Below are 56659 nucleotides of genomic sequence, written 5' to 3' on the forward strand. Positions count from 1 at the left end.
CGCTCGATGCGGCGCACGCAGTCCTGCAACTGACGGGGGAGGATCTCGGCCAGGCCCGCGGTCTCCGGCGCGGTGAGGTAGTCGACCGACAGCGACAGGACCGGCGCACCGTCGCGGTCGCAGAGCGCCACGGCAACCGTGTTCACGCCGGGGGTGTACCGCCCCTCGCTCTCGCCGTACTCACGGCTGCGGATCGCGGCGAGCTCGGCCTTGAGCTCGTCGAGGGGGGCGAACGGCCGGACCGAGCCGCGGGCCTGCCGGCGCCGCGCGACGACCTGGTCGGCCTTGACCGGCGGCAGGAAGGCCAGCAGCGTGCGGCCGGTCGTGGTCTGCTCCGCGATCAGCCGGCTGCCCGGATCCATGTACAGGTTGATCGGGCCGGGCCCGCGGATCGTGGAGACGACCACGACGTCGCCGCCGTCAAGCTGGGCCAGGTACGCCGTCGCGTACGGATGCCCGGCGATCATCCGGGTGAGCTCCTTCTCGGCCACGTCCTTCAGCATCTGGCCGGCGAGGTAACGCTGGCCGAGCTCCCAGATCCGCAGGCCGACCCGGTATCGCCGGGAGACCGGGTCCTGCTCCAGGAACCGGCGGGCGACGAGGGTGGACAGGATGCGGTGGGTGACACTCTTGTCCAAGGCGAGCTGCCGGGACAGCTCCAGCACGCCGATCTGGTTGTCCTCGCCGAGGAACGCCTCGAGCACACGCAGCGCTCTGTCCACTGTGGAGTTCCGCGGGTCGTACGGCGGATCGGGGGGCAGCGCCGGTTGTCGTGACGCATCGCGGGCCGCCGCGGCCCGCGGGCCGACAGGCGAACGCCTCGCCATCGCCGCGCTCCCATCCGGTGGTTGAAGCAGGTGCCGATTCACGCCACGGCTGTCCCTCGCGGCGTCAGCGCAGACACTACATCCCGCCGGATCCGCCGGACGGACGCAGCCGTCGAGCTGCCCGCGGGTGCGAACAGGACGAAACGACAGCGATCTTCAGGCATGCCCAGCAGGCTACACCAGAAAAGACACTGTTGCGTTAGGCGATATGCGAGCTCTCGATGAGGTTTGGGCCTCGCCCAGCCTCGCCGGTCGGCGGCCGCGTGTAACCGCATGGTAAAACCTCGGCCCCGACGGGTCTCCCTCTACCTCTCAGCGCAATAGGATACCGCTGAACGCAACAGCTCCCGCGTGGAGCGGTGCCAGCACCCCCCATTGCCCTGAGAAAGGCCCCTCCCGTGAGAAAACTCAACGTTCTGGCCGCGGCGGGCCTCGCGCTCGCGGCCGCGACCACCGCCGCATGTTCCGGGAACTCCGGCGGCGGCGGTTCGGCCGCGCAGCCCAAGTACGCCAACGGCGGCAAGTTCACCTTCGCGGTCGCCGGCGACCCCGGCACGCTCAACCCGCTCAACAACACCGCGACGACCGCGAACTGGTTATTCCGCTTCCTCTACCAGCCACTCGTGACCCGCGCGACCGACGGTGCGCCGGCCGCCGGCCTCGCCACCAAGTGGGACTTCGACGGGACCAAGGCGGTGTTCACCATCGACGACAAGGCGACCTGCTCGGACGGCAGCAAGATCACGCCGAGCGTCATCGCCAAGAACTTCGCCTGGGTCAAGGACCCGGCCAACGTCTCGACGGTGATCGGCGCCGTCCTGCCCGACCGCAACTTCACCTACAGCGCCGACGACACCGCCGGCACCTTCACGCTCACCCTCGCCGGGCCGTTCAGCAATCTGTTGCCGTCGCTGTCGTTCATGTCCATCGCGTGCGGCTCCGGCGCCGACAACCCCAAGGGCCTGACCGCGGCGAGCAGCGGCTCCGGTCCGTTCACGCTCAAGACGGCAACGCCGAACAGCGAGTACGTGTTGACCAAGCGTCCCGGGTACCCCGGCAGCGGCCAGCCGGGCGTGCCGGACGAGGTCGTGATGAAGATCGTCGACAACGAGTCCACCGCCGCGAACCTGCTGCTGTCGGGCGCGATCAACGCCGCAGTCGTCAACGGCCAGGACCGGCCCCGCCTCACCGGGGCCGGCGCGACCGAGAAGACCTACGTGAGCGGCGGCGTCGTGATGTCGTTCAACGAGACGGAGGGCCGGGTCACCGCCGACAAGGCCGTGCGCGTCGCGCTCACGCAGGCGCTCAACCGCGACGACGCCGCACGGGCCGTCACGCAGGGGCTGCTGCCGAAGGCGGGCACGAGCGTGTCGGCCGCGCAGCCGCAGATCTGCGACGACTCCGCCGCGGCGTCCGCGATCCCGGCGTACGACGTGCAGGCGGCGCAGTCGACGCTGCAGTCCGGCGGCTGGACCAAGGGCTCCGACGGCATCATGACCAAGGGCGGCACCCAGCTGGCGTTCCGCCTCGGCTACAGCACGGCGACACCAGGCGCCGCCGCCGCCGCGGAACTCATGGCCGACGCCTTCCAGAAGGCCGGCGCGAAGGTGACGATCTCTCCGCACGCGCAGGCCGACTACACCCAGCGCGTGTTCACCACCGGCGACTACGACGTGATGCTGGAGCAGTTCAGCAACCCCTTCCCGTCGACGCTGACCGGGCTGCTGGCGGGTCCGTTCCCGCCCAACGGCACGAACGCGGGCCACGTGATCAACAAGACGTACGCCGACGCGATCGTCGCGGCGCGCGTCGCGACGACCACCAGCGCGGCCTGCACGAGCTGGACCGCCGCGTCGAAGGCGCTGTTCGACAACGCCGACATGATCCCGATCGCGAACTGGCCGACCAACTGGGTGGTCAAGGGCGCCGTGATGGACACGCTCGGCGGTCGCCCCATCGCGGACAGCATCCGGATGCTGGAGCCGTGATGACGGCGGCTCCCCAAGGCGCGGCGGCGACGGGTACGGCGGAGACCGCGCAAGCGGCCTCCGCCGGCCCGCGCCGGCGGTGGAGCCCGGAACGCCCGGAAGGACGCCGAACGGCCGCGACTGCCGTGCCGGGCTGGCTGCGCACACTCGCCTGGAAGCTGCTGCGCCTGGTCGGCTCGGTCGCCGCGGTGCTCACGCTGACCTTCTTCATGGTGCAGCTGATCCCGGGCGATCCGATCCGCCTCGCCCTGGGACCCGACGCGCCGCCGAGCCTGGTGGCCGAACGCCGCCACCAGCTCGGCCTCGACCAGCCGCTCGTCAACCAGTACCTCGGCTACTGGGGCCGGATGCTCACCGGCCGGTTCGGCGAGTCGCTGCTGAGCCAGCAGCCGGTCGGCCAGCTCATACAGGCCCGCATCGCCAACACGGCGACCATCGTCGGCCTGTCGTTGCTGGCCACCGCGCTCATCTCGATCCTCGGCGGGCTGCTCGTCGGCATCGCGACGCACCGCGGCCGCCGGCCGAGGCTCCGCTTCGGTTTCACGCTCACCACCGGTGTCGCCGCGGCCCTGCCCGACTTCCTGGTGGCGGTCGGGCTCGTGTTCGTGTTCGCGGTGACCCTGAAGATCTTCCCGGTGGCCGGCGCGTCGACACCGGCGTCGTTCGTGCTGCCCACGGTGGCCGTCACGCTAGGCTCCGCGGCGACCATGATGCGGGTCGTGCGGTCCTCGACCGGCACGGTGCTGGACCAGGACTACCTGCTCGTGGCCCGGGCGAAGCGGCTGACCAGCGCGCGCGTGTACCTTCGCCACGCCTTGCCGAACCTGCTCACCGCGGCGCTCACCCTCGGCGGCCTGCAGCTGGGCACGGTGGTGACCGGCACCATCGTCGTGGAGAACGTGTTCGCCATCCCGGGCCTCGGCAACGCGCTCGTCCAGGCGCTCATCACCCGTGACTACCCGGTCGTACAGGCGATCATGGTGATCTTCGCCGGCGCCGTGCTGGTGCTCAATCTGCTCATCGACGTCGCCCTCGGCGTGTTCGATCCCCGTTCCGTGCGGCAGAGGGGCTGACCATGCGCCGGCATATCCGCACCGTCTTCTCCACCGTTGCCGGCTCCGCCGCGACCGTCCTGCTGCTCGCCCTGGTGGTGCTCGCGATCGTGGCTCCGATGCTCTGGAGCCGGCCGGCCGCGGCCATCCACATCGCCGAGGCGTGGCAGCCACCCAGCGGCGCGCACTGGCTCGGCACCGACGAACTCGGCCGCGACGTGTTCGCCCGGACCCTGGTCGCCACCCGGCTCTCACTCGTCTGCGCGGTCGTGGCGAGCGGGATCGCGATCGTGATCGGCATCCCGATCGGGCTGCTGGCATCGGCCTTCGGCCCCCGGCTGACCGGCGGCTTCCAGTCGGTGGTGAACGTCGCCATCGCGTTCCCGGCGCTGCTCACCGCCATGTTCGTCGGCACCGTCATCGGGATCGGCGTGCCCGGGGCGGTGCTCGGCGTCGGGATCGCCCTGGCGCCGGTCTTCGCCCGGCTCACCCAGACCCTCACCGCGTCGGTCGCGTCGCTGGACTATGTCGCCGCGGCCCGGACCATGGGGGTGCCGCTGCGCCGGGTGGTGAGCCGGCACATCCTGGCCAACGTCGCCGAGCCGCTCGTGATCAGCGCGACCACCTCGGTCGGCACGTCGTTGCTGGGCATTTCGGCGCTCAGCTTTCTCGGGCTCGGTGCCCGGCCGCCGCAGTACGACTGGGGCGGGCTGCTCAGCACCGGCCTGCGCAGCATCTACACCAGCCCGCTGGCCGCGATCGGGCCGGGTGCGCTGATCGCCTTGACCGGCATCGTGTTCAGCCTGCTCGGCGAGGTCATCGCCGGTTCGTTCGGCGACAACCAGTCCAACCGGCGGGTGGGCAGGGTAGCCCGGACGATGGCCGCCGCCGCGCGCGGGCGCCCGATGGCCGCCGGGACGCGGGCACCGGACGCCCTGCTCGAGGTCGAGAACCTGCGGGTCAGCTTCCCGGCCGAATCGGGCGAGCTGCCCGCGGTGCGCGGCGTCTCGCTGCGGCTGGCGCCGGGCGAGCGGGTCGGCATCGTCGGGGAGTCCGGATCCGGCAAGAGCGTGAGCGCGATGGCGATCGCCCAGCTGGTCGAGCATCCTGCCGTCGCGACCGCCGATCGGCTGCGGTTCCTCGGCAACGAGCTGTCCACCATGGACCCGCAATCCCGGCGTCGCTTCCTCGGTACCAATCTCGCGATGGTCTTCCAGAACCCGATGAGCAGCCTGAACCCGGCGATGCGGATCGGCGCCCAGCTGACCGAGGCGGCGCGCGCACACTCCCGCCTGTCCCGGGCGCAGGCCCGGGCCCGCGCCGCCGACCGGCTGGCCGAGGTCGGGATCGCGGATGCCGGCCGCCGGCTGCGCCAGTATCCGCACCAGTTCTCGGGCGGCATGCGGCAGCGGGCGATGATCGCGATGGGTCTCATGGAGACACCCCGCCTGATCATTGCCGACGAGCCGACCACGGCCCTGGACGTGACCGTGCAGCGCCAGATCCTCGACCTCCTGCTCGACATCAACCGGACGGCCGGGACGGCGATCCTGCTGATCTCCCACGACATCTCGGTCATCGCGAACGTGTGCGAGCGGGTGGTCGTCATGTACGCCGGCAAGATCGTCGAGGATCTCCCGACGGGCAGCCTGCTCCAGTCGGCGGCCCACCCGTACACCCGCGCACTCATCGCCTCGGTGCCCGACATGGCCACCGACCGGTCGGCCGACCTCGCGACGGTCCGCGGCCGCCCGCCCGCCCTGGACGACCTCCCGGCCGGCTGCCCCTTCACGGGCCGGTGCCCGGTGGCGACCGCGCGGTGCGCGGCGGAGATGCCGCCACTCGCCCCGCTGTCCGGCGATCACCTCGCCGCCTGCTGGCACCCGCAGGCAGACACCACCCTCGCCGACACGCGGGCGGGCGCGGCATGAGCGGGGATCTTGCGGTGCGCGGGCTCACCGTGCGGTACAGCGGGCGGACCGTGGTGGACAAGGTGAACCTCGACGTGGCCGAAGGACGGGTGCTGGGCCTGGTCGGCGAGTCGGGCTCCGGCAAGTCCACGATCGCCCGTGCGGTGCTCGGCCTGGCACCGGTACACACCGGAACGATCACGGTCGGCGGCACGGAGCTGCGCCGGCTGAACGCCCGGGAGCGGGCGCGCCGCGTGCAGATGGTCTTCCAGGACCCCTTCGGCTCCCTCAACCCGCGGATGTCGGTCGGCAGCATCGTGGGCGAGGGCCTGGAGGCACGCGCGGCACTGCGGCCCGCCGAACGGGGCGCCGAGGTCACCCGGCTGCTCGAGCTGGTGTCGCTGTCGCCGGAGATGGAGCAGCGCCTGCCGCGCCGGCTGTCCGGAGGGCAGCGCCAGCGGGTCGCGATCGCACGGGCGCTCGCCGCGAGGCCGGCGGTGCTCATCGCCGACGAGATCACCTCGGCGCTCGACGTCTCGGTGCAGGCCCAGGTGCTCAACGTGCTGCGCGGGGTCCTCGCGAGCGAGCGGCTCTCGATGCTGTTCATCTCGCACAACCTCGCAGTGGTGCGCTACATCAGCGACGACATCGCCGTCATGCGCGACGGCGTCATCGTGGAGACCGGACCCGCCGACGAGGTGCTGGCCGCACCGAAGCACGAGTACACCCGGGAGCTGCTGCGTGCGGTCCCGCAGCTACACGCCGGCGCCGCAGCGCCCGATCGCTCGCGAACGGCGACGAGACTGAATTCCACGCCCGATGAGCTAGGAATCCATAAACATCGATGAGCAGGCCGACGATATGCTGACCGAATGACGACGATCACTGAGTCGTGGAACGCAATAGACACTTGGCTGCGCAGCCATGCCCCTACCACCGCCACGATGCTCGTACCTCCGGCGGAGCCGGAGCTGATCGCCGCCGCCGAAACGACGCTCGGCCTGACCTTTCACCCAGAGCTCGTGGAATCGCTACGCCAGCACAACGGCGTTCAGGACTCGGCCAACGTCCTGCCGATGGGCGTACCGCTGTCCCTCCACGAAATCATCGAGCACCGACAGATGCTGACGGAGACGGCCATCGACGTCGGCGGCCTTGTCCCACGCGGGGACGACACTGAACCGTGGTGGCATGAGCTGTGGCTGCCCTTCGCTCACGAAGACGGCGACTATCAGGTCATCGACCTGCGACCGGGGCCCGGCTACGGACGGCTGGGCTCCAAGCGAAACACGGAGGCCGGGAAGTTCGAGAACAGCGGCGATCCCCACGAGCCCCAATATGCGCTCGTGGCGTGGCCCACGCTGAGTGCGTATCTCGCCGAGGTGGCTGACGTCCTGCATCACGGCGGTCGCGTCGCAGGCTGGCGACCTCTTACCGAAGATAGCGAGATGTGGTGGGAGTGACATCGAGGTACAGCACCTCAAGGCAATGATCATCACACCGGCGGACGCCGTTCAACCTCCGTGCGGATGATCGGGGATGCGAAGCGGATGAGGCTGTTGTCGAGGTCCGGGGCTGACGCCGTCTTGGGCGGGCGGCCAGGCCCTTGGCCAAGGCGGGCGCCGCCGAGGTGACCGCCAACGACATCGACCGTTATGCGCTGGCGGCCGTCGCCATGACAACCGCCGGCCTGGGCGCCGCGGAGGACGCCGAGCTCACCGAGGTCAGGGTGTACGGCCTGGCCGAGGAGCGCCCGGCCGTGTTCAGACCCGCAGGACCCGCCGGTCCGCGGGCAGGCCCAGGTCATCCATGAGCGGGGTCAGCAGTTGCGAGCACAGGTATTCGAAGTGCTCTCGATTCTCGGCCGGGTCGTCGCCGGGCGCCAGCCAGGTGAGGATCGCGTCGGTGTACGGGTACTCGCGCAGGTGCGGCAGCAGTTGCTCGCGCACCGACTCCGGGCTGCCCGCTACGGTGCGCTTGCTGCTCTCCTCCTCGCGCGAGATCTTCACCTCGACCGAGGACGGCACCCAGGTCGTGGCGCCCGAGTACCAGTCGAACATCGTCGCCATACGGTCGAGGCGCTTGTGCGCCCGGTCGGCGTCGTCGTCGACCGAGATGAACTTCGACAACGCCCAGTACCGCGGGGCCGGCCGGTTGCGCTTGGCCAGCTCGTCGCGGTAGGCGTCGTTGATCCGCCGGTAGCTGTCGTGGCTCATCACCCACGACACGTTGAGCCCGTCGGCGATCCGGGCCGCGCGGCGCGCGCCCGCGGGTCCCTGCGCCCCGATCACGACCGGCGGATGCGGCCGCTGGATCGGCAGCGTCCCGAGCCGGCCGCGCACCGTCGTGTAGTGCCCGGCCACGTCGACCGGCTCGCCCGACCACAGCGCCCGGCACAGCTCGATCGACTCCTCGAACCGCGAGACCCGCTCCTGGACCGTGGCGCCGACCGCCTGGAACTCGGCCTCCCGCCAGCCCAGGCCGGCGACCAGGGTGAACCGGCCGCCGGTGAGCTGGTCGATCGTGACGACCTTCTCCGCGACGTCCAGCGGCGAGAACAGCGGCAGCTGGATGAACCCGCTGTTGACGTGCATACCCGGGCGGTTGCCGGCGACGTAGCCCATGACGAGCCACGGGTCGGCGAAGTGCTGCGGGTGCGACATCCAGTGGTGCCCGGAGCCGTAGAAGGTCGGCTCGACGACGCCGTACCTCGCCCAGATCCCGGCCAGCACGTCCCGGTTGGCCAGCTGGCGGTTGACGACGTCGGCGAAGGTCGCCTGCCCGTCGGTGAGCACACCGAGCTGGGCCTGCGGGTTGAGCATGCGCAGCGTGAATTTCATCGGATCTCCTTAGGCGAGCATGCCGCCGTCGACGGGGATGGCGACGCCGGTGACGAACGCCGAGTCGTCGCAGGCGAGGAACAGCGCCGTCGCCGCGACGTCCGCGGGCCGTCCGGCCCGCCGCAACGGGATCGCCTGGGCCCGCGCGGCGAGCTGCCGAGCGTAGTCGTCGTCGCCCAGCCCTACCCGGGCCGGGTCGGTGAAGACCCGCAGCATCGGGGTGTCGGTCGGCCCGGGGCAGATCGCGTTGGACCGGATGCCGAACGGCCCGAGCTGCTTGGCCAGGGAGCGCATGAGGATCTGCGTGCCGCCCTTGGTCATGCCGTACAGCGGGCTGCTCGGCGACGCGACCAGGCCGGAGGTCGACGAGGTGAAGATGACCGAGGCCGACCCGGCCGCCTTGAGCAGCGGCAGCAGGTAGGAGGTCGCGAAGAAGGCGCTCTTGAGGTTGACCCCCACCGCCCGGTCGAACTGCTCCTCGGTCACGTCGAGCCCCGGCGCGCAGGGGATGCCGGCGTGGTTGAACAGCACGTCAAGGCGGTCGAACCGCTCGGCGACGAAGTCGGCCATGCGCCGCAGCGCGGCCACGTCGGACACGTCGGCGGCGAAGGGCAGCGCCGATCCGCCCGCGTCCTCGATGCCCTTGGCCACCGCGCTCGCGGCCGCCTCGTCGATGTCGGCGACGATGACCGTCGCTCCCTCGGCGGCGAAGAGCTCGGCCGAGGCGCGGCCCATGCCCGAGCCGGCGGCGGTGATGAGGGCGATCTTCCCGGCGATCCGTCCCGCGCTCATGCGATGCCTACCGTCTTGGTACGCAGGAACTCCAGCAGGCCCTCCCGGCCGCCCTCGCTGCCGATGCCCGAGCGCCGGAACCCGCCGAACGGGGCGCCGGGGTTGCGGCGGTTCGCGTCGTTGACGTAGACGGTGCCGCTCTTGACCTGGGCGCAGACGCGGTGCGCGGTGCGCAGGTCGCGGGTGTGCACGTAGTTGGCCAGCCCGAACGGGGTCGCGTTGACCTGCTCGATCATCGTCGCCTCGTCGGTGAAGCGGATCATGCCGAAGACCGGGCCGAAGATCTCGTCCTGGCCGAGCGGGCTGCCCGGCTCGACGTCCTCGAAGATGGTGGGCTCGACGAAGTACCCGTCGGCGAAGCGGGCCTCGACCGACGGCTTGCCGCCGCCGAGGGCCAGCGTCCCGTAGCCCGAGTCCCGCGCGTTCTCGATGAACGACAGGACCCGCTGCTGAGCGGCCGAGGTGATCAGCGGGCCCATCGTCGTGTGCTCGTCCTCGGGGTCGCCGACCCGCACCGCCGCGATCTTCGGCAGCAGCCGGTCGCGGAACGCGGTGTACACCGCGTCGTGGACGAACAGCCGCGACCCGAACTTGCACGACTGCCCGGCGTTGGACATCTCCTTCGACACCAGCGTGGCGGCCAGGTCGAGGTCGGCGTCGGGGAAGACCATGTACGCCGACTTGCCGCCCAGCTCGAAGCAGAACGGCTTGATCAGCGCCGCGCCCGAGCGCATCATCGCCGCGGCGGTCCGCAGGCCGCCGGTGAACGAGATCTTCTCGACATCGCGGTGGGTGGTGATGTACTCCCCCGCCTCGGCGCCGCCGGAGACGATGTTGACCACGCCGGCCGGGATGCCCGCTTCGAGGCAAGCCTTGCCGAACAGGGTCGGCGTGAACGGCGTCAGCTCCGAGGGTTTGACCACGACGGTGTTGCCGGCGGCGAGCGCGGCGGGAATCTTCATGCACAGCGACAGCAGCGGCGAGTTCCAGGTGATGATGATGCCGACGACGCCGTACGGCTCGCGCCGGACGTACTCGATCGTCCCGTCGTCGCTGCTGGCCGTGATGTCGCCGTGGACCTTGTCGGCGTACCCGGCGTAGGTCCGGATCCATTCGCAGGACAGCCGCAGCCGCCAGATGAAGCCCTGTCGCGGGATGCCGGTCTCGGCACTGGAGATCGACTCGAACCGGTCCCCCCACCGCTCGATGACGTCGGCCAGCCGGCGCAGGCGTTCGCGCCGCTCGACCGGGCCGAGCGCCTCCCACACCGGCAGCGCGGCCTTGGCAGCGGCGATCGCGGCCTCCACCTGGTCGGTGCCGGCCATCGCGGCCTGGCCGTTCACCTCACCGGTGGCGGCGTAGTAATGCGGGAGCGGATCGGCCGATCCCGCGGCCAGAACCTGGTCTCCGATGATCAGTTCGCTGACGAGCTCGTGCGATGCGGTCGCAGCAGACACGTCATCACTCCTTCGAGGGGTTGAGCGGAAGCGGAGTGCGGCAGAGCACGGGCCGCCGGCCGGCAACGCCGGCGGCGGCGGTGAGGACGGCGCCGTCGATGTCCGAGATCGGTTCGCCCGCGTCCTCCAGGTGGGCGAACGCCGTGGTGACCACGAGCGTGGCCAGGCCCGGACCCGCGAAGCCGCATGAGGTGGGGTACCGCACCGGTGTCGGGACGACGTCGAGCAGGCGGCCGTCCGGGGCGTAGTGGTGCAGGCGGGCGCCGCCGTAGAGCGCCACCCAGAGGTTGCCCGCTTCGTCGACGGTCATCCCGTCGGGCATGCCGTCGTCGGGATCCACCTCGGCCAGCACGCGGCGGCTGGCGACCGTGCCGGCCCCGGGGTCGAAGTCCATCGCGTAGACCTGCTGGCGGCGGCTGTCGACGAAGTACATCACCGACCCGTCCGGGCTCCAGTCCAGCCCGTTGCCCAGGGTGACCCCGGTGAGCAGGGGCCGGGCCACCAGGTCGTCGTCGAGGCGGTACAGGCCGCACAGCCCGGGCCGTTCGGCGCGGTCGAGCGAGTCGAAGTAGAGCCGCCCGTCCGGGCCGACCTTGCCATCGTTGACGCTGGTCTGCGGGGTGTCCGGCTCGATCACCACGACGGGCGGCCCGACCGGCCCAGACTCCGGCACCCGGCACAGGCCCTTCTGCACCGAGGTGATCGCCGAGCCGTCGGCGCACGGCACGACGAGCGTGCTGCGTTCGGACAGCTTGTGGGTGGCGACCGGTCCGCCGGGCCAGACCTGGCGGTGGAAGCTGCCGCGGTGGATGTCCATCCACCACAGCTCACCGCTCGACTCGACCCAGACCGGCCCCTCGCCGAGCCGGCAGCGCATCGCGTTCAGCACGTTGAAATCGACCATCAGGACCTCCCCTCCCGCGCCGGGACACCGATGAGGAACTCGTCGAGGGCGGCCGCCAGCGCCGCCGGGTTGTCGCCCTGCACGGTGTGCCCCGCGTCGGGCACCACGACCAGCCGGGCGTCGGGCAGCGCCGCCGCGAGCCGCTCCGCCTCGGACTGCGGGAAGACGTGGCTCTCCCCGCCCCGCACCACCAGGACGGGCAGGTTCAGCGTCGGGATCGCCGGCCACAGCATCTCGCCCTGCCGGTGGCGCACGTCGAGGTCGCCGTAGCGGCGCGGGTCCCACTTCCACGCCCAGCTGCGGTCCTCGCGCTCGACCATGTTGCGCGACAGGCTCTCCACCAGCGCCTCGCGCGACCGGTACGGGTTGAACCGGATGGCCGCCTCGACGGCGGCGTCGAAGCTCGGGTAGCTGTGGGTGCGGGTGAACGTGCGAATACCGGCACCGCCGCTGCGCGACACCGACGGGCCGACGTCCACCAGCGTCAGGCTCCTGAACGGCAGGCCGTCCACGGCGGCGGCCAGGGCGACGTGACCGCCCAGCGACATGCCGACCACCGAGCAGCCGTCGATGCCCAGCTCCGCGGTCAGCGCGCGCACGTCGCGGACGTAGTCGGGCAGCAGGTAGTGGCCGTCCGGGGCCCAGGCGCTGTCGCCGTGCCCGCGCAGATCCGGGGCGATGCAGCGGTACCGCCCGCCGAGATGCCCGAACAGGGGGACCCACGTGTAGGCGGTGAGGCCCCCGCCGTGCAGGAAGAGCACCGGTTCGGCGTCCTCGGGACCACAGGAGACGTAGTGCAGCCGGAGGCCGTCGGCGTCGAGGTGGCCGCTGCGCATGATCGGCTGCGTCATCGAGCCGCCCCGGCGATGACTCCGGCCGCGCCGAGGCGGCCGATCTCGGCGGCGGTGAGGCCGAGGCGCTCGGCGAGCACCGCCTCGGTGTCCTCGCCGAGCCGATGGGCGGTCGGGACCGGGGGCGGGTCGTGCCGGTCCGAGCGCAACGGCGTGCCGGTCGCGTGCACCCGGCCCACGTCGGGCTGGTCGACCACGGCCACGACAGGATTGGCGGCCCACTCCACCGCCTCGGCCTCGACGATCTCCCGGAACGTGCGGTACCGCGAACAGACGACGCCGGCGGCCGCGAGCTCCGCGACGACGGCGGCGGTGCTGCGGGCCCCGAACCACGGTGCCAGGACGGCGGCGATCTCGTCGGTGCGCCGGAAGCGCTCCCCGTCGGCGGCGAACGTGACGCCGTGCTCGGCGGCCAGCCGTTCGATCTCCCCTGCGGCGCCGGTGACCTCGACCAGCTTCCACCACTGGCGCTCGGAGAGCACCACGACCATCACGCGGCCGTCTCCAGTCTCGAAGTCGTTGCCGAAGCCGCCGTAGTAGCGGTTGCCGTACCGCGCCCGCTCCGTCCGGTTGACCTCGGCCTCGGCGAACATGCCCAGCACGCTCGCGGAGGTCAGCGCGACGTCCCACAGCGAGATCGAGACGCACTCGCCGGCACCGGTGAGCCGGCGCTGCCGCTCGGCGGCGATCACGGCCAGCGCCGCGTTCGCCCCGGTCAGCAGGTCCCACGCCGGGAGCACGTGGTTGACCGGGCGCGGGTCGTCGGGATGGCCGGTGACGAGGGGGTACCCCAGGGCGGCGTTGACGGTGTAGTCGACCGCGGACCCGCCGTCAGGGTGGCCCAGCACCCGGATGTGGATCAGGTCGGCCCGCCGGGCCCGCAGCCGCGCGTCGTCGAGCCAGTCCCGGCCGGCGGCGTTCGTCACCAGGATGCCGCCGTCGGGGTGCGGGTCGGCGATGAGCGCGGTCGCGAGCTCCTGCCCGGCCGCGCTGCGCAGGTCGAGGGCGACCGAGCGCTTGCCGCGGTTCAGCCCGGTCCAGTAGAGGCTGCGGCCGGACGGCGCGAGCGGCCAGCGCCCGTAGTCGGCGGCACCGCCCAGCGGGTCGATGCGGATGACGTCGGCGCCGAGCTGGCTCAGCGTCAGGCCGGCCAGCGGGGCGGCGACGAAGCTGGACAGCTCGACGACCCGCAGGCCCGAAAGCGGTGCGAACCCGGTCACAGCGCCACCCGCTCGAACACGGCGGCCAGCCCTTGCCCACCGCCGATGCACATCGTCGCCAGCAGGTAGCGGCCGTCGCGGCGCTGCAGCTCCCGCAGCCCGGTGGCCAGCATCCGGCACCCGGTGGCGCCCACCGGGTGACCGAGCGAGATCCCGGATCCGTTGACGTTGAGCCGGTCGAAGTCGGCGCGGGCGAACTTCCACTCCCTGGTGCAGCCGAGCACCTGGGCGGCGAACGCCTCGTTCAGCTCGATGAGGTCCATGTCCGACAGCGACAGGCCGGCCCGGTCGAGGGCGTGCGCGACGGCCGGCACCGGACCCAGCCCCATGACCTCGGGGCCGACGGCGCGGACGCTCCACGACACCAGGCGCGCGGCCACCCGGGCGCCGGCCCGCTCGGCGTGGTCGCGGCTCGTGACGAGGCAGACGGCGGCGCCGTCGTTCTGCCCGCTGGAATTGCCGGCGGTCACCGTCGACTTCGGGTCGAGGCCGAGCCGAACCGGCCGCAGGGCGGCCAGCTTCGACAGCGTCGTGTCGGCCCGGGGGTGCTCGTCCCGGTCGACCAGGGCGGCGCCGTTCCCGGCCGCGACGGGCACGATCTCGTCGGCGAACCGGCCGGACTCGTGCGCCGCCACCGCGCGCTGGTGCGAGGCAAGGGCGAGCTCGTCCTGTTCCTCGCGGCCGATGTCGTACATCCGCCGCACGTTTTCCGCGGTTTCGAGCATGCCGCCCTCGACCGGGTGGCTCTCGCCGCCGGGGGTCCTGCGGGCCCGGTCAAGGCGGTCCATCAGCGACACGACGGCCCCGGGGCGGCCGAACCGCAGCCCGGTCGCGTAGTACTCGACCTGGCTCATGCTCTCGGCACCACCGGCGATCACGGTCCCGGCCGCTCCGGTGCCGACCTGCATGACCGCGTTGATCACCGCCTGCAGCCCGGATCCGCAGCGGCGGTCGACCTGACAGCCGGGCGTCTCGACCGGCAGCCCGGCGTCGAGGGCGACGACGCGGCCCAGCGCGGGCGCCTCGCCGTTGGGGTAGCACTGGCCGAGCACCACGTCGTCGACGGTCGCCGGGTCGATGTCGAGCCGGTCGAGCAGCGACCGCACCACGGTGACGCCGAGCTCGCGGGCGGAGCGGTCCTTCAGCGTGCCGCCGAAGCGCCCGATCGGCGTCCGGACCGGCTCGCAGACCACCACGTCGTCAGTCAATCTGTTCATATTCCTAGTCCTCGCTCGATGAGCTGCCGAGCGATGATCGTCTTCTGGATCTCATTGGTCCCCTCGCCGATGATCATCAAGGGGGCGTCCCGGAAGTACCGCTCGACGTCGTACTCGGTGGAGTACCCGTTGCCGCCGTGCACCCGCATCGCGGCGATGGCGACCTCCATGCCCACCTCGGACGCGAACAGCTTGGCCATCCCCGCCTCCATGTCGCCGCGCTCGCCGCTGTCGATGCGGCTCGCGGCGTAGAGGATGAGCTGCCGGGCGGCCACCAGCTTGGTCGCCATCTCGGCGAGGTGGTTGCCGACCGACTGGTGCTGCCAGATGTACTTGCCGAAGGTGCGGCGGGTCCGGCTGTACTCCAGCGCCGCCTCGAAGGCCGCCTGGCCGACGCCGAGGGCGCGCGAGGCCACCTGGATCCGGCCGACCTCCAACCCCCGCATCATCTGCACGAAGCCCCGGCCCGGCTGCAGGCCGAGCACGTCCTCGTCCCGCACGAATGCATCCGTGAAGGCCAGCTCGCAGCTCTCGACGCCCTTGTACCCGAGCTTGGGCAGATCGCGGGAGATGCTGAAGCCAGGTGTCGTCGTGTCGAAGAGCACCACGCTGATCCCGGTGTGCGGCGGGTCGGCCTGCGGATCGGTCTTGCACAGCAGCGCGATCACCCGGGCGTGGCGCGAGTTGGTGATCCACGTCTTCGAGCCGTTGATGCGGTAGCCGCCGTCGACCCGGGTCGCGGTGGTGCGCATGGCCTGCAGGTCCGAGCCGCCGTCCGGCTCGGTGAGGGCCATGGCCGCCCGGTACTCGCCGGTGGCGAGGCTGGGCAGGTAGCGGTCCCGCTGCTGCGCCGTGCCGTACCGGCTGATCAGCGCGCTGACGACCGAGTGGCTGCCGACGGCGCCGGCGAGGCTCATCCAGCCGCGGGCCAACTCGGCGGTGACGAGGGCGAAGCACGACATGGAGACCGCGCCGTAGCCCCAGGGCTCGGGGACGGTCAAGCCGAACAGGCCCATCTGCTTCATCTGCTCGATGAGCGCCTCCGGGTAGGCGTTGGCGTGCTCGAGGGCCGGCGCGGCCGGGCGGACCGACTGGTCGACGAAGCGGCGGACGGCCGCGACCATGTCCCGCTCGACGTCGGTGAGGCCCGGCGGGCCGGTGGCCGCGCCCAGCGCGTCGGGAATCACATCAGCCTCCCGCCGGCCACCTCGAGCACGATCCCGGTGATGTAGGAGGAGTAGTCCGAGGCCAGGAACACGATGGCGTCCGCCACCTCCCGGGGCCGGCCGGGCCGGCCGAGCGGGATCTGGGTGAGCCGTTCCTTGAGGGCGGCCTCCGGCAGGCCGGCCGTCATCGGCGTCGCGATGAGGCCGGGCGCCACCGCGTTGACCCGGATGCCGTGCGCGGCCAGTTCCTTGGCCGCCGACTTGGTCAGCCCGACGATGCCCGCCTTGGCGGCGCTGTAGTTCGTCTGCCCGAACCCGCCGGCCTTGCCGACGATCGACGACACGTTGACGATCGAGCCGGCCGTGCCGCCGGCCCGCATGGCGGCCGCCGCGTGCTTGCACCCCAGCCAGGCGCCGCGCAGGTTGACCCGGATGACGGCGTCGAAGTCGTCCGCGGCCATCCTCAGCATGGTCTTGTCCCGCGTGATGCCGGCGTTGTTCACCATGACGTCCAGGCCGCCGAGGCGTTGCACGGTCGCGGTGACGGCGGTGGCGACCGCGTCCTCGTCGGCGACGTCGGCCACGAGGTGCTCGACCCGGTGTCCCTGCTCCGACAGCTGGTGCTCCACCGCGGCCAGCGACGCCTCGTTGACGTCGAGGAGCATCACGGCGGCGCCGTGCTCGGCGAGGTCCGCCGCGATCTCGGCGCCGATGCCCTGACCGGCGCCCGTCACCAGCGCGACCCGCCCGGTCAGGTCCGGCATCGTGGCCCCCTGGCGGCGCGTCGTATCAGCCGGGTCACCGTCAGATCACCCCCTCGGCGGCGAGGCGGTCGATCTCGGCCGGGCCCAGCCCCAGCACGTCGCCGAAGATCTCGGCGTTGTCGGCACCGCGGGCCCGGCCCGCGTGCTCCACCTGCAGCCGGTAGCCGGGCAGCTTGGGCGCGATGCCCTGCATGCGCACCGGACCGAGCTGATCGTCGCTCACCTCGATGATGTCGTCGCGTTCGGCGAAGAACTCGTCGGCGAAGATGTCGGTGATGTCGTAGATCTTCTCGAAGACCACGCCGTTCTCCTTGAGCGCCGCTTCGATCTCGGCGTAGGTCAGCTTCTCGGCCCAGGCGACGACCCGGTCGTCGCAGTTCTTGAAGAACCCTTCGAGCCGATCCCGGTCATGGCTGCCCAGCACCGGTTCGATCTCGGCGATCATGTCCGTCGCGCCGACCGTGGTCAGGATGCGCACGATCGTGGCCGGCCCGACGGCGCTGGCGGTGAACCACACGTCGTCCTTGGAGCGGTACAGGTTGCGCAGGACGCCGTGACTGCCGATGAAATTGCCCGGGCGCTTCGGCACCAGCCCCAGTTGATCATAACCGATCACCTGCGTCGGGATCAGGCGGAACATCGACTCGACCAGCGAGGCGTCCACGACGTCGACCCCGCTGTTCGACCGGCCGTGCGCCTTGCCCAGCAGCGCGGCCAGGATGCCGAGGCAGCCGAAAGTACCCGTGACGCCGTCGGCCAGCGTGGTCGAGGGGAACACCGGCGGGCCGTCGGGCATGCCGGTCAGGTGCGAGAACCCGCTCATCGCCTCGGCCACCGACCCGAATCCGGGACGCGTGCGGTTGCGGCCGGTCTGGCCGAAGCCGCTGATCCGCAGCATGACGAGGTCGCCGACCCCGGCCGCCTCGAGATCCTGCGGGCCGAGCCGCCACCGTTCGAGCGTGCCCGGCCGGAAGTTCTCGACCAGGACGTCGGCGTCTGCCAGCAGCCGCAGCAGCAGCGCCCGCCCCTCGTCGCTGGAGAGGTTCAGGGTGATGGCCCGCTTGCCCCGCCCCGCGACCTTCCACCACAGCGAGTGGCCGTCCTTGAGCGGCAGCATCGTGCGCACCATGTTGCCGCGCGGGTGCTCCACCGCGATCACGTCCGCGCCGAGGTCGGCCAGGATGCTCCCGGCCAGGGCGCCCGCGTACTGGTGCGCCACGTCGATCACCTTGACTCCGGTGAGCGGGCCGCGCGGCCGGGCCGCTTCGTCCTCAGACATCCTGTTCCTCCGTCCCGATAACGCCCCGCTCGGCCAGGCTCGCCACCTCGGACGGGGTCAACGACAACAGCTCGGTGAGCGTGCGCGCCGTCGCGTCGCCCATCTTCGGAGCCACGCGATGCGAGGCGGCCGGCCACTCGGCGACCCGGACCGGGTTCGCCGAGGTGTGCGCCGAGCGCGTGCCCTGCTCGTCGCGGACCTCCACGGTGGTACCGTTCGCGAGCGCCTGCGGTGAGCGCAGCGCCTCGCGCACGGTGTTGACCGGCGTGTGCGGAACGTCGTGCGCCTCGAGCACCGCGCCCCACTCGTCACGGGTCCGGCGGACAAACAGCTCCTCGATCATCGGGATGAGGACGCCGCGGTGCTCCAGCCGGGCCGCGTTGGTCTCGAACCGCGGGTCCGTGATCCATTCCTCGTGGCCCAGCGCGGCGGCGAGCCGGCGCCAGAACCCCTGGGTGAACGCGCCCACGATGACGTAGCCGTCGTCGGCGCACCGGAACGCCTGGTAGGGCACGATCTGCGGGTGCCCGCGCCCGAGCCGCGGCACGTCCTTGCCGAGGTCGAGCACGCCCGGGACGTAGTTGGCCATGAGGGCCGTGGTGGCGTCGAACATGCTGACCCGCACGTGCTGGCCCTCGGGGTGGCGGTCGCGCACCAGCAGCGCGGCGAGGACGCCGGAGAGGGCGAACAGGCCGGTGCTGAAGTCCGAGATGGGCACGCCCACCCGCACCGGGTCGCCGTCGGGCTCTCCGGTGATGCTCATCATGCCGGTGATGCCCTGCATGATGATGTCGTTCGCCGGGCGGCCGCGCCACGGGCCCTGGTCGCCGAAGGCCGAGATCGAGCAGTACACCAGTCCGCTGCGCAGGACGCGCAGGTCCTCGTAGCCGAGGCCGAGCCGCTCCATGACGCCGGGCCGGAAGTTCTGCACGACGATGTCGCAGCGGGCGCTCAGCCGCCGCGCGATGTCGACCGCCTCGGGCTGGGAGAGGTCGAGCAGCACGCTGCTCTTGTCCGTGTTGACCGCGATGAAGTAGTCGGAGTCCTTGCGACCGTGCATGGGCTCGCCCATGTACCGTGCGCCGTCGCCGCGACCGGGCTTCTCGATCTTGATGATCTCGGCGCCCAGGTCGGCGAGCCACATCGTCGCGTACGGTCCGGCCGCCGCGTGGCTGAAGTCCAGCACGCGGTACCCGGCCAGCGGCCGCGACACACTGCGGTCCGAGCGCAGGCGCTCGACGGTGAGCTCGGTCATCGCTGCGCGCCCGGCAGCCGGCGGAGGTCCGGCGCCTGCTCCCGCAGGTACGTCTCGTAGTCGACAGATCGCGCCAGCGCGGCGGCGACCGGCTGGCCGCCGTCCCGCCGGGGCAGCGCGACCACGGCCGTTCCCGGCATGGTGTCCTCGCCGTTCTGGTTGCGGCTGGCCAGGGTCAGCGTCACGACGGCGTCGCCGGCGGCGTCGATCTCCTTGCCGGTGACGGTCCCCGAGATGGTGGTCAGGTCGCCGAAGTAGTTCATGCCCCGGAACTGCACCGAGCACTGCTTGACGAAGGCGCTGTCGCCGCCCCAGTCGGTCAGCAGCTGCAGCAGCCACTGGTGGCGCTGGATGCCGACGTCGTAGGGAGCGGCCAGCCCGGAGGACCGCGCGGCGTCGATGTTCTCGTGCACCCGGATGTTCGGTTCGAGCACACCGAGCGCCGGGTTGCGGAACGCCCATTTGGGATGCCGGCGGTAGTGCCGTAGCGCCATCTCGTGCGCGGGCGCGTAGACCGGCTGGGAGCCGAGGTACCAGGCGATCATGTCCGTCGCGCAGAGCGGGCCCTTCAGCAACTCGCCGATGGCGTCGCCGACCTCGACGTCCTCCCAGGAGCGCTGCTGCGCGCCGCGGCGCTCCTGGGCCAGGATCCGCTCCTCGATCGGCGCGATCTCCTCCGGCGACCAGGTCTTCATCTCCCGCTGCCGCTCCTTGCCGCGCGCGCGGCTGGAGCCGCGTTCGCTGCGGATCGAGAACGAGCGGGCCTTCGCGATGACCTCGCCCTCGGGCGTGCCGTAGACGGTGGTGAAGAAGACCCAGGCCGAGTTGCCGGCCAGCGCGCTCGACCGCTCCTCGATGCTGTCGAGCCAGCAGGTCACGCGCGGGGTGATGCCGACCGGGACGGGGCGGAAGAACTCCCAGGACGTGCCGGCGTGCAGCCCGTGCACGCCCGGCAGGCCGACCTGCACGTAGGTGGGGTGTGTGGTGTACAGCAGGCCCTGCGGCGCGACCGCGGCACCGTACACAGTGGACTCCGCGTAGTCGCGGTCGAGCCAGAGCGGGTTGTCGTCGCCGATGCCCCAGCAGTAGCGGCGCACCGCGTCGCGGGTGACCTCGGTGTTGAGGATGAACGGGCGGCGGAGCTCGACCTGGATCAGGTCCCGCATCCGCTGCAGGCCCGCCTGGGTGATCCGGCCTTCCGCGAGCACGCCGCCTGAGCCCGGATCGGTCGTCTGAACGGTCATTGTGGTCCTTTCGCGGAACGCGCGGACGGTGCCGGCGAGGCAGCCTGAGCTCGGCTGGGGATTGCCCCGCGGCCCACTGGCTCGCGGGCATCGCGACCGCCGCGGTCACCCTTATGTCTACTAGACGAGACAACTGTATTGCAAGAGAGAAACAAAGCCATCCTCACGATCCTGGGTCGCACGCTTCAGCCCGGCGTTTTCTCGGGCGCCGCGAGATCCCGGGCGCCCCTGGTCGTCTTCGGTACCGTCCAGGCTGTATCGTTCACGAGACACATCGCTCGACGAACGAGGTCCCATGCCAACTCCCGTGCCCGCGATCGACCGCGCGATGCAGGTCCTCGACCTGCTCGCCGAGCGCCCGACCGAGCCGATGACGCTCAGCGACATCGCGCGCGCGACCGGCATCCACAAGGCGACGTGCGCGTCCGTGCTCAACACCATGACGGCGCACGGGCTGGTGCATCGCGACGCCGCCCGGCGATACACGGTCGGCAGCCGCCTGCCGGGGCTGGGCCATGCCTACGCCCGGCGCTTCCAGCCCTTCGTCATCGGCCGCCCCGACGTCATCGATCTCGTCGCCGAGACGGGGCTGAGCTGCGCGGTGATCGTCCGCGACGGCGACGAGGTCGTGGTGCTCGACATGCTCGGCAACTCCCGTCCGGCACACCTCTACATGCGCATCGGCTCCCGGGTGCCGCTCGCCCCGCCGGTGGGCACGATCTTCAAGGCGTGGGCTCCCGCGCGCGAGCTCGACGAGTGGGTGGACCGGATGTGCACCGAGTTCGGCGGCGACCGCACGGCCTACACGAGCTCGATCGCGGCGCTGCGTGCGCGCGGCTACTCCCTGGGCGGGGAGCATGACGTCCACCTGGAGCTGGAGGCGGCGCTGCGGCGGGTGGCCAAGGACCCCGCCGACAACCACGTGCTGGACGTCGCGCTGCTCGTCGCCAACAAGATCCGCAACTACACGACCGGCGGCATCGACGAGGACGAGCCGCTCAACTCGGTGATCGGCCCGGTCTTCAACGCCGACAGCCAGGTCGTGATGACACTCAACCTCTACGGCGAGCTCGGCAGCGCGCGGCTGCAGGACCTGCCCCGGCTGGTCCCGCCGCTGCTGGCGACGGCCAACCGCATCACCCAGAAGACCGGCGGCGTGCTGCCCGCCGGCTACTCCGTCGACCACCGGATCTGAGCGGTTCACGGCCCCGGCTCCGGGCTCGGGCCGGCGGTCCACGCGGCGCGCCGCGAGAAGTGCTCGACCAGCAGCTCCCCCGCGTGTCGCACGTGGGTCTGCGCCGCGGCCCGGGCCTGTTCGGGATCGGCCGAGGCCAGCGCGTCGAGGATGTCGTGGTGGTCGCGCACCGAGGCGCTGCGCCAGCCCTCGATGTTGGCGAAGTACCGGCGCGGCGTGTACCGGACGAAGGTGCGCAGGACCCACTCGAGCTTCGGCGCCCCCGGCAGCTTGTTGATGAACCGGTGGAACTCGAAGTTGATCTGCTCGACGTCGTTGTTGGCGCCCACCCGGGCCGCCGCCTCCAGCTCGTCCTGCATCCGCCTGAGCTCGCGCAGCGCCGGCTCGCCGGCCATCCCGGCGGCCCGGGCCGCGAGCTCCCCCGCGATCAGGCCCTGCGCGTGGAACAGGTCGAGGATGTCGTCGCGGGTCAGCGGGACCGCGACGAAGCCTCGCTGCGGTTCGAGCGCGACGAAGTTCTCCGCGCACAGCATCAGCAGGGCCTCGCGGACCGGCGTGATGCTGATGCCCAGCTGCGCGGCGAGCTGGGCGGGGCGCAGGTACTCCCCGCCGCTGATCTCGCCCGACACCACCAGGTCGCGGATGTGCGACGCGGCGACGTTGCTGAGGTGCCGCCGCCGCCCGGTGTGCGCGACCTGCTCGGCGGCGTCGGAATCGTGCGCGAGCATTGCTGTTCGCGGAGCCGGCCCGGTCACGTCGCCGTCGCCGCGGTCCCGAGCAGGCTCGCGCTCACCTCGGGCCGCGCGAGCAGATCGTCGAGGCGGCCGTCGCCGATCACCCGCCCGGCGTCCATGATCACGGTGCGATGCGAGAGCCGGCGCACGAGGTCGATGTCGTGCTCGATGACGATCACGGGGACGGACAGCTCCTTGTGTACCCGCTCGATCGCCTCGGCGATCACCCTGCGCTCCTCGCCGTTCAGCCCGGCGGCCGGCTCGTCCAGCAGCAACAGCCGTGGGCCGGCCGTGACCGCCCGGGCCAGGTCGGCCAGCTTCGCCTGGCCGTAGGACAGCTCGCCCAGCCGCCGTTCCAGCGGCGCGTCGAACCCGACGAACCGCAGCGCTTCGACGACCTTCGCCTTGGCGGCCCGCTCGTCGCGCAGCGCCCGGGGCAGCCGCAGCGCGTACTCGACCATCGTGGCCCGGCTGCGGAAGTCGACGCCGAGCAGCCCCACCTGCAGCGCGTTGAGCTGGCCGAACAGCGCCACCGACTGGAAGGTCCGGGACACGCCGAGCCGGGTGACCTGATACGGCGCCAGCTTGGCGACGTCGTGGCCGAGGACCGCGATCCGGCCGGCGGTGTGGCGTACCGAACGCGAGACGCAGTTCAGCAGCGTCGTCTTGCCGGCACCGTTCTGGCCCAGCAGGCTGAGGATCTCGTCCCGGCGCAGCGACAGGCTCACCCCGTCGACCGCGCGCACGCCCCCGAAGGCGACATGCACGTCCTCGACGACCAGCGCCGTCTGATCGCCGGCGGGCACCCGGCCCGCTTCGTCAGCCCCGGCCATGCGTTGCCTCCTCCATGTCCTCCACGCTCACCAACTCGCCACGCGCGAAGCCCAGCACCGTGTCCGAGACCCGGTGGGCCACCGCCGCGGTCTGCTCCACCAGCACGACGGCCAGGTCCCGGCCGCGCAGCGTGGTCAGCGCCTCGGCGACCACCAGGACGGCCGAGGGCGACAGTCCCTGCGACATCTCGTCGATGAGCAGCACCCGGGGCCGGCGGCACAGCGCCACGGCCATGGCGACAAGCTGCCGCTCCCCGCCGCTGAGCTGGGCGCCCTTGCGGTCCCGCCACTGCTGGATGCGGGGAAAGGTGTCCAGCACCTCGGTGCGCAGCGACGCCCGTTCGCGCCGGTGGATGTGCCGCATCGCGAGTCGCATGTGCTCGTCGACGGTGAGGTCGGAGAACACCTTGGTCCGGTCCGGGATCAGCGCGACGCCGGACCGGGCGACCTTCTCGGTCGGCGCGCCGAACAGCTCCACCCCGCCGACCCGGACGGAGCCGCGCACCAGGCGCAGCGCGGTGCGCCGCTCCCGCCCGGCGATCGCCTGCAGCAGCGTCGTCTTCCCGGCGCCGTTGGGGCCGACGACCGCGGTGACCGTCCCGGCCCGCGCGGTCAGGTCGACGCCGCGCACCGCGGTCGGGCCGTTGACGTACGAGACGACGAGGTCGCGGACGGCGAGCGCCGGGCCCGGGTCCGCCGCCGGCGCGGCCGGTGTCGCACGCAGCTCGGTCATGACCGCACCTGCTCCCTGTCCTGCGGCAGCGCGCCCGCCGGCGCGGGTCCGTCCACATCGGACCCGTTCCGCCGTTGCGCGGCACGGCGCACCGCCCGCCAGAGCCGGGGACCGAGGTTCGACAGCCCGGCCGGCTCGAACACCAGGAACAGCAGCACGATCACGCAGTAGAAGATGATTTCGAGGAACGGCAGCCCGGTGCCGCCGTTGAGGTCGTTGAGCGTCCGGCCGAGGTCCGAGTTGCCGCCGCTGGAGATCAGGTACGGGATGAGCGTGACCACGATGGCCCCGAGCAGCGGGCCGGTCATGCTGCCCAGGCCGCCGACGATGATCATCGCGATGAACGAGGTCGACACGTCCAGGGTGAAGCTCTCGTACGACATCGAGCCCGCGTAGCTGGCGGAGAGCGCGCCGCCCAGTGAGATGATCGCCGAGCCGACCGAGAACACCAGGATCTTCGTCCAGGTCACGTTGATGCCCGACACGTCGGCCGCTCCCTCGTTCTCCCGGATGGCCATCCAGGCCCGCCCGAACTTGCCGTCGATCGGCCCGACGACTCCGAAGATGACCAGGGCGAGCAGCACGGCGAGCAGCGTGAACCACCGCTGGTCGTCGTCAACCGCCCACCCGCCGATCGAGGCGACGTCGAAGGTGAACCCGGCGACGAACTTGCTGCCGCCGAGCTGGATCTCCTGCATGACGAACACCACGATCGACTGGACGGCCAGCGTGGCCAGCACGAGGTAGAAGCCCCGCCACCGCAGCGCGATGGCGCCCACGATCGCGCCGGCGATCAGCCCGGAGGCGGCCCCGGCCAGCAGGCTCACGAGGAAACTCGACGTGTGCTGGCCGACGTACCAGCCGCCGAGCCCACCGATCGCCATGAAGCCCGCGTTGCCGATGGATGCCTGACCGGCGTACCCGGTGATGAGGTTCAGCCCGTACGCGCCGAACGCGGCGATGAGCACCAGGTTGCCCTCGCTGATGTAGGAGCTGGGCAGCGGGAGCGTGTTGGCCAGCAGCGCCGCCACCGTCAGCAGGATGATGAGGACATAGGCGGCACGCCGCGCGCCGTGCCCCGCGTTGTTGTGCGAGATCCGCAGTTTCATAGCCGGCTGAACTCCCCGCGCCCGAAGAAGCCGTGCGGTTTGAAGATCAGCACCGCCAGCAGGAACATGTACGGCGACACCGACATCCAGTGCCCGCCGAGGTAGACGGCCGACGCCGACTGGATGAAGGCGAGCAGCACCGCCCCCACGACGCAGCCGATGATGCTGTCCAGCCCGCCGAGCAGCAGCGCGGGGAACAGCGCCGCGCCGAGCCCGGCCACGGTCGCCGGCTCCAGGACGCTCGACGCGGCGTACGCGACGACGCCGAGCGTCCCGACCGCGGTGGCCAGCGCCCAGGACACGGCGGCGACCCGGCGCGTGCTGATGCCGGTGAGGCCTGCCAGCCGCGGCGAGTCGGCGGCGGCGCGCATGCCCAGGCCGATCGAGAGCCGGCTGGAGCCGATCGCGATCGCGGCCACCACGACGACCATCGCCGCGAAGGCCACGATCTGCAGCATGTTGAGGTTGAACCCGCCGCCGTGCCAGGTCCAGCCCGGCAGCGGGATCTTCACCTCCCGCCCGCTGGAGCCGGTGAAGAACGGCACCGCGGCCCCGAGCGCCTCGGCCAGGATGATCGTGCCGAGGACGACGCCGACGTCGGTCGTCGCGCCGATGCTGGCCCGCGACCCGCTGATCGGCGCGAGCACGAACCGGTAGACGACGGCGCCGAACGCCAGCGAGGCGACCAGGCCGAGCACCAGGCCCGCGTAGAAGTTGCCGAGCAGCAGGCCCAGCTCGTACACGAAATAGGCGCCGACCAGACCGAGGGCCCCGGCGGAGAAGTTCAGCACGCGGGTGGCCCTGAAGATCAGTACCATGCCGAGACTGAGTAACCCGTAGACGGCCGAAAGCAGCAGGACGCCGTTCAGCGCAGCTTCGAACTTGATCATCTCTCTCCCTCCCGCCGGGACCCGATCCGCATCAGGCGTCGTGCGTGTAGGTCCCGGGCAGCAGGACGACCTTCCGCGCCGCCGCGTCCCACGTGTAGAAGCGGGCGGTGTTGATGCCGACCGTGTTCGCGGACGAGTAGGTGATCGGCGCGAACGAGAAGCCCCCGGTGTCGATCGTCTTCAACGAGGCGATGGTCTTGTTGAACGACGCCGCGTCACAGTTCGCGCCGCATTGCTTGAGCACCTGGACGATGATCTTCGCCTGCAGGTAGCCGTACTGCGTGATGTGCGACTGCGGGTCCGCCTTGCCGCCGTACTTCTTGACCAGGTCGAGGTACTGCGTGACCGCCGGGTCGTCGCCGATCGGGAACACCAGTTCCCGGCCGACGTACAGGGCCGGGTAGTTGAGCTGCTGCATCTGGTCGGCGTGCGGGCCGCCCTGGTTGCTGACGATCGGCACGCTGACGTTCGCGGCCATGAGCGCCTTGATGAAGGCGAAGTTCGACGCGTCGAAGACGGCGATGATGTAGTCGGGCTGGGCCGAGGCGATCTTCGCGGCCTGCGCGCTGAAGTCGGTGGTGCCGACCTGGTACGCCTCGGTGTCGACGATGTTCCAGCTGTTGTCGGACGCGATCTTCTTCATGTTGTCGGCCCAGACCTGGGTCTCGGACGAGATCTCGTAGATGATCGCGATCTTCGGGTTGGCCTTCTTGATGATGTTGGCCTTGGCGAACTCGGCTTCCATGTACGCCTCGTCGCCGTAGAGCGCGGCGCCGGCGCCGTAGACGTATTGGTTGATCGGCGGGCGGTTGAGGTCGCTGCCGGGCGAACCGAGCAGCGTCGTCACCTTGAGGCTGTTGATTGTCGGGCCGGCGCCGCTGTTGCCGCTGGAGGCGAGCATGCCACCGATGACGATGCTGTGGTTCTGCTGGACCAATTGCTTGAGGCTCTGGATGGTCGGTGCGGCGGTGAGCCCGCCGTCGGCCATGTCGAGCTGGATCTTCTTGCCGTTCACGCCGCCCTGGTCGTTGATGTACTGGAAGTACGCCTGCATGCCGCCGGCGGTGTTCGCGCCGTAGGCGGCCGCCGGGCCGGACAGGATCAGGGACGCGCCCACGTTGTACGTGCCACCGCCGGACGCGGCGGCGTCGTCACCGCTCGAGCAACCGGTGGCGAGGAGCGCGGTCGCGGTGGCGAAGGCGATCGCACCGGCGACCCGACCGCGGCGATGCCGGCGCGGCGCCGAGTCAATCGTCGTGTTAGTGGCCATGATTTGCGACTCCGAATCTGCTGGACCGATATGACAGGGGTGTCTGTTCACGGGCATGCGGCATCGGCCGAGCCGCTCGTGCCCGGAAAGCGGGGTGGGACTGCTCAGAAGACGATCACGCTGCGCAGTCCGGAACCGTTCTGGAGTGCTTCGATGCCGTCGTTGACCTCGTCGAGCCGGAGCCGGCGAGTGACCATCGCGCCGAGGTCGAACTGACCGCTCTCGGCGCGGGCGATGAGTCGGGCGAAGTCGCGGTGCGGGAACGCGTTGCCGTACAGCGATCCCTTCACCGTCTTGGCGTCGCGCATCTGCTCGTACAGCGACCAGCCGGGGCGATCGCCGGCCGGGGCCGACCCCACGATCACCAGCATGCCGCCCCGCCGCAGCGCCGCGAAGCCCTGGGTCGACGCGTCCGCACGGCCGACGGCGTCGAAGGCGTAGTCGACGCCACGGCCACCGGTCGCGTCACGGGCGATGTCGAGCACGGCGTCCTGCGGGCCGACGCCGATGGTGGCGCCGAGCCCCAGCGCGCGTTGCCGCCGCTGCGGCACCGGGTCGACCACGATCACCGTCGTCGCCCCGGCGAGCCTGGCCGCCTGGACCACGGCCAGCCCGACCCCGCCCGCGCCGAAGACGGCCACGGAGCTGGCCGGCTCCACCTTCGCGCAGTGCTCGACCGCGCTGACCCCCGTGGTCACCCCGCAGCTGACCAGCGCCAGCTGCGCGGCGTCGAGCTTGCTGTCCACCGGCACCAGGGACCGGTGGTCGACCAGGGCCTCCTCGGCGAAGGCGCCGAGCCCCGCGTGGCCGAAGACCTCCGTGCCGCCGGCCAGCCGACCCTTGGGCGTCTTGCTGGCCCGGAAGCTGCTGCACAGATGGTGCTCGCCGCGCAGGCACCAGGAGCACCGCAGGCAACTGGCGACGAAGCAGAACAACACGCGCTGGCCGACCTGGACCGAGTCGGCCCCGGGGCCGAGCGCCGTCACGACGCCCAGGCCCTCGTGACCGCAGATCAGCGGCCAGCCGGGCGGTGCCGACCGGCCCTCGAGCGCGTTGAGGTCGCTGTGGCAGATGCCCGCCGCCTCCACGCGGACGAGCGCCTCGCCGGGCCCCGGCTCGCGCAGTTCCACGTCCTCGACGACCAGCTGCCGCCGCGGCTCGGTTGCGATAGCTGCTCTGATGGCGCACCACCTCTCGGGTCAAGGCCGTGTTACGGGCGTGATCTTCCGAACAACCGTGGAAGGCACTGTCTCATATGAGAGACGAGAAAATCTAGAGAGAGAATATTTTCTCCTCGCCGAGTCGGCTACGATCCGAGCCTAGGCGGCCATACTGGGCCGCAACAGGGCCTATACGTCACGAAACGGGCCTGGGACGATCGCCGCCCCGCCAGCGGCCCGCCACGACTGTCTCGCATACAAGACAACAGGGAGTCTGAATGCCCGAGGTACCCGAGCCCGAGCTGTACATCGGCGGCCGCTGGGTGGCGGCGGATCGGGCCATGCCCGCGCACCCGGTGGTGAACCCGACGACCGAGCAGGTCGTCCTGGAACTCGGGCAGGCGAGCCCGCAGCAGGCCCACGACGCGATCGCGGCGGCGCGGGCCGCGTTCGACTCGGGGCCGTGGCCGCGCCTGTCGCCGCTGGAGAGGGCCGAGGCCATGCACGCCATCGCCGACCACCTGCACGCTCAGCGCGACCGCATCGCGGAACGCTCCCTGATGGAGCTCGGGCAGCCGATCGCGGGCACCCGCGGCGCGGTCGACACGGCGATCGAGCTCTGGCGCCGCTACGCCGATCTCGCCGTCGACTACCCGCGGGTCACCGACCGCCCGGTGGACGCGCGCCGCCGGGCCCGGGTCATCCGCGAACCGGTCGGCGTGGTGCTGGCGATCACCCCGTGGAACAGCCCGCTGCTGCTGAGCTCGCTCAAGGTGGCGGCCGCGCTCGCGGCCGGCTGCACCGTCGTGATCAAGCCGGCCTCGGAAGGACCGCTCACGCTGCCGTTCGTGGCTGAGGCCGCCGCCGCGACCGGGCTGCCGGACGGGGTGCTCAACCTCGTGTACGCCGACGCCCCCACGTCGGCGCTGATGGTGGCCGACCCGCTGGTCGACATGGTCAGCTTCACCGGCAGCTCGGCCGTGGGCAGCGAGATCATGCGGGGCTGCGCCGGCAACATCACCCGCGTGGCGCTCGAACTCGGCGGCAAGTCCGCGTCGATCGTGCTCGAGGACGCCGATCCGGCCAAGGTCACTCCCCTGCTGCTGGCCTCGGCCGGCCTGGGGCTGGCCGGGCAGGTCTGCACGTCCCGGGCCCGCGTCCTGGTGCCGCGCTCGCGCCACGACGAGTGGCTCGACGCGATCGCGACCGGCCTGCGCGCGCTGCGGGTCGGCGACCCGGCCGACGAGTCCACCCAGGTCGGCCCGCTCGCCACTGAGCGGCAGCGGCAGCGGGTCGAGGAGTACATCCGCGCCGGGCAGGAGGAGGGCGCGCGGCTGGTGGTCGGAGGCGGGCGCCCGGCGCAGCGCGAGCAGGGCTGGTTCGTCGAGCCGACGCTGTTCGACGGGGTCACCTCGGGGATGCGCATCGCCCAGGAGGAGATCTTCGGCCCGGTGCTGTGCGTGCTCACCTACAACGACGTCGACGACGCGGTCCGCATCGCGAACGACACCGAGTACGGGCTGGCGGGCTCCGTCTACACCGAGGACATCGACGCCGCCTACGCGATCGCGCAGCGCGTCAGGTCGGGATCGTTCCAGATCAACACGACCGGGCGGGCGATCGACCAGCCGGCCGGCGGCATGAAGAAGTCGGGCCTGGGCCGCGAGGGCGGCGTGGAGGGGCTCGAGGCGTTCTTCGAGATCCGCCAGATCCAGGTGCCGATCGACGTCCAGCTGCCGGACGCCGCATGAAGCTGATGATCACCGGGATCGACGGCGACGGCCGTTCATGCCTGGAATCGGTGACGGAGGCGGGCGCCGCGTTCGCCGACCGGGTGGAGGTCACGCAGATCTTCGAGCTCGCCTCGTGGCCCCCGACGGCGCAGCCCCACGGCTCGGCGGCGCACTTCGCCAACTCGCCGCCCGAGGGAGTGCTGCAGTGGCGGCTGGCGTACTTCCCGCCGGGCCACCACTTCCCGCCGCACCACACCGACAGCATCGACCTCGACGCCGTCGTGGCCGGCGGCGTCGTGCTCGGCCTCGACGACGGCCAACACCCGCTGGGGCCGGGGGACTGCGTGGTCGTGCGGGGGATCGACCACACGTGGACGGCCGGTCCGGAGGGCGTCGTCATGGCCATCACCCGGATCGGCACCCGCCGGGCCGCCAGTTGACCGGGGTCAGACCTCCCCGGCGGCCTCCACCACGAACGACCCCCCGCGTGTTGCGTCGGCACTGAGAGCCTGAGTCGAGTACGTTGCGGTCGTGGAGCCAGGTCAGGCTGGCGTTCAGGAGTGGTCACTGTACTGGACGACCCGCGGTCAGCGCGTGCCGAGCAGGTTGGTGCCGGCGCTCGGTGATTGGTTGGACATCGATGCCCGCACGCCGATCCTGGTCGACCCGCAGTACCGCATCGATTCGGTTTTGGCGCGATTCTTCAGCCGGTCGGGCTTCGCGGCCTTGGCCGAGGGCACGCGGGAGGCGCATGCCAAGGACTACAGGCTGTTCTTCTCCATCCTGTGGAGCCGCGGCCGGTATTGGCACGACCGAGCACGCGCGGACCGTGATGCGCATGCGTAACCTCCTGGCCGCCGGACCAGACGAGCTTGTCGACTACATCGACGATCCGGAGAAGGCACAAGCGCTTGGCTTTGTCGATGGCAACGGGGCCCAGATGCGCGCGACTTCGGGGCCCAGGCAGGTTGACTTTCCATGATCGTTGTCAGCGAGTTTGGGACCCACCGCGCATCGAGCCGTTGCGGAAGCATCGAACCCTGTGTTGGCGCCGCTCGCGCCTCTGTGATGCGCGGTTGCCCGGCGGTGATCGCCACGCAGGGTGACCGGCTCGGCGAGGCCCAGGTTCCTGTTCTAGCCGACAAGAGTGTGTGTCGGTCGCGAGGCATCGACGTAGAAAAAATCTTGGAGGGCGGGTAGCACTTTCGGCGGAGTCGCAGCATTTCTTGACCGTGACGTTCGAGGAGTTCGTGGCGACGCGACTGGGCGCGCTGGTGCGATACGCCACGGTCGTCACCTGGGACCCCGATCTGGCCGAGGACGTCGTGCAGAACGTGCTGGTCCGTGCCCAGCCGCGGTGGTCGCGCATCGACCGGCTGGAGGCCCCGGAGCAGTACTTGCGCCGTATGGTCGTCAACGAGTTCCTGGCCTGGCGCCGACGCCGTCAGGCCCGGCTCCTGCACCACGGCGAGGCGCTGGACGGTCTCGTCACGCCGCAGCCGGACCCGACGGGCCAGTACGACGATCGCGACGCCGTCATCCGGGTCGTCGGCACCCTGCCGCCCCGCCAGCGCGCCGTGATCGCGCTGCGGTTCTACGAGGACCAGCCCGTCGAGGTGATCGCCGATCTGCTCGGCTGCCGGGCCAGTACCGTCCGCACGCACCTGGACCGTGCGATGACCACGCTGCGCGAGGCGCTGCCGTCCGCCCTCGCGCAGATGGGAGAGCCGTGATGACCGATCGACTCGAGCAGCTGCTGCGCGAGGCACAGCAGCGGCGAGCCGCGGACGCACCCGACCCTGACCGGGTGCGGCGCGCGCTGCCGGCCCTGCTCGTGCGACGGACCCGCCGCCGGCGGATCGGACTCGCCGGCGGCACCGTTCTCGCGGCGGTGGCCGTGCTGGCGACCGTCCTGTTGGCGCCGGACCGCGGCGGGACGATCACCAGGATCCCGGCGGACGCGCCCTCCTCGCCCAGCCCTTCGGCCGTACCGTCGGTGGCGCCGGACGTCACGCGGTCCCATGTCCCCGGATGGCTCCCTGCCGGCTTCCGCGAGCGACAACGGGCCGTCGTGTCGACCAGTGCCGGTATCAAAGCGGTCCGGACATGGGCCAAGGCGCCGCTCGGTGCCGGCGGCAGCCGCCTGGACAGTGTCCCGTACATCAGGCTGGTCACCCTGCCGACCCGCACGTGGGAGGACGGCACGCGAGTCGACGTCGGCGGCGCCGCAGGCTGGTACGTCGGCCCGACGAAGGGAAATCCGGGCGCGAGCCTAGGATGGCTGGAGGGCCCGGACCGCACGGTCGTGATCGAGACGAACTCGGTAACGTCCCAGGCAGACCTGCTGCGCGTTGCCGTATCCACGCGCCCGGACCCGACGCCGTTGCCGCAGCCGCTGCTGATCGGGTGGACGCCGTTCCAGCCCCGCGAGTACACCTATAGCTACGGCGGAGACAGCCCGACCGAGTGGGACGCCACAGTCGCGGCCGACGACCCGTCCGACGTGGCCGCCTCCCTGACCGTGATGCTCGCGCCCAGTACCGACGTGCCCGAGGGCGGCACGGCAGTGCAGGTCGGCGGCCTCACGGGCCGGCTGGTGGTCGAGGAATCCCCGGCGCACCGCAATCCGCGGCAATGCGTCGTCCTTCCGCAGCCCAACAGCCCTCGCCTATTGACGGTGTGCAGCGCCATCGCCGGCCCCGGCGGCGCGCGGATGCCCGAAGATCAGTTGCTCCGCGCCGCCGGCTCGGTCGACACCACCATACGCGCGAAGACCGACTGGCTGGGCTGACACCGCTGTCCCAGGCCGGCGTCCACAGCCATCGGGGGCAACGACCGTGGCCCCCGAAGCCCGCCGTCCATGAGCAGGCCGATCAGCTCGCGGCCTGTCATGGGCGCGCCCGCGACGCTGAGGAACCGGCGGGGCGGGCGGGGCGCAAGCCAAGGCGGCACTGCCACGCCACATGATGCGTCCACGAGTTCAACCACTTCACGGACGTGCGGGACGACGAACAGATAGCAACAGCCAGAAAGGAGCTGCCCGCACTGGCACAGGCCGTTCTTGGCCGATGTCAACAGATCATTGACGTGCTATCGAAACCTTGAGTGCTCCCGGCTCAGCTTGCAGCATCACCGATGTGCCCACGCGTGACGCCACGCTGCGCCCGGTGATCAGAGCCTTACCCGGAAGGCTCACTCAGCGGGAGAAGAAATCCCGGCGCCACTGCTCGTATTCAGCCGCCGATAGCGTGCGGGCCTCGCCGAGTGCCACGGAGTCCTCGCCAACCCGGAGGCGGAGGACGGCGGCCGGTTCGGTGGCGGCAGTGAAGATCGCGTCGGCGACCTGCTCGACGGTGGCGAGGAAGCCAGCAGGCGGCTCGGTCCGGAATCCGGCCAGCGTCGCTTCGACCGCCGATCGGTAGGACTCCGGCACCGCTATACCCGCGAAACGCTCATACGTCGTGGTGAAGAAGTTCGAACCGGGCACGAAGCCCGGCTCGACGGTCCGGACCCGCACGTTCAGGCTGGCCAACTCGTGTGTCAGGCCCTCCGAAAAGTTATACAGCGCACCCTTGCTCGCGCTGTAGACCGCCTGGAACGGCATCGGCACGGTCGCGGTACCCGACGACAGGTTGACGATCGACCCCCCGCCCGCCCGGTGGAACAGCGGCAGGGCGGCTCGAATCACCCGCATCGGACCGAACACATTGGTGTCGAACACTTCTTCGATCAGCACCGCCGGGGTCGCCTCGAACACCGAGAGCAGGCCGATGCCGGCGTTGTTGACCACCACGTCGAGTCGGCCGAACCGCGCGTCCGCCGCGGCCACCGCGGCGTTCACAGAGTCGTCGTCGCGTACGTCGAGCTTGTGGACGAGCAGACGCTCGGACCCGGTCCCGGTCCACGCACCGGGATCACGCAGCGTCGCGACGACATTCCAGCCCTCGGCGAGAAATTTTGCCGCCGCGGCGCGGCCGAAACCAGATGAACATCCGGTGATGAGAACAGTAGAAGTCACGACTATCCCCTTGATCAGAGATGCTTCGGAGTCGGGATTCAGCGTGCGGCGACCGGTTACTGAAGTCCAACGCCGGTTAGTCATCGCGCTATGCTCTGCACGCATGGGAAAGGGGGCCCCGCTAATGGCCGAGCTCGATCTGCGCCAGCTGCGCTATTTCGCCGTGGCGGCCGAGGAGCGCAACCTCACCCGGGCCGCCGAGCGGCTCATGATGACTCAGCCTGCGCTGTCCCGGGCGATCCAAGCCCTCGAGCGCACGCTCGGTGTTGACCTGCTGATCCGCCGGCCACGATCGCTCGACCTGACCGCGGCCGGCCGCAGCCTCCTCGAATCCGCCCGCGATCTCGAAAAACGCACCGACGCCGCCGTGCGCAATGCGCGCGCCGCCAGCCAACCGCACCTGACGGTCAGCATTCACATCTGCGACGTCGCCCTAGCGGCCGACCTGTGCGCGTTCGACGGTACCCTCGAATTCGTCACCGACGACCTCCGCAAGCAGCCTGAAGGCCTGCGGGTCGCGCAGCACGATGTGGCCCTGCTCCGCGACCATATCGACGAGCCCGGCATCGAGCAGCGGCTCCTGCTTACCGAGCCCCGGACCGTCCTGCTGTCGGTCGGCCACCCCCTCGCGGCCCAGGAGGTTATCGCTCTGGCCGACCTACGCGACGAACCGATCCCCACCTGGCCGAACATGACCGAGGCCGACGCCGCGCACTGGGCCGGGGCGGACCAAGACGGCCGCGCCTGGCGCCGCGGCCCGGAAGTGACCAAGCCCAGCGACGTCCTCGCCGTGCTCCGGCTGGGCCAGGCGGTCGCGTTCTACCCGGCCTCGGTGGCGCCCCCGAACGTCACCATCCCCGGCCTGGTCGCCCGCGCGGTCGACGGCGTCTCCCGGTCCCGCCTGACTGCCGCTTGTCGCACCGGCAACCGCTCCCCCGACGCCGCCTACTTCATTGACCGACTTCTGAAGGAAACCGGAGCGGCCTGACAGCTGGGCTCGACGTTACTGATCCCTGCCTCGACCACGGCCAAGCGGTCCGGTGAGGTCTGGCCGTCGATCGCCGGCTTGCGGGTACTTCCTGGGCGGCGCGGAGTCACCACAGGCGGCGGTGCACGCCACGACCGCCGCGATCACCCACCACAGGCGTGGCCTGGCGGTCGAGGCGGTCGCGGTCATCGACGCCACGCTACCGGAGCACGGTCCGGCTCACCGGCGGCGCAGGCCCGGGTTGACGAGGGACGGCGGCTGGTAGCCCGCGTCGACCGGGTTGAGGTTCGTACCCGGCGGGACGATCTCGTCGATCCGGTCCAGCAGCTTCTGGTCCAGGGTCAGATCGGCCGCACCCAACTGGGACGTGAGCTGCTCCATCGTGCGCGGCCCGATGATCGCCGAGGTCACCGCCGGGTGCCGGATCACGAACGCGATGGCGAGGTGGACCAGCGGGACACCGGCCTCGTCGGCCAACGCCGCCAAGGCGTCGGCCGCCTCCAGTTTGCGCTGGTTCACCGGCAGCGACATGTCGTACCGCGCGGGAAGGCGCGTGGCCCGGTGGGTCGCCGGCACGTCGGCGCCCTTGCGGTAACGGCCGCTCAGCCAGCCGCCGGCCAGCGGGCTCCACGGCAGCACGCCCATCCCGTACTTCTGGGCCACCGGCAGCACGTCGGCCTCGATGCCGCGGACCAGGATCGAGTACGGCGGCTGCTCGGTGCGGAACCGGCCCAGCCCACGCCGCTCCGCCGTCCACTGCGCCTCGACGATCCGGTGCGCCGGGTAGGTCGACGAGCCGAACGCGCGGATCTTGCCCTGCCGCTGGAGGTCGGTGAGCGCGGACAGCGTCTCCTCGTCGTCGACGTCCTCGTCCGGCCGATGGATCTGGTAGAGGTCGATGTAGTCGGTATTCAGCCGGCGCAGGCTCTCCTCCACCTCCCGCATGATCCAGCGGCGTGAGTTGCCCTGCTGGTTCGGGTCGCCCTTGGCGCCCAGCGGAGCGTCCACCGGTACGCCCATCTGACCGTGCACCTTCGTGGCCAGGATGACGTCCTCCCGCTTGCCGCTGGCCAGCGCCTTGCCGACGATCACCTCCGACTCGCCCTGCGAGTACACGTCCGCCGTGTCGATGAAGTTGATCCCAGCGTCCAGGGCGGCGTGGATGATCCTGACCGACGTGTCGTGGTCGGGCTCACCCCACGCGCCGAACATCATGGCACCGAGGCAGAGCGGGCTGACGTGCATTCCGGTACGTCCAAGACTGCGATATTCCATGGCTCGAACCTATCGCCTGTTTCGCGCGTTCCTCTCGGCTCGTCCGCCGTCCCGCCCCTCCACGTTCCTTACAAGTCTGCCGCGCCGGAAATTCCCTACAAATCGGGCGATGTCGGCTTGTGGCTCCCCTCGTAACGTGGAGGCCAGGACTTGAGGGATAGAGGTTCATGGCTGCGACGAGACGCCGGTTCGATCCGGAGTTCCGCGCGGGCGCGGTCCGGATCGTGCGGGAGACCGGTCAGTCGATCGCCCAGGTAGCGCGTGATCTGGGGATCAATAGCGGCACCCTCGCCAACTGGGTGCAGCAGGATCGTACGGCTCGTGGCGAGGCTGCCGCTGGGCAGTTGTCCGAGGACGAGCGGGCCGAGAGCGACGCCTCGACCAGTTCCGCGTCGTGGTGGGCGGACATGGCGTAGCCGAGCAGCCGGCGACTGAACAGGTCGATGACCGTGGCCAGATACAGTTTTCCCTGGTCGGTGACGATCTCGGTCATGTCGCCGCACCACAGCACGTCCGGCGCTGATGCGCCGAACTGACGACGGACCCGATCCGGAGCCGCTGCCCGTTCGCCCTGCCTGGTCTCCCGCACGATCCGGACCGCGCCCTCACGAAATTCGCGGTCGAACCGTCGTCTCGTCTCGACCCCTCTCGGATGTCAGAAGTGTGCCATCATCCTGCCCACATCTCTGGCGCGGCAGAACTCTGACATCGCCATTCTGCGATTTTCCGTGCATTTCCGAGACCAGAGCGGCTCTGCCGGGCGGCGGTTACATAGTTGGAACGGTCGAGAAATGTCAGAGTAATGACGCGGGACCAACCTGCTCTCACCTGCAGCAGCCGGCTGCACCTCGTTGGCGACACCGGGCTGGGCGCTTGGGACGCCGGCGGCTCGGCCCGGGACATGAACATCCGCACCATCCGCTGCGCCGCGACCCCGGCGTCACGCCTCCTTGACCAGGAACGGAGTTCCCGTATATGTCCACCATCAGCAAGCGGCTGCGCATGCTTGTCGCCACGGGCGCCTTCGCGACGACCGTCGCCCTCGTGCTCGCCGGCTGTGGCGCCCGCGCCGGCGACGAAACGTCCGGCACTAAGTCGGCCGGACCCAGTTGCGTCGACACCTCCGGCAACACCATCAAGCTCGGCTTCCTCAACTCCCTCACCGGCGGCATGGCGATCTCCGAGAAGACCGTCTCCAACGTGCTGCACATGGCCGCCGACGAGATCAACGCCGGCGGCGGCATCCTCGGAAAGAAGATTCAGTACGTCCAGGAAGACGGCGCCACCGACTGGCCCACCTTCGCGGAGAAGACCGAGAAGCTGCTCACCCAGGACTGCGTCGGCGCGATCTTCGGCGGCTGGACCTCGTCCTCCCGCAAGGCCGTCAAGCCGGTCGTCGAGGCCCATAACGGCCTGTTCTTCTACCCGGTGCAGTACGAGGGCCTTGAGGCTTCGCCGAACATCTACTACACCGGTGCGACCACGAACCAGCAGATCATCCCGGCGATGGACTTCCTCGCCTCCAAGGGGGTGAAGAGGCTGTTCCTCGCCGGCAGCGACTACGTCTTCCCGCGCACCGCGAATGCGATCATCAAGCTCTATGCCGCCAAGCTCGGCATCGAGATCGTCGGCGAGGAGTACGTGCCCCTCGACAAGGACGACTGGACCACCCAGGTGGCGAAGATCGTGGCGGCCAAGCCCGACTTCATCTTCAACACCATCAACGGCTCGTCGAACGTCGGCTTCATCAAGGCCTACTACGACGCCGGCCTCAGCGCGGCGACGACGCCGATCATCTCGGTGTCGATCGCCGAGGAGGAGGCGCCGGCCATGGGCCACGAGGTCACCGGCCACTACGCGTCCTGGAACTACTTCCAGTCGCTCAAGACCGACACCAACCCGAAGTTCATCGAGAGCTGGAAGGCCTATCCCAAGAGCAGCGGCGTCACCTCCGACCCGATGGAGGCCGCCTACATCTCGCTGTACCTGTACAAGGCGCTCGTCGAGGCGGCCGGCTCGTTCGACGTCAACGCGGTGAACGCCGCGGCGAAGAAGAACACCATCACGTTCGCCGCACCGGAGGGCACCGTCACGCTCGACGGCGAGAACCACCACATCTCAAAGCCGGGCCACATCGGCCGGATCAACGCCAGCAACCAGTTTGACATCGTCTGGTCCTCCGACAAGTTCATCAAGCCCGACCCGTTCCTCAACGGCTACGACTGGTTCCCGGCGAACGTCCGCGACCAGCTCGTGAAAGCCGCGGGCTGATCGCCCCACCCCCTGCACACGGGCGCGGGGTTGCGTGTCGCCTGCGGCAGGCAACCCCGCGTACCCGGATTCGAATCCCCTTCCTGCCCCGTTACCCCCGCACAGAGAGCGAGAGCACGTGGACGCACTAATCTCACCGCTGCTGAACGGCAGCGCACAGGGTGCGCTGCTCCTGCTCGCCGCGCTCGGCCTCTCGCTCACCTTCGGCCAGATGGGCGTGATCAACATGGCCCACGGCGAGTTCCTCATGATCGGCGCCTTCACCGCCTACCTCGTCCAGCAGGTCATCGACTCCAGCGATGTGTCGATACCGGTCGCGCTGCCGGTCGCGTTCGTCGTCGCCGGACTGTTCGGCCTCCTGCTGGAGGTCAGCGTCATCCAATGGATGTACCGCAGGCCCCTCGACACCCTGCTCGTCACGGTCGGTGTCAGCCTGATCCTGCAGCAGGCGGCACTGCAGATCTTCCCGTCCCAGGGCGTCCCGGTGGAGAAGCCAGGCTGGCTCGACGGGCAGCTGACCGTCCTCGGCTACGGCTGGCCGCTGCGGCAGGTGTTCACCATCCTGCTCGCGACCGTCTGCGTCGCCGCGCTGACGGCCTGGCTCAAGTACACCTCGTTCGGCCGCCGCATCCGGGCGACCGTGCAGAACCGGGACCTCGCCGAGACCGCGGGGATCTCCACGCGCACCATCGACCGCCTGACCTTCTTCGTCGGGTCGGGGCTGGCCGGGGTCGCCGGAGTGGCCGCGTCGCTCGTCGGCGGCACGAACTCGCAGATGGGCGCGCAGTACATCATCCCGGCCTTTCTCGTCGTCGCCGCCGGCGGCATCGGCCAGCTCAAGGGCACCATCGTCGCCGCGTGGGCGGTAGGCGTCGTCCTCTCGTGCTTCGCCTACTGGACGACCGGCAGCCTCGCGCAGGTGTTTGCCTTCATCCTCGTGATCGTCTTCCTGCAGCTGCGCCCGCAGGGCCTGTTCACGGTGCGAACCAGGAGTCTGGTATGACCAAACTGAAGCCATGGCTGTCCCTCCTCGGCATCGCGGTGTTCGCCGTCCTGCTCCTCGCGGTCGCTCCCCTCGTGCTCGCCGACCACTGGCTCGGCAACCTCGGCAAGTACTGCTGCTGGGCGATGGCCGCCGTCGGCATCGGCCTGGCGTGGGGCCGAGGCGGGATGCTCGTGATGGGGCAGGGGGTGTTCTTCGCCCTCGGTGCCTACTCGATGGCCATGCACCTCACGCTGGAGACCGCCGGTGACGGGGTTCCGGGGTTCATGGTGCTCTACGACCCGCTCGCGCCGCTTCCGGCGTTCTGGGAGCCGTTCCGCAGTGCTGCGGTCACCCTGCTGGCGATCGTGCTGCTCCCGGTGGTCGTGGCCGGCATTCTCGGCTACGCGCTGTTCAAGCGCCGTGTGAAGGGGGCGTACTTCGCGATCCTGACGCAGGCGCTCGCCGTCGCGCTCGCCACCCTGATCAGCTCCACGATCCGCGAGACCGGCGGCGACACCGGGCTCAGCGACTTCAAGTACTTCTTCGGGTTCGTGCTGAAGGACCCGGCGAACCGGAGCATGGTGTACCTCATCACGGCCGCGCTGCTCGTCGTGTGCCTGCTCGTGGTGTGGCAGCTCTACCGCAGCCGCTTCGGTGAGCTCCTCGTCGCCACCCGGGACGCCGAGGAGCGCGTGCGCTTCCTCGGCTACGACCCGGCCAACATCAAGCTCGTCGCCTTCGTCGTCGCAGCGCTGATGGCAAGCATCGGCGGAGCGATGTTCGTACCCATCGTCGGCATCATCACTCCGGCCGAGATCGGCGCTGCCGCCTCGATCCTCATGATCGCGGGCGTTGCCTTCGGCGGCCGCGCCTCGCTCTTCGGCCCCGCGCTCGGTGCGATGGCGGTCGGATGGGGACAATCGAGTCTCGGCTCCACCTGGCCCGACGGCTGGACCTACATCATCGGCCTGCTGTTCATCGTCGTCATCCTCTTCCTGCCGAAAGGGCTGTCGTCGGTGCTCGCCAGGTTCACGGCAGCGCGCCGGAGCCCTGGTGAACAGCCCGCAGCTGCGACCGCCGCCCTGCAGCTCGAGGAGGCGAAGTCGTGACCGACGCCTCGCTCGTCGTCACGGACCTCCACGTCGAGTTCTCGGGCTTCGTCGCGGTCGGCGGCGTCTCCTTCGACGCGCACCCTGGCGAGGTCCGGTTTCTCATCGGCCCGAACGGCGCCGGCAAGACGACCTGCATCGACGCCATCACGGGGCTCTCCGCGGCCACCGGGTCGGCGAGGCTCGGCGAGCAGGAGTTGCTCGGCAGGCCGGTGCACAAGATCGTCCGGCTCGGGGTCGGCCGCACGTTCCAGACCGCGAGCGTCTTCAACGAGCTCTCGGTGCTGCAGAACCTCGACATCGCCGCCGGACGCCACCGCCACGCGGCCTCGCTGCTACGGGCCCGGCGTGGCGTCGAACCGTCGATCGTGCAGGCGCTTGAGGAGACAGGACTCGCCGGAGAGCTCGCCACGCCGGCCGGCATCCTGTCGCACGGCCAGAAGCAGTGGCTGGAGATCGCGATGCTGCTCGTGCAGGACGCGAGGGTGCTGCTGCTCGACGAACCAGTCGCCGGCATGAGCCAGGACGAGCGGACCGCGACCGGCGAGCTCCTGCAGCGCGTCGCGGCGAAGCGCATTGTGCTGGTAGTCGAGCACGACATGGACTTCATGCGCCGCTTCGCCACGCGCGTGACGGTGCTGCACCAGGGCAAGGTGCTCTCGCATGGCTCGGTGGCCGAGGTACAGGCCGACCCCAAGGTGCAGGAGGTCTACCTCGGCACTGCGGGAGCCGCGACCACGGCCGCCATGTCGGTCGTGCCCGAAGCGGCAGCCGTCGAGCTCGCAAGCTCGCCGGAGATGGCAGCCAGGACGCAGCAGCAGGAGGAGAACTGACATGCTCGAGCTCACCGACATCGAGGCCGGCTACGGGCGCACACGGGTGCTGCACGGCGTGACGGTGCCGGCCGGAAAGGTCGTGGCCGTGCTCGGCCACAACGGCGCCGGCAAGACGACGCTGCTGCGGGTCGCGATCGGGCTCATCAAGCCGACGAAGGGCCGCGTGTTCTTCGACGGCGAAGACATCGCGTCGCTCGCCCCCAACAAGCGCGTCGCTCGCGGCATGGCCTACGTGCCGCAGGGCCAGCAGGCGTTCGGCCAGCTCACCACGCTCGAGAATCTGCAGCTCGTCGCCGACGGACGCCGGGGCGGCAAGGCCCTCATCGACGCGCAGATGGCTCGCTTCCCCGCATTGGAGCAGTTCGCGGCCAGGAAGGCAGGCCTGCTCTCGGGCGGGCAGCGCCAGCAGCTCGCGATCGCCCGCGCCCTCATCACCGAGCCGAAGCTGCTCATCCTTGACGAGCCGACCGAGGGCATCCAGCCCACGATCGTCGCCGAGATCGAGCGCACTATCGTACAGCTGGCCGGCGAGGGCATCAACGTGCTGCTCGTCGAGCAGCACATCGGCTTCGCCCTCGAGGCCGCTGAGCGATACGTCGTGCTCGCCTCGGGCTTCGTCACCCAGACCGACGAGGGGGGCTCGGCGGCCATCTCCACCGTGCGAGCGGCCATGGCGATCTGAGCCGACATTGCCGGTTTCCGGACCTGCAATACTTTCGTAACAACGAACCCGGAAGATGCCCCACGCCCGGCGCGTGAGGGGATGCCACTGTGAGCAGAACAGGCAACGCGCGCGCGGCCGCGGAGGACAGCCTCGAGGACTATGCCTTCCGATATGTGCCGCGCACCTTCCGGCGCTGGAGCGCGGCCTCCGTCGGCGCGACAGCCCTCGGGTCCATCGCGTTCCTCGCCGATTTCTCGATCGGCGCGACCATCGGCATCGACCACGGTACCGCCAATGCCATGCTCGGCATCCTGTTCGCGTCGGTCATCATCGTCATCGTGGGCGTACCCGTCGCCTACTACGCCGCCCGCTACAATCTCGACCTCGACCTCATCGCCCGTGGCTCGGGATTCGGCTACTACGGCTCGATCATCACAACCGTGGTCTTCGCGGGCTTCACCTGCATTTTCTTTGCCTTGGAGGGCGCCATCATGGCGCAGGGGCTGCAGGTGGCGACGGGGACGCCGCTGTGGCTCGGCTATCTCATCTCGACCGTGGTCGTGATCCCGATCGTCATCTACGGCATGCGTGCGCTGGAGCGCCTGCATTTCTGGACCACGCCCCTGTGGCTCGCCCTCGCCCTGCTGCCGCTGCTGTGGATCGTCCTCTCCGACCCCGAGTCGGTGCGCGCCTTCACGTCGTTCACCGGCAACTCCGACGGCTCGATCAGTTTCGGCGCCGTTGTCTCAAGCGCGGCCGTGTGCTTCGCCCTCACCCCGCAGCTGGCGGAGCAGATCGACTACATCCGCGCCATGCCGCCGCGCACGCCGTCGAACGCCCGCTCGTGGTGGACGTCGTTCGCATTGTCCGGCCCGGGCTGGGTCATCTTCAGCAGCACCAAGCAGATGATCGGGGTGTTTCTCGCCGTCTACGTCCTCGTGAAAGTCGATCCCACCCTCGGGCACTCCGCGACCGAACCGGTCAAGCAGTTCGTCGGCATGTACCAGACCCTGTTCCCCGACTGGCTCGCAATCGCCCTCGCCCTCGCGCTCATCGTGGTCGCGCAGGTGAAGATCAACGTGACGAACGCGTATTCGGGCTCGCTCGCCTGGTCGAACGTCTTCACCCGGGTGGCAAAGCACTACCCGGGTCGCACGATCTTCGTGCTGCTCAACCTTGTGATCGCCTACGCGCTCATGATGCTGGACGTCTTCACCATCATCTCCTTCGTCCTGAGCCTGTACGCGAACGTCGTCATGGCGTGGCTCGTGACGATCGCCACCGATATCGCGATCAACAAGTGGGTGCTGCGCATCTCGCCGCGCTTCCCGGAATTCCGCCGTGGCATGCTGCACGACTGGAATCCGGTGGGGCTCGTGTCGGTGGGGCTCGCCTCGGTGCTTTCGCTGCTCGCGTTCGCCGGGCTGTTCGGCCCCGCCGTCAAGCCGTTCTCGGTGCTCATCGCGATCGGCGTCGCGTTCGTCGCCACGCCGGTCATGGCCCTCGCCACGCGGGGGCGCTACTACCTCCGCCGCCGCTCCGACGGCATCGACTCCCCCCTCTTCGACGACGACGGCAACCCCTCGGGCGAGCGGCTCCGCTGCCATGTCACCGGGTATACGTTCGAGCGGCCGGATATGCTGGCCTCGGCCCAGCGAGGACCGCATGGCGAGGTGCAGTATGTCTCGTCGCTGGCGCTCACGCTCGACGATTCCGATCGCTACGTGCTTCCGCCGGAAGTCACCGGCCCCCCGCACTGGGCGACCGCTCGAAGCAGGGGGACGTGATGGAGGAGTCGGTCGACACCGCGACCGCAATTCTCGCGAGCGCGGCGGTTCTGCTGCGTGAGCACACGTTCGACGACATCTCCTATCGTGCCCTCGCCGACAAGGTCGGCATCTCGGAGCGCACGATCTACCGGCAGTACCCCACGCGTGCGCACCTGCTCGCGGCACTCTCGAACTGGATTGAGCAGACCCATTTCCCGCTGCCGCCGTTTGTGACCGTGGCCGATTTCCGCGCCGCCGTGCACGAGCGCTTCCGCGCCTTCGACGCGTCGCCCGCGTACGCGTACGTCGGCGCACGGGCGGCTACGATCTCGCTGACGCTCGACGCCGAGCCCGCCTACATCACGCGTGCGATCGAGGCGATGCTCGACGTGGCGGCGCCGACGCTCAACCGGCGAGATCGGCGGCGGATCGCGGCCTCCCTGCGTTACTTCTCGTCGGCGATGTTCTGGGCGCGACTGCGCACGGGCTTCGACCTGGATGCCGGCGACATCTGCGACGCGTTTGATCGCGCCGTGGGCACCATGCTCGCGAGGCTGCCCGACGCGACGTGGGCGGAGCCGTGAGCAGGCCGATGGCCGCCCCGGCGCTGAGCGGCACGCAAGCGGCGATCCTCGCCGCCTACGCCGAGCTGATCGAGGAGGTCGGCAGCGACGACGTGTCCTACCGGCTCGTCGCCCGCCGGGCCGGCATCGCCGAGCGCACGGTGTTCCGCAACTATCCTACGCGGGTCGATCTGCTGCTGGCGACCGCAGCGTGGATCGAGGCGACGGTGTTCGTCCGCGAGGAGTCGCACTCGATCTTCGACATCCCCCTCGCGATCCGCGACGCGATGCAGCGGTACGACGCGCGGCCGGAGCTCGCGCACGTCGTCGCCGAGACGGCAATGCGCGGCGTGAGCGGCGCGGCGCCGTCGCTCGGCCGGGCGCACCTCGAGCGGCTGCTGGACGCCGAGGTGCCATCCCTCGACGCGGCGCAGCGCAGAGCGGTCATCGTGGCGCTGTCCCACCTCGACTCCGCCGCGACCTGGGTGACGTTTCGCCGCGAGTTCGGCATGGACCGGCGTGACATCGCCGACGCAGCCGCATGGGCAGCGGAGGCGGTGCTCGACAGCATCCGCGACCGCGTCGTCCCGTAGGCGCCGGGCCTGAACTACGCTGCGTCCGAAGCCGGACTGGTCGGGTCGAACCCAGGACCAGGCTCTTGCGCGGAGCGCCGTACATCAGCCAGTCGACGGCCCGGCCACCACACCGCCCAACAGCTGCGCCGATGTGGGCCGGGACCATCCCCGGTACCTGCACGGCGTCCAGGCCGATGCGGAAGGGCGGCACAGACCCGGCGACCCGGACGCAAAACCGCCGTCACAGCGCGTTTCGCCCCGGTGTCCCCGGACCGGCCACGCCGCCGCCCGCTTCCGGCCAATCCTTGCACCGTGGTGCGGTGCCTTCCTGCGCCGGCTCCGACCGGTCCCGGGACGGGTCGGAGCCGATCCGGCACGCACCCGTCGGCCGCCGCGGGTACGGCCGGGGTCAGCTGTCGGCGAGGATGCGGCGCGCGGCCAGCGTGGCCATGGCCAGCAGGGGCGCGTTCGGGTTGCCCGAGACGGTGACCGGCAGGGCCGAGGCGTCCATCACCCGCAGCGCGCCGATGCCGCGTACCCGCAGCCGGGTGTCGAGGACGGCGTCGTCGCCGGTGCCCATCGCGCAGCCGCCGACGGTGTGGTAGCCGGGGATGCTGTGGTTCAGGGCGTAGTCGAGGAGCCCTTCATCGTCGCGGAGGCCGGGGCCGGGCGCCGTCTCGCCCTCGATCATCCCGGCGAGAGGCTCCTCCGCGGCGATGTCGCGCATGCGCCGGAGCATGGCCACGGTACGCCGGCGGTCCGCGTCCTCCGCCAGATGATTCGGGACGATCCGGGGCGGTGTCCGCGGGTCGGCGGAGGTGATGTGCTGCCGGCCGCGGGCCTCGGGCCGCAGGATCTCACCGATGATCGTGGCGCCCGGACTCGTCTCCAGCCGCATGCGCTCCATGTCGGCGCTGACGGGATTCATGAAGATCTGCGCGTCGGGCCGGGGTTCGCTCGGCTCGGTGCGGGCGAAGCCGAGAACCTGCGCGCCCGGTGCGGCGAGAAAACCGTCGCGTCTGACCAGATACGCCGTGAGAACGCGCAGGACACCGCCGGCGCTGCCCAGCATCCGGTTGTAGCCGAGCCCCGGCCGGTTGAGGCGCAGCAGGAGCGGAATGACGTGGTGCTCGACGACGTTCTCGCCCACCGTGGGGCGGTCCAGGACGACCTCGATGCCCAGCCTGCGCAGCAGTGCACCGTCGCCGATGCCGGAGAGCTCCAGCAGCTTGGGCGTCTCCACGCCACCGGTCGACAGCACGACCTCCTTCGTGGCCCGGATCTCCTGCGCGGCGGCGCCCTCCCCGACGAGCACGCCGACGGCCCTGTCCCGTTCGATGAGGACGCGGGTCACCGTGGCCCCGGTCCGGACGGTCAGATTGGCGCGCTTCATCGCCGGACGCAGGAACGCGGTCTTCGCGCTCTGCCGGACACCGCGGGCGATGGTGGCCGGGGTGTAGCCGACCCGTTCGTCGCCGCCCTCGTTCACATCTTCCACCCGCGCGAGACCGCGCTTGCCGGCGGCCTCGATGAACGCCTCGTTGACCGGCTCGCCGTTGTTCTGGACGCTGACGCCCAGCGGGCCACCGGTTCCCCGCAGGTCGGTCGCGCCGAGCTGGTGGTCCTCCAGCTCCCGAAAGATCGGCAGGATGTCGTTCCAGGCCCAGCCGGTGCCGGGCAACGCGTCCCAGTCCGCCGCGCACCCGCGGTTGTACATCGAACCGTTGATGGCGCTGGTGCCGCCGAGCACCCGGCCGCGAAGCCACCTGTCCTCCCGGCCCTGGGAACCGTACGGCTCGGTCCGATAGGCGTACGAGAACCGGCCGTTGGCCTGTGTGACCAGACTCGCCGCGGGGATACGGAACAGCGGGCCGCGCCCGGGTGTGCCCGCCTCCAGCAGGAGCACCTTGACAGCAGCGTCCCGGGACAGTTCCGCGGCAAGCACGCATCCTGCGCTTCCCGCACCGACCACGATGTAATCGAACATACCGCTAACGACGAGGACGGCACGCTCGGCGTTCATGCTTCGCCGGACGACCGGCCTGGCCGTCGCTCACCCGTCGGCCACCGCCCGGACGCAAAAAGCAGGCCGGAACACTTGGTCGATCAGGTACGTATAACCGGCGCGGTCGGCGAGTGGTGGACGGATGTTCGGGCCACAATCGGCGCGAACATCCGGGCGGCGTCCTTCGGATGTCCGGTCTCGTGCGCGACGGACGCCGGCATCCCACGCCTGCTCGACGGCGCGGAGACCACCGGCCATCCCGCCGTAGGAGACGAAGGCGATGGGCTTGGCGAACCATTCCTCGCGAGCGAGGTCGATGGCGTTCTTGAGCGTGCCGGGGAAGCTGTGGTTGTACTCCGGGGTGACGATGACGAACGCATCGGCGGCGGCGACTCGGGCTCGAAGATCGACCGCGGCGTCGTGGCTGGCGAAGGGTTGGGCCGGCACCTCGATCTGGGCGAGGTCGATGACGTCGAGGTCGAAGGCACCGACCCGCTCGACTTCCTCGGCGAACCACTGTGCGACGGTCGGCCCGAATCGACCTTCTCGCGTGCTGGCGATGACCACGCCGAGCCGCATTCGACGGTGTTGTGGCTGTGTCATGGCAGCAGGAGGGTCTTCCCGATCGTGCTGCGGGACTCGATGGCGGCGTGGGCTGCGGCAGCGTCATCGAGAGAGAAGGTCTGGCCGATGGTCGGCCGGATGGTTCCCTGGGCGGCGAGGTCGAGGGCGCGTTCGGTGAGTGAGAACAGATCGTCGGAGGTGCCGACCGCGGACAGGGGGATCACGGTGATGTGCTTGTCGTCCGCCGCGCCGGGGTCGATCGTGCCCCAACTCCCGCCTGCGGCCCCTTGCCGCACATATCGCCCGCCGGGGCGGACGAGCGCGAACAGCGCCGCCGTGGTGTCGGCACCTATGCCGTCGAAGACCACATCGACCCCGTGCGGTGCCGCCGTGCGGATGCGGGCAGTCCAGTCATGGTCGCGGTAGTTCACGGATACGTCGGCGCCAAGGCTCCGCGCGTGATCGAGCTTCGCGCCGCCGCCGGCGAGGGCGATGACGTGAGCGCCCGAGGCTTTCGCGAGCTGGACGAGGATGCTGCCCACACCGCCCGCGGCGGCGGTGATGATGACGGACTCGCCGGACTGGATGCCTGCGGCGTCGCGCAGGCCGACGGCGGTACGGCCGTCGGCGAGCAGCGCGGCCGCGTCGGGCAGGGCGAGGGCGCCGGGCACCCGGTGTAGGTCGGCCACCCGCGCGAGGGCGAGGCTGGCGTAGCCGCCGCTGCCGCCGGTCGCGGTCACGACGCGGGTGCCGATCCAGGCCGGGTCCACATCCGCTCCCGCTCGGTCGATGATGCCGCCGACGCCGTTACCGAGGATCACGGGGAAGGTCGCGGGCGGTGCGATGGAGCTTCCGGCGCGGATCAGGGTGTCGATGAAGGTGATCGCCGCGACCTCCACCGCGATCCGCACCTGCCCGGCGCCGGGCTCCGGGTCGGGCAGGGTGACCGGGTGCAGCACGTCGGGGGCGCCGGGGTGATCGGCGACTATGGCTCGCATGTCGGGGTCCTCGATTCTGGATTCGTGATGCCGGCCGATGGCCGGGGTCGTGGTGGTCGCGCGGGGAGGAGCAGCACCATGAGGAAGGCGACGGCGAGGAAGCCGGTCACCGGCAGGCCCCGCGCCTGCTGGTAGAACAACGACAGGAGCAGCAGCGGGCCGTACAGGCAGACTCCCGATAGGAACATCATCACGGTCGCGACGGAAAAGGACCGATGCCGCAGCAGCCGCACGTCCAGGAGGGCGCGCGCCGCGGCGTGCGGAGTGCCACTGCCACGACCGCGGTGCCGGTCCTCCGCTGGTTCCTCGGCGGCGCCCGGATGCGCCAGTTGGCGCGCGACAACGCGATCAGCAAATCCACCGGCTACGACTATCCGCACGAGGGCATCGACGTGCTCGCCGATCGCGCGCCGAGCCTCATCCGGCCCGGTTGCGGATCGATGCCGTCGCCGGCTCCGGTGATACGAAGCTGGAGGTACCGCGCGACTCGAACGCCACCTGTCGCCTGACCTTGCACGCCAGCAGCGGTGACATGTCGGCCAGCACCCAGATGGTCGCGGTAGGGGCCGCGTCGCGGGCGGCCCCGTACAAATCCCGACGTTCTTGTTCGCAGGTTTCTAGCTCACGATCACTCACCAGCAGCCGTGCGTCGCCGGCGCACGAGGAGCAAGATCAGTCCGCCGACCGCGACCAGCGCGAGACCCAACGCGATCAGCCTGGCAATCGAATCACCGGTCACCGGAAGACGTGATGTGCTGGTCCCGGTAGGGCTGGGGGTCGCGGTCGGGGTGTGGGTCGCGGTCGGGGCGGGTGACGCGGTAGGACTGACGGTCGCGGACCCGGTCGCGGTCGGGGTGGGGGTCGCGGTCCGGGTGGGGGACGCAGTATGGGTGGCGGTCACAGTCGGGGTGGGGGTCGCCGTGGCGGTCGGGGCACCACACACGAAGTAGCGCTGGATGACGGGCGGGGAGCCACCCACCAGCGGCGGCATCAGGTGCGTGATGAACAGTGGGCCGGTCAGCGGGCCGGTGTAGACGTTGTACCCGCCGCCGCCGACGATCACGACGCCGCTGAGCGTGTACGCGGGTCCGGTCATGACGGAGAGTTCGCGCCCGCCCTGCGGACCGGGCGACTGATCGACATCGACGATGGTGCCGCTGACCGAATCATACGAATCGGGGGCTGCGGGGTCCTGGAACTCGCCGGAGACCAGGATGTTTCCGCTCAGGCCCGCGGCCGCGCACGTAGTCACGTCTCCGGCATGCGCCGTCGGGGTCGCATCGGGGTTCACAGCGCCACAGACGAAGTAACGGCTGATGATCGGGCTTGTCCCCGACTCGGGCGGGGCTACCAGCCCGGGCAGGTCCTCCGGACCCTCAAACGGCCCGAGGTAGAGGTGGTACGCCCCGCCTCCGGCCACCACGACACCGGAGGCGAAGTACCCGTCCCTGACGGTCACCGTGAGCTCGCGCCCTGCGTCCGGCCCGCTCTGCTCGACGTCGACGAGCACGCCGGGCTGGCCCGTGTCCGGCGGAAGATCGTTGGGCGGCGTCTCCCCGGCGCCCAGGACGGTTCCGATCAGACCCGCGGCCTCGCAGGTGGTCACGTCGCCGGCGTGCACGGTCGGGGCGGGCACTGCGGCCGTGGCCACCGTGCTCCAGGCGAGCACAGCACCGACGACACCAAGACCCAGGACGACAACTTTCGATGCCACCGGGACGGCCTCCGCTACTAGAGAATCAAGCGCACCTATCTTCCCGGGTAGCTCGTCGCACTCAATCGGCCTATCGGTTGAATCTGAATAATCTGCGACGAACCAAGGTCGAGTAGCCGGGAGGCGTCTCAACTCCAGGCCCAGTCAAAGTGCGCGACCGATCAACGAGAAAGATCTTCTCGGCCACGCTGACGCCCGGACCACCGACGAGTGGTACACCCACGTCCTCGACGCTGCCAGCCTGGTACCCGGCCTACCAGGAACGCAAGGGTACTGCCTGCACCGGCCGGGCCGGCCGAGACTGACCCGACACCGTGGAGAAAGGTCCGGCGAACAGATGAGCAGCAACGGCCTGCCGCATGTCGGCTTCATCGGGCTCGGCGATCAAGGCCTGCCGATGGCGATCGCCATCGCCGACGCCGGGTTTCCCCTGCACGTCTGGGCACGGCGACCCGAGTCGTTGAGAGCCCTGGGCGATGTCAGCTATGTCGCGCACGACGATGTGCCGGCGCTGGCCGCGGCGTGCGACATCGTCGGCCTCTGCGTGAGCACGGACGAGGACGTCCGGACGCTCGTGACCGACGGCCTGGCCGGCCATCTGCGTGCGGGCGCGGTGGTCGTCAACCACGGCACCGGCACCCCGAAGGCCGCGCAGGACATGGCCGCGTTCTGCGCGCAACGCGGGGTCGGGTTCCTCGACGCGCCGGTCAGCGGCACCCGCACCGGCGCCGAGGCGCGCACGCTGACCACCATGGTCGGCGGCGCGACCGCCGTCGTGCAGCGGTGCGAGCCGGTGTTCCGGTCCTTCTCCGCTCACGTGCTCCACATCGGCCCGACCGGCACCGGGCAGCTCGCGAAGCTGATCAACAACACCGTGATGATGATGAACCGGGCGAACGTCGCCGAGATTCTCGACCTGCTGGCGGCCGCCGGCGTCGACCCCGCGCCCGTCTTCGAGGCGGTGAAGCTCAGCAGCGGGTCGAGCCGGATGCTGCAGCTGCTCCCGAACCGTGGGTTCGAGGATCTCGACGCGCGGGTCACGCACATGACACAGGTCGAGCTGCTGGACATGGAGCTCTTCGACACCGCGATGGCCGACCTCGGTCTGGACACCGCGCCGGTCACGGCGCGGGCCGTGACCGGCGCACAGCGGTTCCTCGACGTAGTGCACACCCTTGACCCACACCCCGCTCGATGACACCGCTCGGGTGCCGGGGACGCCGGTCCGAAGCGGCCGCCTGACCCCGCCGCTACCAGTAACGGCAGGGGCCTGGCTGCCGCCTGCTGCTTCGAGAAACATGGAACAAACGCTCTCTCGGAGCATCTCCGACAATCCCGCGGGAACCAGACATGATTGATCGAGCTGGACTTGCCGAGTTCCTCCGTCGCCGTCGAGAGTCGCTTCAACCCGAAGACGTCGGATTGCCGCGCGGACAACGTCGCCGGACCAGCGGGCTTCGCCGCGAAGAGGTCGCCCGGCTCTGTTACCTGTCCACCGACTACTACTGCCGGCTCGAGCAGGAACGCGGACCCCGCCCGTCCTTAGGCCTGCTCGCCTCCATCGCCCAGGGCCTGCACCTTTCCCTGGAGGAACGCGACCATCTGTTCCGGCTCGCCGGTCACAACCCGCCGCCGCGAGACACGACCAGCGAACACATCAGTCCTGGGCTGCTGCACATCTTCGACCGGCTCGCCGACAGTACCGCCAAAATCATCACGGAACTCGGTGAGACGCTGCGGCAAACCGACCTGCACGTCGCCCTCACCGGCGACACCACCCAGTATTCCGGCCCGGCCCGCAGCCTGCCCTACCGGTGGTTTACCGACCCGGCCAGCCGCGCCGTCTACCACCCCGACGACCACGACCGCATATCCCGCGTCTTCGTCTCGGCAGCCCGCCGGCTGACCACCGTTCGCGGGCCCGGATCGAAGGCTGCTCGTCTGGCGGACCTGTTGCTCGCGCAGAGCCGGGAGTTCGCCGGCCTCTGGAACGAGCACGAGGTCGGAGCAAGCTTCGACGGCGTGGAACGCTTCGTGCATCCGGAGCTCGGTCTGCTCGAACTCACCTGTCAGGTGCTGCACGACCCCCGGCAGTCGCACCTGCTGCTCGTCTACACCGCGGCCCCCGGCGGCGAAAGCTACGACAAGCTGCGGCTGCTGTCCGCGATCGGCGCCCCGCACGCGTGGAGCAGCATCTGGTGATCGGCAGACGGATGAATCTCGATCGAGTCAGGCCTCGCGGGTCCGAGCGGTGTGGGCGGTGTGGCCGTCGATACCCACCGAAGGCAATGTCGCCGAGGCGAGCAGCGCGATCTTCTCGGCATCCTCGCTTCCGGGGTCCGCGTGCAGCATGACGAGCATCATGCCCTCGGCGCCGGGAATGGCGAGCTTTTCGTGGTTGACGACCACCGAGCCCAGCTGCGGGTGGTCGAAGCGCATCCGGCCGCTCTGCCGGGGCTTGATGTCGTGGCGTGCCCACAGCTGGCGGAAACGCGCGCTGGCCAGCGAGAGCTCCCCGACGAGCTCGATGAAGCGCGGGTCGTCGATGTCCGTGCCCACGGCCTCGCGGAAGCCGGCGATCAGGCTTTGGGTGGCCAGTTCCCAGTCCGGGAAGAGGGCTTGCTCCGCGGGGTCGAGGAAGAGGTCGCGCAGCCGGTTGGTGCCGACGACAAGCCGGGGCGACAGCATCGTGGCGAGGGGGTTGACGGCCAGAACGTCGAGGTAGCGACCCTCGACGAACGCCGGCATGTTGATGGCCGCGACAAGCTTCGCGACGCCCGGCGGGACGACCTCCCGGGGCGCGCGAGGCCGTCGCGGGCGTCGCCCGGCGATGAGACTCGTCAGGTACGCGGTCGTCTCCTCGTCCAGCAGCAGCGCCTTGGCGATCGACTCGAGGACCTGCGCGGAGGGTTTGCGGTCCCGGCCCTGCTCCAGGCGCAGGTAATATTCGGCGCTGATCCCCGCGAGCATCGCGACTTCCTCCCGGCGCAGGCCGCGCACGCGCCGCATGCCCTGCACGGGGATGCCGACCTGTTCCGGGGAAACCAGTTCGCGCCGGGCGCGCAGGAAGACGCCCAGCAAATTCTGTTCGTCGGTCACCCCTTCACGGTAGTGCCGACGACCGCATTGTTCCTGGTCCCGCCGCTACCGGTAACGCTGGGGGCCTGGCTGGCGCCCACCGCGTTCGGAAACATTCCGGTTATGACACAGCAACGCGTTCTCGTTACCGGCGGCTCGGGGTTCATCGCCGGCCACTGCATCCTGCAGCTCCTCGAGCGGGGCTACCTGGTTCGCGCCACCGTCCGGTCGCTGGACCGTGAGGCGGCTGTCCGGGAGGTGCTCACCGAGGCGGGCATGGTCAACGGCGACGCGCTGAGCTTCGCCGCCGCCGATCTCACCGGCGACGCCGGGTGGGCGGATGCCGTCGCCGGCGTGGACTTCGTGCTGCATGTCGCGTCTCCCGTGATGCCCGGGCACGTCGACAACCCGGACGACGTGATCGTCCCGGCTCGCGAGGGCACCCTGCGGGTGCTGCGCGCCGCCCACGACGCCGGCGTCAAGCGGGTCGTGCTCACCTCGGCGTTCCACGCCGTCGGCTGGGGTCACCCGCACGACGACCACGTCTTCACCGAGGACGACTGGACCGTCGTCGGCGCCCCCGACGTCGACGCCTACGGCGAAGCCAAAACCGTCGCCGAGCGCGCCGCCTGGGACTTCATCCGGTCCGAGGGCAGCCCGACCGAGCTCGTCACCGTGCTCCCCGTCGCCGTCATGGGACCGGGCATGGGCCATCAGGTCTCCGGGTCCAACAACATCATCCGGCGGCTCCTCGACGGCGACATCCCGGGCTACCCGAACCTGTACTTCCCGATCGTCGATGTCCGGGACGTCGCCGCCGGCCACATCCTGGCGATGACGACCAAGGACGCCGCCGGCCAGCGGTTCCTGCTCTCCAACGGCCCGGCGGTGCCGTTCAAGGAGATCGGCGCCCTCATCCGGGCACATGTCGGCACCGCCGCCGCGAATGTGCCGACCCGGACCATCCCGGACCTCGCCGTGAAGGCCGGTGCCCGGTTCAACGCGCAGATGCGGGAGATCGCCTCCGACCTCGGCTACTCGCGCAAGACCTCCAACGAGAAGGCCCGCCGGGTGCTCGGCTGGAAGCCCCGCGGTCCCGAGGAGGCCATCGTCGCCGCCGCTCAGAGCCTCGTCGCCAAGAACCTCGTGAAGACCAAGTAACCGGAGCCAGCAATGACCGATGACATATCAACGGACGGCCGCCCCGATCTGCGGGTGCGATACCGGCAGGAGCGCGACAAGCGGATCCGCCCGGACGGCAACGACCAGTACATCGAGCCGGTGGGCCGCTTCGCGCACTTCACCGCCGACCCCTACACCCCGCGGGTCGAGCGGGACCCGGTGGTCGAGGACGTCGATGTCGTGATCGTCGGCGGCGGGTTCGCCGGCCTCGTCACCGGCGCCCACCTGGTCCAGGCCGGGATCACCGATGTGCGCATCGTCGAGGCAGGGGGCGGCCTCGGCGGCGTCTGGTACTGGAACCGGTACCCCGGGGCCATGTGCGACACCGCGGCCATGGTGTACCTGCCCCTGCTGGAGGAGACCGGACACATCCCCTCGGCCAAGTACGTCGAGGCCCCCGAGATCCTCGCCCACGCCCAGCGGATCGCCCAACAGTACGGCCTCGACGACGGCGCCCTGTGCTCGACCACGGTCACCGACCTCGTCTGGGACGAGGGGCGCAGCCGGTGGCTGGTCCGCACCGACCGCGGCGACGAACTGCGCGCCCGCTTCGTGACCCTGGGCACCGGCCCGCTGAACCGGCCGAAGCTGCCCGGCATCCCGGGCATCGAGACGTTCGACGGCAAGATGTTCCACACCGCCCGATGGGACTACGACTACACCGGCGGCACCCCCGACGGCGCGCCCATGACCGAACTGGCCACCAAACGGGTGGGGATCATCGGCACCGGGGCGACCTCGGTCCAGTGCGTTCCGCGGCTGGCCCGCGACGCCGGCTCCCTGTTCGTCTTCCAGCGCACACCACCCTCGGTCGACGTCCGCGACAACCACCCGATCGACCCCGAGTGGTTCGGCACGCTGAGCCCCGGCTGGCAACGCGAGTGGCGGCTCAACTTCGCCACGCTGCAGGGCGGCGGGTTCGCCGACGAGGACCTGGTCATGGACGGGTGGACGGACATCGCCATCCGGATCCGGGACCGGATCGTCGCCGAGGCCGCCGACTTCACGCCGCAGTCGTTCCGCAAGATCTACGAACTTGCCGACGACGACAAGATGGACGAGATCCGGGCCCGGATCGACGCCGTGGTTCAGGATCCGGCCACGGCCGAGGCCCTCAAGCCGTGGTTCCGGCAGCTGTGCAAGCGCCCGTGCTTCCACGACGAATACCTCGACGCGTTCAATCAGCCGAACGTCCACCTGGTCGACACCGACGGCCGGGGCGTGGAGCGGATCGACGCCACCGGGGTGTGGGTCAGCGGAGAGCACTTCCCGCTGGACTGCCTGATCCTGGCCTCGGGCTTCGAATTCGGCACGCCGTACGAGCGCAGGTCGGGTTTTGATCCGGTCGGCCGCGACGGCCTGGCGCTGTCGAAGGCGTGGGGCGACGGGATGGTGACGCTGCACGGCCTGCACGTGCACGGCTTCCCGAACCTGTTCGTCATCCAGACCGGACAGGCGGCCAACCTGATCTCCAACGTCACCCACAACCTGATCGAGGCCGGCACCACCGCCGCCGCCGTCATCGCCCACGCGCACGCCATCGGTGCGGTGCAGGTCGAGCCGACCGCAGCCGCGCAGGCCGCGTGGATCGACCGTCTGCTCGACCCGACCACGTCGATGATCTACAGCGCGGACTGCACGC

The 56659-nt window shown here is 70.4% G+C and carries 54 protein-coding genes and 1 pseudogene (2 of these 55 only partly in view); 27 read left to right on the plus strand and 28 right to left on the minus strand.

Features of this window, described 5'->3' with window-relative positions:
- Nucleotides 1–722, minus strand: partial view of an IclR family transcriptional regulator gene (locus ACQPXD_RS34965; RefSeq protein WP_432825595.1) — the 5' portion only. Its footprint begins 37 nt before the window's first position; the window shows 722 of its 759 coding nt (coding positions 1–722); its start codon is at nt 720–722; the stop codon falls past the left edge of the window.
- A 503-nt stretch (nt 723–1225) separates the two neighbouring features.
- On the opposite strand from ACQPXD_RS34965, the gene ACQPXD_RS34970 reads away from it, so the two are divergent.
- The 5 genes from ACQPXD_RS34970 (at nt 1226) to ACQPXD_RS34990 (ending at nt 7240) form a co-directional block, all read left to right on the plus strand.
- Nucleotides 1226–2815 (plus strand): ABC transporter substrate-binding protein, encoded by a 1590-nt coding sequence (locus ACQPXD_RS34970; protein ID WP_432825596.1) that lies wholly within the window; start codon nt 1226–1228, stop codon nt 2813–2815.
- A 125-nt stretch (nt 2816–2940) separates the two neighbouring features.
- Nucleotides 2941–3888, plus strand: a complete 948-nt coding sequence (locus tag ACQPXD_RS34975; RefSeq protein ID WP_432825597.1) for an ABC transporter permease — start codon at nt 2941–2943, stop codon at nt 3886–3888.
- A 2-nt stretch (nt 3889–3890) separates the two neighbouring features.
- Nucleotides 3891–5798 carry a dipeptide/oligopeptide/nickel ABC transporter permease/ATP-binding protein gene (locus ACQPXD_RS34980; protein ID WP_432825598.1) on the plus strand — a complete coding sequence of 636 codons (1908 nt, stop codon included), beginning with the start codon at nt 3891–3893 and terminating at the stop codon, nt 5796–5798.
- Nucleotides 5795–6625: an ABC transporter ATP-binding protein gene (locus ACQPXD_RS34985; protein ID WP_432825599.1), complete on the plus strand. Its 831-nt coding sequence runs from the start codon at nt 5795–5797 to the stop codon at nt 6623–6625. The genes ACQPXD_RS34980 and ACQPXD_RS34985 overlap by 4 nt, the downstream gene beginning before the upstream one ends.
- 24 nt (nt 6626–6649) lie before the next feature.
- On the plus strand, nt 6650–7240 hold the full coding sequence (locus tag ACQPXD_RS34990; protein WP_432825600.1) for an SMI1/KNR4 family protein: 591 nt from the start codon (nt 6650–6652) through the stop codon (nt 7238–7240).
- A 300-nt stretch (nt 7241–7540) separates the two neighbouring features.
- On the opposite strand, the gene ACQPXD_RS34995 is transcribed toward ACQPXD_RS34990, so the two are convergent.
- Genes ACQPXD_RS34995 through ACQPXD_RS35050 form a run of 12 tightly spaced genes read right to left on the minus strand, consistent with a single transcriptional unit; the run spans nt 7541 to nt 20766 of the window.
- A complete protein-coding gene (locus tag ACQPXD_RS34995) occupies nt 7541–8617 on the minus strand; it encodes an LLM class flavin-dependent oxidoreductase (RefSeq protein ID WP_432825601.1) in 1077 nt (358 codons plus the stop codon).
- 9 nt (nt 8618–8626) lie between these two features.
- The gene (locus tag ACQPXD_RS35000) at nt 8627–9409 is read right to left on the minus strand and encodes an SDR family NAD(P)-dependent oxidoreductase (protein WP_432825602.1); all 783 of its coding nucleotides are present in this window, start codon (nt 9407–9409) and stop codon (nt 8627–8629) included.
- The gene (locus tag ACQPXD_RS35005; protein WP_432825603.1) at nt 9406–10866 is read right to left on the minus strand and encodes an aldehyde dehydrogenase family protein; all 1461 of its coding nucleotides are present in this window, start codon (nt 10864–10866) and stop codon (nt 9406–9408) included. Before ACQPXD_RS35005 ends, ACQPXD_RS35000 begins: the two co-directional genes overlap by 4 nt.
- A gap of 4 nt (nt 10867–10870) precedes the next feature.
- The gene (locus tag ACQPXD_RS35010; RefSeq protein ID WP_432825604.1) at nt 10871–11770 is read right to left on the minus strand and encodes an SMP-30/gluconolactonase/LRE family protein; all 900 of its coding nucleotides are present in this window, start codon (nt 11768–11770) and stop codon (nt 10871–10873) included.
- Nucleotides 11770–12621: an alpha/beta fold hydrolase gene (locus ACQPXD_RS35015; RefSeq protein ID WP_432825605.1), complete on the minus strand. Its 852-nt coding sequence runs from the start codon at nt 12619–12621 to the stop codon at nt 11770–11772. Before ACQPXD_RS35015 ends, ACQPXD_RS35010 begins: the two co-directional genes overlap by 1 nt.
- Entirely contained in the window at nt 12618–13841 is a 1224-nt protein-coding gene (locus tag ACQPXD_RS35020; RefSeq protein WP_432825606.1) for a CoA transferase, read from the minus strand. Before ACQPXD_RS35020 ends, ACQPXD_RS35015 begins: the two co-directional genes overlap by 4 nt.
- On the minus strand, nt 13838–15058 hold the full coding sequence (locus tag ACQPXD_RS35025) for an acetyl-CoA C-acetyltransferase (protein ID WP_432825607.1): 1221 nt from the start codon (nt 15056–15058) through the stop codon (nt 13838–13840). The genes ACQPXD_RS35020 and ACQPXD_RS35025 overlap by 4 nt, the downstream gene beginning before the upstream one ends.
- Complete coding sequence (locus ACQPXD_RS35030; RefSeq protein WP_432825608.1) at nt 15055–16245, minus strand: acyl-CoA dehydrogenase family protein; 1191 nt, start codon at nt 16243–16245, stop codon at nt 15055–15057. The genes ACQPXD_RS35025 and ACQPXD_RS35030 overlap by 4 nt, the downstream gene beginning before the upstream one ends.
- Nucleotides 16242–16988 carry a 3-oxoacyl-ACP reductase FabG gene (fabG, locus tag ACQPXD_RS35035; protein ID WP_432825609.1) on the minus strand — a complete coding sequence of 249 codons (747 nt, stop codon included), beginning with the start codon at nt 16986–16988 and terminating at the stop codon, nt 16242–16244. Before fabG ends, ACQPXD_RS35030 begins: the two co-directional genes overlap by 4 nt.
- A 40-nt stretch (nt 16989–17028) precedes the next feature.
- On the minus strand, nt 17029–18267 hold the full coding sequence (locus ACQPXD_RS35040) for a CaiB/BaiF CoA transferase family protein (RefSeq protein WP_432825610.1): 1239 nt from the start codon (nt 18265–18267) through the stop codon (nt 17029–17031).
- Nucleotides 18260–19522 (minus strand): CaiB/BaiF CoA transferase family protein, encoded by a 1263-nt coding sequence (locus ACQPXD_RS35045; protein ID WP_432825611.1) that lies wholly within the window; start codon nt 19520–19522, stop codon nt 18260–18262. The genes ACQPXD_RS35040 and ACQPXD_RS35045 overlap by 8 nt, the downstream gene beginning before the upstream one ends.
- Nucleotides 19519–20766, minus strand: coding sequence for an FAS1-like dehydratase domain-containing protein (locus ACQPXD_RS35050; RefSeq protein ID WP_432825612.1), 1248 nt, complete (start codon nt 20764–20766; stop codon nt 19519–19521). The genes ACQPXD_RS35045 and ACQPXD_RS35050 overlap by 4 nt, the downstream gene beginning before the upstream one ends.
- A 295-nt stretch (nt 20767–21061) precedes the next feature.
- Here ACQPXD_RS35050 and ACQPXD_RS35055 point away from each other — a divergent pair, with 295 nt between their 5' ends.
- Nucleotides 21062–21961 carry an IclR family transcriptional regulator gene (locus ACQPXD_RS35055; protein WP_432825613.1) on the plus strand — a complete coding sequence of 300 codons (900 nt, stop codon included), beginning with the start codon at nt 21062–21064 and terminating at the stop codon, nt 21959–21961.
- Nucleotides 21962–21966: 5 nt separating this feature from the next.
- Here ACQPXD_RS35055 and ACQPXD_RS35060 read toward each other — a convergent pair whose 3' ends face one another.
- From ACQPXD_RS35060 to ACQPXD_RS35090, 7 genes are all read right to left on the minus strand, one after another.
- Nucleotides 21967–22689 (minus strand): GntR family transcriptional regulator, encoded by a 723-nt coding sequence (locus ACQPXD_RS35060; protein ID WP_432825614.1) that lies wholly within the window; start codon nt 22687–22689, stop codon nt 21967–21969.
- A 23-nt stretch (nt 22690–22712) separates the two neighbouring features.
- Nucleotides 22713–23528, minus strand: coding sequence for an ABC transporter ATP-binding protein (locus tag ACQPXD_RS35065; protein ID WP_432825615.1), 816 nt, complete (start codon nt 23526–23528; stop codon nt 22713–22715).
- Nucleotides 23515–24261 carry an ABC transporter ATP-binding protein gene (locus ACQPXD_RS35070; RefSeq protein ID WP_432825616.1) on the minus strand — a complete coding sequence of 249 codons (747 nt, stop codon included), beginning with the start codon at nt 24259–24261 and terminating at the stop codon, nt 23515–23517. Before ACQPXD_RS35070 ends, ACQPXD_RS35065 begins: the two co-directional genes overlap by 14 nt.
- Nucleotides 24258–25370: a branched-chain amino acid ABC transporter permease gene (locus tag ACQPXD_RS35075; RefSeq protein WP_432825617.1), complete on the minus strand. Its 1113-nt coding sequence runs from the start codon at nt 25368–25370 to the stop codon at nt 24258–24260. Before ACQPXD_RS35075 ends, ACQPXD_RS35070 begins: the two co-directional genes overlap by 4 nt.
- A complete protein-coding gene (locus ACQPXD_RS35080) occupies nt 25367–26260 on the minus strand; it encodes a branched-chain amino acid ABC transporter permease (protein ID WP_432825618.1) in 894 nt (297 codons plus the stop codon). Before ACQPXD_RS35080 ends, ACQPXD_RS35075 begins: the two co-directional genes overlap by 4 nt.
- A gap of 31 nt (nt 26261–26291) precedes the next feature.
- The gene (locus ACQPXD_RS35085) at nt 26292–27530 is read right to left on the minus strand and encodes an ABC transporter substrate-binding protein (RefSeq protein ID WP_432825619.1); all 1239 of its coding nucleotides are present in this window, start codon (nt 27528–27530) and stop codon (nt 26292–26294) included.
- A gap of 104 nt (nt 27531–27634) precedes the next feature.
- The gene (locus ACQPXD_RS35090; RefSeq protein WP_432825620.1) at nt 27635–28660 is read right to left on the minus strand and encodes a zinc-binding dehydrogenase; all 1026 of its coding nucleotides are present in this window, start codon (nt 28658–28660) and stop codon (nt 27635–27637) included.
- A 308-nt stretch (nt 28661–28968) separates the two neighbouring features.
- On the opposite strand from ACQPXD_RS35090, the gene ACQPXD_RS35095 reads away from it, so the two are divergent.
- The 6 genes from ACQPXD_RS35095 to ACQPXD_RS35120 all read left to right on the plus strand — a co-directional run bounded on the left by ACQPXD_RS35095 (nt 28969) and on the right by ACQPXD_RS35120 (nt 33214).
- On the plus strand, nt 28969–30441 hold the full coding sequence (locus tag ACQPXD_RS35095) for an aldehyde dehydrogenase family protein (RefSeq protein WP_432825621.1): 1473 nt from the start codon (nt 28969–28971) through the stop codon (nt 30439–30441).
- On the plus strand, nt 30438–30863 hold the full coding sequence (locus ACQPXD_RS35100; RefSeq protein WP_432825622.1) for an AraC family ligand binding domain-containing protein: 426 nt from the start codon (nt 30438–30440) through the stop codon (nt 30861–30863). Before ACQPXD_RS35095 ends, ACQPXD_RS35100 begins: the two co-directional genes overlap by 4 nt.
- 91 nt (nt 30864–30954) lie before the next feature.
- The gene (locus ACQPXD_RS35105; RefSeq protein ID WP_432825623.1) at nt 30955–31269 is read left to right on the plus strand and encodes a hypothetical protein; all 315 of its coding nucleotides are present in this window, start codon (nt 30955–30957) and stop codon (nt 31267–31269) included.
- Nucleotides 31262–31405, plus strand: a complete 144-nt coding sequence (locus tag ACQPXD_RS35110; RefSeq protein ID WP_432825624.1) for a hypothetical protein — start codon at nt 31262–31264, stop codon at nt 31403–31405. The genes ACQPXD_RS35105 and ACQPXD_RS35110 overlap by 8 nt, the downstream gene beginning before the upstream one ends.
- Before the next feature lie 250 nt (nt 31406–31655).
- The gene (locus ACQPXD_RS35115; protein ID WP_432844080.1) at nt 31656–32156 is read left to right on the plus strand and encodes a SigE family RNA polymerase sigma factor; all 501 of its coding nucleotides are present in this window, start codon (nt 31656–31658) and stop codon (nt 32154–32156) included.
- Nucleotides 32157–32230: 74 nt separating this feature from the next.
- Nucleotides 32231–33214: a hypothetical protein gene (locus ACQPXD_RS35120; RefSeq protein ID WP_432825625.1), complete on the plus strand. Its 984-nt coding sequence runs from the start codon at nt 32231–32233 to the stop codon at nt 33212–33214.
- A 405-nt stretch (nt 33215–33619) separates the two neighbouring features.
- Here the strand turns inward: ACQPXD_RS35120 and ACQPXD_RS35125 are convergent, their stop codons facing one another.
- Nucleotides 33620–34525 (minus strand): SDR family oxidoreductase, encoded by a 906-nt coding sequence (locus tag ACQPXD_RS35125; RefSeq protein ID WP_432825626.1) that lies wholly within the window; start codon nt 34523–34525, stop codon nt 33620–33622.
- A gap of 40 nt (nt 34526–34565) precedes the next feature.
- Between ACQPXD_RS35125 and ACQPXD_RS35130 the strand changes: the two genes are divergently transcribed.
- Entirely contained in the window at nt 34566–35429 is an 864-nt protein-coding gene (locus tag ACQPXD_RS35130; protein ID WP_432825627.1) for a LysR family transcriptional regulator, read from the plus strand.
- Nucleotides 35430–35648: 219 nt separating this feature from the next.
- Here ACQPXD_RS35130 and ACQPXD_RS35135 read toward each other — a convergent pair whose 3' ends face one another.
- Nucleotides 35649–36704: an aldo/keto reductase gene (locus ACQPXD_RS35135; RefSeq protein ID WP_432825628.1), complete on the minus strand. Its 1056-nt coding sequence runs from the start codon at nt 36702–36704 to the stop codon at nt 35649–35651.
- A 167-nt stretch (nt 36705–36871) separates the two neighbouring features.
- On the opposite strand from ACQPXD_RS35135, the gene ACQPXD_RS35140 reads away from it, so the two are divergent.
- A complete protein-coding gene (locus ACQPXD_RS35140) occupies nt 36872–37120 on the plus strand; it encodes a transposase (RefSeq protein ID WP_432825629.1) in 249 nt (82 codons plus the stop codon).
- An 8-nt stretch (nt 37121–37128) separates the two neighbouring features.
- Here ACQPXD_RS35140 and ACQPXD_RS35145 read toward each other — a convergent pair.
- Nucleotides 37129–37197: pseudogene (locus tag ACQPXD_RS35145) on the minus strand (hypothetical protein); the annotation flags it as partial.
- 482 nt (nt 37198–37679) lie between these two features.
- Between ACQPXD_RS35145 and urtA the strand changes: the two are divergent.
- The 8 genes from urtA to ACQPXD_RS35185 all read left to right on the plus strand — a co-directional run bounded on the left by urtA (nt 37680) and on the right by ACQPXD_RS35185 (nt 45494).
- Complete coding sequence (gene urtA / locus ACQPXD_RS35150) at nt 37680–38975, plus strand: urea ABC transporter substrate-binding protein (RefSeq protein WP_432825631.1); 1296 nt, start codon at nt 37680–37682, stop codon at nt 38973–38975.
- Nucleotides 38976–39093: 118 nt separating this feature from the next.
- Complete coding sequence (urtB, locus tag ACQPXD_RS35155; protein WP_432825633.1) at nt 39094–39978, plus strand: urea ABC transporter permease subunit UrtB; 885 nt, start codon at nt 39094–39096, stop codon at nt 39976–39978.
- Nucleotides 39975–41069, plus strand: coding sequence for an urea ABC transporter permease subunit UrtC (gene urtC, locus ACQPXD_RS35160; RefSeq protein ID WP_432825635.1), 1095 nt, complete (start codon nt 39975–39977; stop codon nt 41067–41069). The genes urtB and urtC overlap by 4 nt, the downstream gene beginning before the upstream one ends.
- The gene (urtD, locus tag ACQPXD_RS35165) at nt 41066–41902 is read left to right on the plus strand and encodes an urea ABC transporter ATP-binding protein UrtD (RefSeq protein ID WP_432825637.1); all 837 of its coding nucleotides are present in this window, start codon (nt 41066–41068) and stop codon (nt 41900–41902) included. Before urtC ends, urtD begins: the two co-directional genes overlap by 4 nt.
- A gap of 1 nt (nt 41903) precedes the next feature.
- Nucleotides 41904–42587, plus strand: coding sequence for an ATP-binding cassette domain-containing protein (locus ACQPXD_RS35170; RefSeq protein ID WP_432825639.1), 684 nt, complete (start codon nt 41904–41906; stop codon nt 42585–42587).
- Nucleotides 42588–42676: 89 nt separating this feature from the next.
- Nucleotides 42677–44356: a purine-cytosine permease family protein gene (locus ACQPXD_RS35175; RefSeq protein WP_432825641.1), complete on the plus strand. Its 1680-nt coding sequence runs from the start codon at nt 42677–42679 to the stop codon at nt 44354–44356.
- Nucleotides 44356–44922 (plus strand): TetR/AcrR family transcriptional regulator, encoded by a 567-nt coding sequence (locus tag ACQPXD_RS35180; protein ID WP_432844082.1) that lies wholly within the window; start codon nt 44356–44358, stop codon nt 44920–44922. Before ACQPXD_RS35175 ends, ACQPXD_RS35180 begins: the two co-directional genes overlap by 1 nt.
- Entirely contained in the window at nt 44919–45494 is a 576-nt protein-coding gene (locus ACQPXD_RS35185; RefSeq protein WP_432825643.1) for a helix-turn-helix domain-containing protein, read from the plus strand. Before ACQPXD_RS35180 ends, ACQPXD_RS35185 begins: the two co-directional genes overlap by 4 nt.
- A 391-nt stretch (nt 45495–45885) precedes the next feature.
- Here ACQPXD_RS35185 and ACQPXD_RS35190 read toward each other — a convergent pair whose 3' ends face one another.
- From ACQPXD_RS35190 to ACQPXD_RS35200, 3 genes are all read right to left on the minus strand, one after another.
- Nucleotides 45886–47421 carry a GMC family oxidoreductase gene (locus tag ACQPXD_RS35190; protein ID WP_432825645.1) on the minus strand — a complete coding sequence of 512 codons (1536 nt, stop codon included), beginning with the start codon at nt 47419–47421 and terminating at the stop codon, nt 45886–45888.
- A 108-nt stretch (nt 47422–47529) separates the two neighbouring features.
- A complete protein-coding gene (locus ACQPXD_RS35195; protein ID WP_432825647.1) occupies nt 47530–48060 on the minus strand; it encodes an NADPH-dependent FMN reductase in 531 nt (176 codons plus the stop codon).
- A 20-nt stretch (nt 48061–48080) separates the two neighbouring features.
- A complete protein-coding gene (locus ACQPXD_RS35200) occupies nt 48081–48944 on the minus strand; it encodes a zinc-binding dehydrogenase (RefSeq protein ID WP_432825649.1) in 864 nt (287 codons plus the stop codon).
- Nucleotides 48945–49258: 314 nt separating this feature from the next.
- Between ACQPXD_RS35200 and ACQPXD_RS35205 the strand changes: the two genes are divergently transcribed.
- Complete coding sequence (locus ACQPXD_RS35205) at nt 49259–49552, plus strand: hypothetical protein (RefSeq protein ID WP_432825651.1); 294 nt, start codon at nt 49259–49261, stop codon at nt 49550–49552.
- A 119-nt stretch (nt 49553–49671) separates the two neighbouring features.
- Here ACQPXD_RS35205 and ACQPXD_RS35210 read toward each other — a convergent pair whose 3' ends face one another.
- Nucleotides 49672–50757: a hypothetical protein gene (locus ACQPXD_RS35210; RefSeq protein ID WP_432825652.1), complete on the minus strand. Its 1086-nt coding sequence runs from the start codon at nt 50755–50757 to the stop codon at nt 49672–49674.
- A 337-nt stretch (nt 50758–51094) separates the two neighbouring features.
- On the opposite strand from ACQPXD_RS35210, the gene ACQPXD_RS35215 reads away from it, so the two are divergent.
- Nucleotides 51095–51955, plus strand: a complete 861-nt coding sequence (locus ACQPXD_RS35215) for an NAD(P)-dependent oxidoreductase (RefSeq protein ID WP_432825654.1) — start codon at nt 51095–51097, stop codon at nt 51953–51955.
- Between the two features lie 224 nt (nt 51956–52179).
- A complete protein-coding gene (locus ACQPXD_RS35220) occupies nt 52180–52959 on the plus strand; it encodes a helix-turn-helix transcriptional regulator (RefSeq protein ID WP_432825656.1) in 780 nt (259 codons plus the stop codon).
- Nucleotides 52960–52986: 27 nt separating this feature from the next.
- On the opposite strand, the gene ACQPXD_RS35225 is transcribed toward ACQPXD_RS35220, so the two are convergent.
- Nucleotides 52987–53856: a helix-turn-helix domain-containing protein gene (locus tag ACQPXD_RS35225; RefSeq protein ID WP_432825658.1), complete on the minus strand. Its 870-nt coding sequence runs from the start codon at nt 53854–53856 to the stop codon at nt 52987–52989.
- A gap of 102 nt (nt 53857–53958) precedes the next feature.
- On the opposite strand from ACQPXD_RS35225, the gene ACQPXD_RS35230 reads away from it, so the two are divergent.
- Nucleotides 53959–54996, plus strand: coding sequence for an SDR family oxidoreductase (locus ACQPXD_RS35230; RefSeq protein ID WP_432825660.1), 1038 nt, complete (start codon nt 53959–53961; stop codon nt 54994–54996).
- A 12-nt stretch (nt 54997–55008) separates the two neighbouring features.
- On the plus strand, nt 55009–56659 hold the 5' portion of the coding sequence (locus ACQPXD_RS35235; RefSeq protein ID WP_432825662.1) for a flavin-containing monooxygenase. Its footprint extends 170 nt past the window's final position; 1651 of the gene's 1821 nt are visible here — the first part of the coding sequence; it begins with the start codon at nt 55009–55011; its stop codon lies off the right edge, out of view.

The sequence above is a fragment of the Dactylosporangium sp. CA-092794 genome, assembly GCF_050948465.1.
Classification (GTDB): Bacteria; Actinomycetota; Actinomycetes; order Mycobacteriales; family Micromonosporaceae; genus Dactylosporangium.

Coding starts and splice junctions, on each gene's coding strand:
- ACQPXD_RS35140 (WP_432825629.1), top strand. CDS start 36,872: ATGGCTGCGACGAGACGCCGGTTCGATCCGGAGTTCCGCGCGGGCGCG.
- ACQPXD_RS34980 (WP_432825598.1), top strand. CDS start 3,891: ATGCGCCGGCATATCCGCACCGTCTTCTCCACCGTTGCCGGCTCCGCC.
- ACQPXD_RS35110 (WP_432825624.1), top strand. CDS start 31,262: ATGCGTAACCTCCTGGCCGCCGGACCAGACGAGCTTGTCGACTACATC.
- ACQPXD_RS35080 (WP_432825618.1), bottom strand. CDS start 26,260: ATGATCAAGTTCGAAGCTGCGCTGAACGGCGTCCTGCTGCTTTCGGCC.
- ACQPXD_RS35125 (WP_432825626.1), bottom strand. CDS start 34,525: ATGACTAACCGGCGTTGGACTTCAGTAACCGGTCGCCGCACGCTGAAT.
- ACQPXD_RS35000 (WP_432825602.1), bottom strand. CDS start 9,409: ATGAGCGCGGGACGGATCGCCGGGAAGATCGCCCTCATCACCGCCGCC.
- ACQPXD_RS35050 (WP_432825612.1), bottom strand. CDS start 20,766: ATGACCGTTCAGACGACCGATCCGGGCTCAGGCGGCGTGCTCGCGGAA.
- ACQPXD_RS35010 (WP_432825604.1), bottom strand. CDS start 11,770: ATGGTCGATTTCAACGTGCTGAACGCGATGCGCTGCCGGCTCGGCGAG.
- ACQPXD_RS35075 (WP_432825617.1), bottom strand. CDS start 25,370: ATGAAACTGCGGATCTCGCACAACAACGCGGGGCACGGCGCGCGGCGT.
- ACQPXD_RS35060 (WP_432825614.1), bottom strand. CDS start 22,689: ATGCTCGCGCACGATTCCGACGCCGCCGAGCAGGTCGCGCACACCGGG.
- ACQPXD_RS35230 (WP_432825660.1), top strand. CDS start 53,959: ATGACACAGCAACGCGTTCTCGTTACCGGCGGCTCGGGGTTCATCGCC.
- ACQPXD_RS35195 (WP_432825647.1), bottom strand. CDS start 48,060: ATGCGGCTCGGCGTGGTCATCGCCAGCACGCGAGAAGGTCGATTCGGG.
- ACQPXD_RS35025 (WP_432825607.1), bottom strand. CDS start 15,058: ATGAACAGATTGACTGACGACGTGGTGGTCTGCGAGCCGGTCCGGACG.
- ACQPXD_RS35085 (WP_432825619.1), bottom strand. CDS start 27,530: ATGGCCACTAACACGACGATTGACTCGGCGCCGCGCCGGCATCGCCGC.
- ACQPXD_RS35135 (WP_432825628.1), bottom strand. CDS start 36,704: ATGGAATATCGCAGTCTTGGACGTACCGGAATGCACGTCAGCCCGCTC.
- fabG (WP_432825609.1), bottom strand. CDS start 16,988: ATGCCGGACCTGACCGGGCGGGTCGCGCTGGTGACGGGCGCCGGTCAG.
- ACQPXD_RS35015 (WP_432825605.1), bottom strand. CDS start 12,621: ATGACGCAGCCGATCATGCGCAGCGGCCACCTCGACGCCGACGGCCTC.
- ACQPXD_RS34990 (WP_432825600.1), top strand. CDS start 6,650: ATGACGACGATCACTGAGTCGTGGAACGCAATAGACACTTGGCTGCGC.
- urtC (WP_432825635.1), top strand. CDS start 39,975: ATGACCAAACTGAAGCCATGGCTGTCCCTCCTCGGCATCGCGGTGTTC.
- urtA (WP_432825631.1), top strand. CDS start 37,680: ATGTCCACCATCAGCAAGCGGCTGCGCATGCTTGTCGCCACGGGCGCC.
- ACQPXD_RS34985 (WP_432825599.1), top strand. CDS start 5,795: ATGAGCGGGGATCTTGCGGTGCGCGGGCTCACCGTGCGGTACAGCGGG.
- ACQPXD_RS35095 (WP_432825621.1), top strand. CDS start 28,969: ATGCCCGAGGTACCCGAGCCCGAGCTGTACATCGGCGGCCGCTGGGTG.
- ACQPXD_RS35215 (WP_432825654.1), top strand. CDS start 51,095: ATGAGCAGCAACGGCCTGCCGCATGTCGGCTTCATCGGGCTCGGCGAT.
- ACQPXD_RS35055 (WP_432825613.1), top strand. CDS start 21,062: ATGCCAACTCCCGTGCCCGCGATCGACCGCGCGATGCAGGTCCTCGAC.
- ACQPXD_RS35100 (WP_432825622.1), top strand. CDS start 30,438: ATGAAGCTGATGATCACCGGGATCGACGGCGACGGCCGTTCATGCCTG.
- ACQPXD_RS35065 (WP_432825615.1), bottom strand. CDS start 23,528: ATGGCCGGGGCTGACGAAGCGGGCCGGGTGCCCGCCGGCGATCAGACG.
- ACQPXD_RS35180 (WP_432844082.1), top strand. CDS start 44,356: ATGGAGGAGTCGGTCGACACCGCGACCGCAATTCTCGCGAGCGCGGCG.
- ACQPXD_RS35070 (WP_432825616.1), bottom strand. CDS start 24,261: ATGACCGAGCTGCGTGCGACACCGGCCGCGCCGGCGGCGGACCCGGGC.
- ACQPXD_RS35040 (WP_432825610.1), bottom strand. CDS start 18,267: ATGTCTGAGGACGAAGCGGCCCGGCCGCGCGGCCCGCTCACCGGAGTC.
- ACQPXD_RS35170 (WP_432825639.1), top strand. CDS start 41,904: ATGCTCGAGCTCACCGACATCGAGGCCGGCTACGGGCGCACACGGGTG.
- ACQPXD_RS35205 (WP_432825651.1), top strand. CDS start 49,259: ATGCCGCAGCAGCCGCACGTCCAGGAGGGCGCGCGCCGCGGCGTGCGG.
- ACQPXD_RS34995 (WP_432825601.1), bottom strand. CDS start 8,617: ATGAAATTCACGCTGCGCATGCTCAACCCGCAGGCCCAGCTCGGTGTG.
- ACQPXD_RS35045 (WP_432825611.1), bottom strand. CDS start 19,522: ATGACCGAGCTCACCGTCGAGCGCCTGCGCTCGGACCGCAGTGTGTCG.
- ACQPXD_RS35130 (WP_432825627.1), top strand. CDS start 34,566: ATGGCCGAGCTCGATCTGCGCCAGCTGCGCTATTTCGCCGTGGCGGCC.